Below are 57671 nucleotides of genomic sequence, written 5' to 3' on the forward strand. Positions count from 1 at the left end.
CACCGTGGGCCGCCGCCTCGCGGTGCTGCGGCGGCTGGCGCACCCGAAGGCGGACGACCCGACGGCCGGGCCGGTGCAGGTCGTGGTCGCACCGATCCGCTCGGTGCTCCAGCCGCAGGTCACGGGGCTGAGCGAGCTGGAGCCGGTGGCGCTGGCGAGCGGGCAGAGCGCCGACCTCGGCACGGTGGTGGACGGGCTGGCGGCAGCCGCCTACGCACGGGTGGAACTCGTCGAGAAGCGCGGCGAGTTCGCGGTGCGCGGCGGCATCCTGGACGTCTTCCCGCCGACCGAGGAACACCCGCTGCGGGTGGAGTTCTGGGGCGACGAGGTCGAGGAGATCCGTTACTTCAAGGTCGCCGACCAGCGCTCCCTGGAGGTCGCCGAGCACGGCCTGTGGGCGCCCCCGTGCCGCGAGCTGCTGCTCACCGAGGACGTACGGGCGCGGGCCGCCGAACTGGCCGCCGCGCACCCCGAGCTGCGCGAGATGCTGGACAAGATCGCGGAGGGCCTCGCCGTCGAGGGCATGGAGTCGCTCGCCCCGGTGCTGGTGGACTCCATGGAACTGCTGCTGGACGTGCTGCCGGCCGGCGCGATGACGGTCGTGTGCGACCCGGAGCGGGTACGGACCCGGGCCGCGGACCTGGTGGCCACCTCGCAGGAGTTCCTGGAGGCGTCCTGGGCGGCCTCCGCGGGCGGCGGCGAGGCCCCGATCGACCTGGGCGCCGCGTCCCTGTGGCCGATCGCGGACGTCCGGCACCGGGCCGCCGAGCTGGGCATCCCGTGGTGGTCGGTGAGCCCGTTCGCCGCGGACGAGGCCGACGACCTCGGCGGCGACATCCTCCAGCTGGGCATGCGCGCCCCCGAGGTCTACCGCGGGGACACCGCGCGGGCGCTGGCCGACACCAAGGGCTGGCTCGCCGAGGGCTGGCGCACCGTGTACGTCACCGAGGGCCACGGGCCGGCCTCCCGGGTCGCCGAGGTGCTCGCGGGGGAGGGCATCGCGGCCCGCCTCGACATCGAGCTGGCCGACCTCGCGCCGTCCGTGGTGCACGTCGCCACCGGCTCGCTGGAGCACGGCTTCGTCGACCCCGGGCTGCGGCTGGCGGTGCTCACCGAGACCGACCTGTCCGGCCAGAAGTCGTCCACCAAGGACATGGGGCGGATGCCGTCCCGCCGCCGCAAGACCATCGACCCGCTCACCCTGACCGGCGGCGACTACATCGTGCACGAGCAGCACGGCGTCGGCCGCTACGTCGAGATGGTGCAGCGCACCGTGCAGGGCGCCACCCGCGAGTACCTCGTCGTCGAGTACGCCCCGGCCAAGCGCGGCCAGCCCGGCGACCGGCTCTTCGTGCCGACCGACCAGCTGGAGCAGATCACCAAGTACGTCGGCGGCGAGGCCCCGACGCTGCACCGGCTGGGCGGCGCGGACTGGACGAAGACCAAGGCGCGGGCGAAGAAGGCGGTCAAGGAGATCGCCGCCGACCTGATCCGGCTGTACTCCGCGCGGATGGCCGCGCCCGGCCACACCTTCGGCCCCGACACCCCCTGGCAGCGGGAGCTGGAGGACGCCTTCCCCTACGTGGAGACGCCCGACCAGCTCACCACCATCGCCGAGGTCAAGGGCGACATGGAGAAGTCGGTGCCGATGGACCGGCTGATCTGCGGCGACGTCGGCTACGGCAAGACCGAGATCGCGGTGCGGGCGGCCTTCAAGGCGGTGCAGGACGGCAAGCAGGTGGCCGTGCTGGTGCCGACGACACTGCTGGTGCAGCAGCATTTCGGCACCTTCTCCGAGCGCTACGCGCAATTCCCGGTCAACGTGCGGGCGCTGTCCCGCTTCCAGACCGACACCGAGGCGAAGGCGGTGCTGGAGGGGCTCCGGGACGGCTCGGTGGACGTCGTCATCGGCACCCACCGCCTCTTCGCGTCCGAGACCCGCTTCAAGGACCTCGGCCTGGTCATCGTCGACGAGGAGCAGCGCTTCGGCGTCGAGCACAAGGAGCAGCTGAAGAAGCTGCGGGCCAACGTCGACGTGCTGACCATGTCGGCGACCCCGATTCCGCGCACCCTGGAGATGGCGGTCACCGGCATCCGCGAGATGTCCACGATCACCACCCCGCCGGAGGAGCGGCACCCGGTGCTGACCTTCGTCGGGCCCTACGAGGAGAAGCAGATCGGCGCCGCCATCCGGCGCGAGCTGCTGCGCGAGGGCCAGGTCTTCTACATCCACAACCGGGTCGAGTCCATCGACCGGGCGGCGGCGCGGCTGCGGGCCATCGTGCCCGAGGCGCGGATCGCCACGGCGCACGGGCAGATGAGCGAGTCCGCCCTGGAGTCGGTCGTGGTCGACTTCTGGGAGAAGCGGTTCGACGTGCTGGTCTCCACCACGATCGTGGAGTCCGGCATCGACATCTCCAACGCCAACACCCTCATCGTCGAGCGCGGCGACACCTTCGGCCTCTCCCAGCTGCACCAGCTGCGCGGCCGCGTCGGGCGCTCCCGCGAGCGCGGCTACGCCTACTTCCTCTACCCGCCGGAGAAGCCGCTCACCGAGACCGCGCACGAGCGGCTCGCGACCATCGCCCAGCACACGGAGATGGGCGCGGGCATGTACGTGGCGATGAAGGACCTGGAGATCCGCGGCGCGGGCAACCTGCTGGGCGGCGAGCAGTCCGGCCACATCGCGGGCGTCGGCTTCGACCTGTACGTGCGGATGGTCGGCGAGGCCGTCGCCGACTACCGCTCGGCCCTGGAGTCGGGCGGTGAGCCGGAGGAGACGCTGCTGGAGGTCAAGATCGAGCTGCCCGTCGACGCGCACGTCCCGCACGACTACGCCCCCGGCGAGCGGCTGCGCCTCCAGGCCTACCGCGCCATCGCCGCCGCGTCCTCCGAGGAGGACATCACCGCGGTGCGCGAGGAACTGGTCGACCGCTACGGGCCGCTGCCCGAACCGGTCGAGAACCTGCTTTTGGTGGCGGGCCTGCGGATGCTGGCCCGCAAGGTCGGCGTCACCGACATCACCCTGCAGGGCTCCAACGTCCGCTTCGGCCCGGTCGAGCTGCGCGAGTCGCAGGAGCTGCGGCTGAACCGGCTGCACCCGCGCACGGTCCTCAAGCCCGCCACCCGCCAGATCCTGGTGCCGCGCCCGGCCACCGCCCGGATCGGCGGCAAGCCGGTCGTCGGCCGCGAACTGCTCCAGTGGACCGCGGAGTTCCTGACCACCATCCTCGACAACTGACCCGCCGCACCGGGCCCGGCCGGACCGGTGCGGCCCCGACCGGTGATCGCCGGGACCCGCGCGGTTACAGTGCGGGCGTGACGATCACCGGAGCGGGGACGAACGTACGGCCGCTGGCCCCCGGGCAGCGCGCGCGGCTGCTGGTCGGCGACATCGACGGCGGCGCGCCGCGGCTGGTCCACGAGACCGCGCACAGCGCCCTGGAGGCACCGAACTGGTCGCCCGACGGCCGCTGGCTGGTCTTCAACCAGGACGGCCTGCTGCTGCGCGTCCCCGCCGACGCCGCACCCGGCGACGGCGTGCTGCCCGAGGTCATCGACACCGGCGGCATCACCGACGCCAACAACGACCACGTTCTCTCCCCGGACGGCGCCACCGTCTACCTGTCGGCCGGCGACGGCCACATCCACGCCGTGCCCTTCACCGGCGGCCCGGCCCGCCGCGTCACCAACGACCGCGGCCCCGGGGCCTTCCGGCACTTCCTGCACGGCGTCTCACCCGACGGTCTGGTCCTTTCCTACGTCGGCGTCGAACCCTACGGCGGCGACGAATGGGGCTACCGCAACATCTTCACCCTCCCTTCGGCCGGGGGTCCCGACACCCGGCTCACCGACACCCCCGCTCCCGCCGACGGCCCGGAATTCACCCCGGACGGCGAGTGGATCGTCTTCAACTCCGAGCACGGCGCCGCCGTCCCCGGCCACGCCCAGCTCTTCCGCATGCGCCCCGACGGCTCCGAGCTGACCCGGTTGACCTCCGACGAGCGCGTGAACTGGTTCCCGCACCCCTCGCCGGACGGCCGCCACCTGCTCTACATCAGCTTCCCGCCCGGCACCGAGGGCCACCCCGCCGACCGGGACGTCGTCCTGCGCCTGCTGGACGCGCACGGCCGCGGCACCCCGCGCGACCTCTACGCCTTCCTCGGCGGCCAGGGCAGCCTCAACGTCAACAGCTGGTCCCCCGACAGCCGCCACTTCGCCTACGTCGACTACCCCGTCGGCTGAGCGCCCGCCGCCGCCCAGCCCGCTCGGCCCGCCGGGCGGCGGCGGGGTGGCGGCCGGTGCGGTCCGGCAGCGCTCCTAGTTGCGGCGCAGGATGACGTAGCCGTCCTGGCTGGCGATCTGCGTGTACGTGTAGCCGGGGTGCAGCTGGGAGCCGTACACCACCGGGTCCGGCACCCACCCGCTGGAGTTGTCGATCGCTATGTACTGCGGCACGACGTTCTTCGTCCCGCCCACCCAGTAGACCGTCGTACGGTGCACCAGCCGGCTGATCGGTCCGACGTTCGCCTCCACGGTGGCGCCGTCGGGTATCTGGTCGAGCAGTTTCTCGACCGCCTTGGTGCGCGCGTCCACCTTGTAGGTGTCGGAGTGGCCGAGCGAGGCCAGCGGCATCGACAGCGTCAGCGCCATCGCCGCCCCCACCGCCGCGGCCGGTACCCCTGAGGCGTAGGAACGCAGCCACGGGGTGCGGCTGTTGCGCGACCGGTCCGCGGCGTCCACCAGGGCCAGGAACACCACCGGCATCAGCACTGCGCTGTAGTGCCAGGCCGTGCCCCAGTTCTCCGGGTAGTGCGACACGAAGCGCCAACCGATGGTCGGCAGCGCCGCGACGATCAGCGGCGACCGCAGCGCCAGCAGCCCGGTGGTCGGCAGCAGGATCCACAGCAGCGTGCGCAGCGCGGTGCCGAAGGGGATGTGGCCGGTCAGCGTGCCGTCCCCGTTGATGTGGTTGAACGCGTCGTAGCCGGGTCCGTAGAACGCCGGGATCAGCACGGTGACGGCCAGGGCGGACGCCGCCACCCCGAAACCGATCAGCCCGATCGCCCACGGCCCGTACCGCTCCGCGTCGCTCAGCGGCATGTCCACCTGGTCACCTCCCTCCGAGGCGCTGCCGTCCTGTGCCCCGCCGGATTCCCCGGCTGCGGGTCCGCTGTCGGTGCCTGCCCCGTCCGCCACCGCGGCAGCGGGTCCTGCCCCGGCCGCCTCCGCGTCGGCCGCCTGCTCGTCCGCGGTCCGCCCCGCCGCCGGTGCGGCCGCCCGTGAACTCTCCCGGGTGCGCCACCAGACGATCGCGCCGATCGTCGCGGCCGTGACCCCCAGGTCCTCCTTGACCAGCACCAGCGGCACTGCCCACCACAGGGCCGCCCCCCAGCGCTTGCGGACCACGGCCTCCAGCGAGAAGGCCAGCAGCGGCATCGCGAAGGCGATCTCGTGGAAGTCGAAGTCGACCGCCCGCTGCACGGCCCACGACAGCCCGTAGGCGGCGCCGATCGCGAGCCCGCGGCCCCGCCCGAGAAGCAGCGAGGCGCCTCGGGTGACCGGCACGACCGAGATCGCGAACAGCAGGGCCTGCGCGACGAGCAGCGTCACCGGTGTCGGGAAGACCCGGTAGAAGGGCGCGATCAGCGCGGTCACCGGGCTGAAGTGGTCGCCGAGCGCGTTGAAGCCGGGCCCCTTCAGCGTGGTGGTCGGCGCGTGCAGGTGGGCATACCCCTTCACGGCCTGCTCGAAGATGCCCAGGTCCCAGGACATCGTCAGCATCCTGCGGAACCGCACCAGCGACAGCAGGAAGTAGGCGACGAAGAAGACGACCCCGAGCAGGTACGGGTCGAGGCGTGCTCCCGGTATCCGCAGCCAGGGCCGCGCCGCCGTGGCGGTGCCCGGTTCTGCGGCAGGCGGCGCCGTCTGTCCGCCGGAGTGCGGTATGACGGCCTCGGCCCTGTCCATCGTCGTCCTCCCGAGGATGTGGGGTCGGGTCTGCCGGAAAAGATACGGGACGAGGCTGTCCGCGCGGGACCCGTGGGAGGGACGGGCTCTCTTCTGCCTGCTCAGCCGGTCTTGGTCCAGGTGCCGCAGTCGGCCGTCTTGAAGTAGGCGTCCTTGGCGGTGATCGTGACCACGGCCTGGCCGGTGACGTTGTCGTTCGCGATGATCGAGTCCACGTCGTGCAGCGCGTCCTTGGTGCGCTCCCAGTAGCAGGTCTCGCCGCCCTTGGCCTTGTAGGTGCCGGCGGCTATGTCCGTGCCGACCTTGTACATACCGTCCCCCATCGACGTCTTCGGCGAGGCGGGCTTGTCCTTCCCGTCGGTGAACCAGTCCTTGCAGTCCGTCGATGTGAAGATCTTGTCCGTCGGCTTGATCGTCACGTAGCTGCTGCCGTACACGGTGTCGTTCGCGATGATCGAGTCGGTGTCGCCCTTGGCGTCCTTGTCGCGCTCCCAGTAGCACATGCCGTCGGAATTCCCGCTGGTCCGGTACGTGCCCGGCTGGATGTCCTTGCCGACCTCGAACGTGCCGTTCCCCTTGAAGGCGGGCTTGTCCGCCGGCTTGTCCTCTTTCTTCTGCGCGGGTGCGGACGAGGGCGCTGCGGCGGGTGCGGACGCGGTGTCGCCGCCCTTCGGCGAGCCGGACGAGCCCGACGAGCCGGCCGAGTCGTCGGAGGGCCCGCAGGCCGCGATCCCGATCGCGAGGAACGCGGTGACGGTGCCCGCTGCGGCGAGCCGGACGAGAGACGTCTTGGACATGGGATTCCCCCTGCGCTCGGCGGGCCTCGGTGGCCCTGTGAACCGTTGACACCATGAGAGCATGACGTTGTGAACCGAGTCAACGCTAAATCTCGAACGAGTGATGTTCACGCCGTGAAGGGGTTCGATCGTGATCACTGGGTATGCTCGCCCTCACAGACACAGGACACACGCGGACGATCAGGGGGAAGGAGAGGACAGTGCCCGAGCACGCGAGCGAGGTGACGGCGGCGGAAATCGCCAGGCTGGCCGGTGTCGGAAGGGCCGCCGTCAGCAACTGGCGCCGGCGCCACGACGACTTCCCCAGACCCGTGGGAGGTTCGGACACCAGCCCGACCTACGAGCTGGCCGCCATCGAGAAATGGCTGCGCGAGCAGGGCAAGCTCCCCTCCGTGCCGCTGTACGAGCGCCTCTGGCAGCGCGCCGACAGCCACCCCGCGGGCGTGCCCGCGGCCCTGCGGATCGCCGGGTCCGTCCTGATGCTCATGCGCGAGGACCCCCGCCTGGCCGTCCACTACAACGCCGCCTCCGACGCCGAGCTGGCCGACCGGCTGGCGCCCGAGCTGGAATCCGCGCTGACCGCGCGGTTCGGCCCGGACCACCCCGTGCGCCTGCCCGACCGGCTGGAGGAGGCCGTGCCGCTGCTGCGCACCGCGGTGAAGTTCGCCGAGGACGTCGGCCCCGCCCAGACCTACGAATTCCTCTTCGGCCGCTATCTCGACGCCAACCCGCGGCAGTTCGTCCTCACCCCGCCGGGCCCGGCCGAGCTGATGGCCGCGCTCGCCGGGGAGCGGCCGGGCAGCGTGCTCGACCCCGCCTGCGGCAGCGGGGCCCTGCTGCGCGCGAGCGGTGCCACGGCCGCCGTGCACGCCCAGGAGGCGGACGCGGAACTGGCGTCGCTGACCGCGCTGCGCCTGGCCCTGGCGACGGACCCCACCGTCCGGGTCCGGGTGGCAACGGGCGACAGCCTGCGTGCGGACGCCTTCCCCGGCCTGACCGCCGACACCGTGCTCTGCCACCCGCCCTTCAACGACCGCAACTGGGGCCATGACGAGCTGGGTTACGACCCGCGCTGGGAGTACGGCTTCCCGGCCCGTACCGAGTCCGAGCTGGCCTGGCTCCAGCACGCGCTGGCCCACGCGAAGGAGGGGGGCACGGTGGTGATGCTCATGCCGCCCGCCGTCGCGTCCCGCAGGTCGGGCCGCCGGGTGCGCGCCGACCTGCTGCGCCGGGGCACGCTGCGCGCCGTCGTGGCGCTGCCCGCGGGAGCCGCGCCGCCGCACGGGCTGCCGCTCCACCTGTGGGTGCTGCGCAAGCCGCACCCCGAGCACCGTCCTCCCGCCGAACTGCTGCTGTTCGACGCGGCCGGGATACCGGGATCCGGCGCGGAGAAGGCGCCCTGGTTCGCCGTCAGTTCGGCCGCGCTCGACACGTGGCGGGCCTTCGACCGGCACGGCTCGGTGCCCGACCGTCCGGGCCTGAACCGCACGCTGCCGGTCATCGAACTGCTCGACGACGACGTGGACGTGACGCCCGCACGGCACCTCCCGCCGCCCGCCGCCGACGGAGGAGCCGCGGAGCTGGAGTCCGTACGGGACAAGCTGGCGCAGACGCTGCGCCGCACTGCGGACATGGCTCCGGCGCCCCCGGCGGACGGTGAGCCCGCCCGCTGGCCGACCACGACCGTGGGTGAACTGGCCCGTTCCGGTGCCCTGCTGATGCGCGCGGGCGGCGCGGGCAGCGCACCGCAGGACGGCTCGGCCGCCCCGCCCCCCGTGCTGACCGAGCACGACGTCATCGCCGGCGGCGGGCCCACGGGCATACTCCCGCCGGGCCGCGCCGAGGGGCCCGCGGAGGAGCCGGTGCTCGTCGAGGAGGGCGACGTGGTGGTGCCGGTCCTCGGCGGCGGGGGAGTGGCCCGGGTGGTGGACGCCGCCACCGCGGGCGCCGCGCTCGGGCGCAACGTCTACCTGCTGCGACCGGACACCGGGGCGCTCGATCCCTGGTTCCTCGCCGGGTTCCTGCGCGGCACCGCCAACAGCCGCCAGGCCAGCAGCTTTGCGACCACGTCCACCCGGCTCGACGTGCGGCGGCTCCAGGTGCCGCGGCTGTCCCCGGCCGAGCAGCGGCGCTACGGCGAGCGCTTCCGCGCCCTCGCGGCCTTCGAGGACGCGCTGCGCCAGGCCACCCAGCTCGGTGACCAGCTCGTGCAGGGGCTCTACGACGGGCTGACGGAGGGCACGGTGCGGCCCGGATAGTTGTCCACAGGCCGCCACCGAACCCGCGCGGCCTGCCCGTTGTGGCCGATACGCTCTCGACTAGCCATCCGCTTCGACGACCAGGAGCACCAGATGTACGGCCCCGGCATCACCCAGCCGCCGCACCGGCCCGCGGGCCGCGGCGCCGTGATCGGGCTGCGCGTGCTGTTCGCCGCGCTGCCGGTGCTCTCGCTCGGGTTCCTCGCCTGGACGGCGCCGCTGCGGCTGGCCGTGCTGCGGCGCAACCCGGCCGACTGGGCGCTGATGGTGATCGACATCGTCCTGGTCGTCACCGGCTACACACTGGTCGGGCTCGCACAGGAGAACACGGACACCTGGCAGTCGAACGCGGGGACGCTGACGGTGCTGTTCGTCATGTGCGGCACCCCGGCGTACTTCCTCGTCGCGGACATCCGGCGGCGGCCCCAGCCCCCCACCGGATATCCCGTGCACGGCGGTTACCCGGTGCAGAACCCGTACGCCACGGGATACGCCCCGGCGGCGGGCGGGACGGCCGCGGGGATACCCGGTCCCCACCCGATGGCGCACCAGACGCCGGTCCCGCACCAGACCCCCGTCCCGCACCACACCCCGGTGCCGCACCACGGGGCCGGTCCCAACGGGCCGGGCCCGTACGGGACACCGGTTCCCGTGCCGCCGGTGGTGCCCGAGCCGTCGGCAGGGGCGGGTCGGCCGCAGGCGCCGCGGATCGACCAGGTGCGGGCGGAGCTGGACGAGTTGAGCGACTACCTCCGCAAGGAGGAGGGCCGGTGATCGGTCGGCTCGTCGCCGGTCGCTACGAACTGGCCACGGTGATCGGCCAGGGCGGAATGGGCCAGGTGTGGACGGCCTACGACCGGCGGCTGGACCGCCGGGTCGCGGTGAAGCTGCTGCGCCCCGACAAGGTCGCGGGCAGTGACGACGCCGGTGAGCTGCGGCAGCGGTTCGACCGGGAGTGCCGGGTCACCGCACAGGTCGACCACCCCGGCCTGGTGACGGTGCACGACGCGGGCGCGGACGGCGACGACCTCTACTTGGTGATGCAGTACGTGGAGGGGGCCGACCTCGGTGACCACCTCGCCGAGCACGAGCCGTACCCGTGGCCGTGGGCGGTGGCGGTGGGGGCGCAGCTGTGCGCGGTGCTGGCGGCCGTCCACGCGGTGCCGATAGTCCACCGCGACCTCAAGCCGCGCAATGTGATGGTCCGTCCCGACGGCACGATCACCGTGCTCGACCTGGGCGTCGCCTCCGTGATGGACACCGACACCACGCGGCTGACGCACACCGGCACGCCCATCGGCAGCCCTGCCTACATGGCGCCGGAGCAGGCGATGGGCGGCGCGGTCGGACCGCGCACGGACCTGTACGCGCTGGGCGTGCTGCTGCACGAACTGCTCAGCGGGAACGTGCCGTTCGCCGGCACCACCGCGCTCGGCGTGCTGCACCGGCATCTGTACGAGGCGCCGGTGCCGTTGCGGCGGCTGCGGCCCGAGGTGCCCGAGCCGCTGGAGGCGCTGGTGCTGCGGCTGCTCGCCAAGGACCCGCAGCACCGTCCCGGCGCGGCGCAGGAGGTCTACCAGGAGCTGGCGGCGCTGCTGCCGCCGCCCGGCGCGCACCGCACGGTGCTCGGGCCGATGGATCCGACGCGGCCCTTCGTGCGTCCGCAGGCGCCGTGGCCGGACCGCGCGGCCGCCCCGCCGGTGCCGGCAAAGCCCGTCGTGCCGGCGCGGCCCGCGCAGGCGCCGAAGGACACCGACCTGGCCGTGGCCGTGGACGAGGTCAAGAAGCTGCTGGACGCGGGTCGGATCACCCAGGCGGTCGACATGCTGGGCGGCATCATCCCGGCGGCGGCGGAGAAGCATGGCGAGCACTCACCCGTCCTGCGGGCGCTGCGCAAGCAGTACGCCGCCACGCTGATGGAGGACGGGCAGTACCGCCGGGCGCTGCCCGAACTGCGGCGGCTGTCGGACGAGTTCGCCTCGCAGTACGGCGGGGCGGACCGCCAGGCGCTGCATTACCGCTACGAGGCCGCGCAGTGCCTGGAGCACCTCGGCGACCCGCGGGCCGCGCTGAGCGAGTACCGGGTGCTGCTGCCGTACTTCGAGCAGTGGACGGCCACCAGTCCCGGCGTGCCGCTGGACATCCGCCGCAGAACGGCCCACCTGCTCCTGTCCATAGGCGACCGCACCGCCGCCCGCGACATCCTGACCCGGCTGCTCTACGACGCCGAGCGGGTCCACGGCCCGCACCACCCCTTCCCGGCCGAGATCCGCCGGACACTGGCGTGGCTGGGCCAGGTGCACGTCTAGCCGGGCGCGGGACCGGGAGCGTCACCCGCGGCGCAGCACCACGTAGCCGCCGCCCTCGGCGACGGTGGCGTAGCGGGCCTGCGGGTGGAGTTGCCGGGCGTAGCCGACCGGGTCGCTGAGCCAGCCGGAGAGGTTCTCGAAGGCCAGGTAGTCCGGGGCCCGGCCACCGGTCTGGCCGACCCAGTAGACGCTGGTGCGCCGGACCAGGCGGCTGATCGGCCCCACGTTGGCCTCCACCGTGGCGCCGTCCGGGATGCGGGCGAGGGCCCGTTCGGCGGCCCGTGTCCCGCTGTCCACCCGGTAGGCGGCCAGGTGCGTCAGCCCCGCCAACGGGAGCTGGGTGCCCAGTGCCACCGCGGCCCCGAGCGCCGTGGCGGGCAGTGCGCGGGCGGCGGAGCGCAGCCACCGCGGGGTCGGGCGGCGGCCCGGCGCGCCCGAGGCGACGCGCGCGGCGCAGTCGACGGCGGCGAGGAAGACCACGGGCATCAGCACCGCGTTGTAGTGCCAGGCGGTGCCCCAGTTCTCGGGGTAGTGGGAGACGAAGCGCCACCCGATGGTCGGCAGCGCGACCAGCAGCAGCGGGGAGCGCAGCGCCAGCAGCCCCCCGGCGGGCAGCAGCAGCCACAGCAGCGTGCGCAGTGCCGTGACCGGCGGAATGTGGCCGGTGAGGGTGCCGTCGCCGTCGATGTGGTTGAACGCGTTGTACCCCGGCCCGTGGAGCAGCGGGATGAGCCAGCCGATCTCCCACGCCGACGCCACGACCCCGAAGACCGCCAGCCGCAGCGCCCACGGGCGGACCCTGCTGCCACCCGCCGCGCCCCGCAGGGTGTCCTGTCCGGCCCGCAGCCACACCACCACGCCGATCGCCGCGACGGCCGCCCCCAGGTCCTCCTTGACCAGCACCAGCGGCAGCGTCCAGAGCATGGCGGCCGTCCAGCGGCGCAGCAGGACGGCCGAGAGGGAGAAGGCGAGCAGCGGCACGGCGAAGGCGATCTCGTGGAAGTCGAACTCGACGGCCCGCTGGACGCCCCACGACAGCCCGTACGCGGCGCCGACCGCGAGTCCGGCGCCGCGTCCGAGCAGCAGCCCCGCCGCCCGTGTCACGGGGACCACGGACAGGGCGAACAGCAGCGCCTGCGCCACGAGCAGTGTCACCGTGGTCGGGAAGACCCGGTAGAAGGGCGCGATCAGGGCGATCACGGGGCTGAAGTGGTCGCCGAGTTCGTCGAATCCGGGGCCCTTGAGGTCGGCGACCGGAACGTGCAGATGGGCGTACCCCTTCACCGCCTGTTCGAAGATGCCCAGGTCCCAGGACATCGTCTCCATCCGGCGGTAGCGCGAGAGCGAGAGCGCCGCGTAGAGCGCCGTGAAGACCCCGGCGAGCAGCCACGGGTCGAGCCGGGGCGGGCCGAGCGGGGGTCGGCCGAGCCGGGCCGGGAGCGTCCGCGCGGGGCCCGCCGCCGCGTCCGCGTCCGCGCGGGTGTCGCCGGTGTCCGGGGCCGGCGGGCGCGCGGGTGCGGGGATCTCCCGTGTTCCGCCGGGCTCCTGGGCCGGGAGCACGGCCTCCGCGCCGTCCCGCTCGCCGTTGCCGTCGCCGCTCATCCGCCGGTCCTTCCGTCGCCTGGGCTGCCCTGCCACGACACCGCGGCGGCGCACCTTTTCTCCCGTTTCGGGGTGTTACCAGCTTGGCCGGGTGAAGGGGGCGTGCTCGCGTCGGCACGCCGACGCGGGTCCGGTCACCCGCGGGAGGGGCGGTCCCGCGGGTGACCCGGCGGGCCGGGACGCGGACGCGGAGCCGTAGTCTGCGCCATCGGGGGAAGGCAGTTGACGGACTGTTCTTCCGTTAGTCGCACCGGTCGTCCGACCGGCCGGACCCCTGAGAGGCGCTCATGGCACCCACGACCACCCCGCCCGCCGGGTCCGGCACCGACGCCGCGACCGGCCCGGCCGGCACCGGGCGCCCGGCCGCCCGTTTTCGCCTCGCCCGCACCCGGCCCGCCCGGACCCTCGCCTGCGCCGCGGCCCTCGCCGTCGTCCTCGGCGGCGGCCTCGCGGGCTGCAAGGACCCCAACCTCCCCGCGGCAAGCGGCAGCGCCTCGGCGTCCGCCGCCCCGGGCAGCACGGCGGGCGCGCCCGGCAGCGCACTGGCCGCCGCGGGCCGGCTGACCGTCAAGGGGCGCGCGCCCAAGACCGGCTACACGCGCGAGAAGTTCGGCCCCGCGTGGTCCGACACCGACCACAACGGCTGCGACACCCGCGACGACATACTCAAGCGCGACCTGCGGCAGACGACCTTCCGCGACGGCGCCAAGAAGTGCATCGTCACCGCCGGCGTCCTCGCCGACCCGTACACGGGCACGCAGATCACCTACAAGCGCGGCGCGAGCAAGGTCGACATCGACCACGCGGTGGCGCTGTCCGACGCGTGGCAGAAGGGCGCCGCGCAGTGGCCGGACACCAAGCGCCGCGACTTCGCCAACGACCCGCTCAACCTGCTGGCCGTCGACGCCTCCACCAACCGCCGCAAGAGCGACGGCGACACCGCCACCTGGCTGCCGCCGAACACCGCCTTCCGCTGCGCCTATGTGGCGCGGCAGGTCGCGGTGAAGAAGAAGTACGGCCTGTGGGTGACCTCCGCGGAGCGCGACGCCATGCGCAAGGTGCTCGGCGGCTGCCCCGCGGAGCGGCTGCCCACGGGCTGACGGCGCCGGGTCCGGAATGCCGTCCGCACCTGCGGGAACCGGGCGGTGACACGGGCCGTGGGGCGGCGGGGGAGCGGCCGGCGCGGGCGGGCTGTGCGGATCCTGTGGTGCGGAGTGCTGGATATCGGCGGTCCGGGATCAATATCCTCGTGCTCGATCATCACATCAGCATCGTGAGGCTTGTTCCCCTGCCGGGAGGCACCCATGGTCCGCCGCCGCACCGCCGCCGTCTCGATCGCCGCAGCCGCGCTGCTGCTGGCATCGCCCGCCCTGACCGCGTGCGGATCGGGCCCGGACCGGACCGGCGCCGCAGCCGTGGTGGGCGACCAGCGGATCACCGTGGCCTCGCTCCAGTCGAAGGTCAACCAGGTGCGCGCGGCGCAGGAGGCCTCCCCGCAGAGCGCCCAGCTGCTCGCGTCCAGCACCAAGCTGTCGACGCAGACGCTGACCATGCTCGTGCAGACCGCCGTCATCGAGCGGGCCGCCGACGACGCCGGTGTGACGGTCTCCGAGGAGGAGGCACAGCAGGACCGCGCGGCCGCGCTGGAGCAGTTCGGCGGCAGCGAGCAGGCGCTGAACGCGGCGCTGCTCCAGCAGTTCGGCATCGCGCCCGGCGAGGCCGACACCTACTTCCGGACGAACGCGCTGCTCGGCAAGCTGATCTCCAGCCTCGGCTACCAGCCGGGCAGCGACGGCGGCCAGACCGCGCTGCTCGGCATCCTCACCAAGACCGCGGACAAGCTCGGTGTGACGGTCAACCCGCGCTACGGCACCTGGGACAAGAAGAAGGCCAGCATCGGCGACACCTCCGACGCCTGGGTGATCACCAAGCCCCCGGCCGCGGCGGCGCCGGTCGCGTGAGGCCGTTGTCGGACCCTCGCGGTACGTTCGAGGGGTGAACGACTCCGCTGCCGACTCCACCGCCGGTCCCGGCACCGCCCCCACGGGCGGCGCCGGCCGGCTGGTCCTGCTCACCACCAGCCACCGGGTGGCCCCGGGGCAGCTGTCCTGGCCCGCTTGGCAGGTGCTGCGCGGCGCCGACCGGGTGCTGTGCCCCGACGACGGGCATCCGCAGCTGCCCTTCCTGCGCGAGGCTGGGGTGGCCGTGGAGATCGCCGCGCCCACCGGCCGTGAGCTGGTGGAGGCGGCGGCCGGGGGGCGCACGGTGGTCTATCTGCCGCCGGGCGGCGGGGAGGGCGACCGGGCGGTCACCGCGGAGCTCGCCGCGCTCGGCGGGTCCGGCCGGGTCGAGATGCCCGACCTGGAGCTGCTGCCCGGCTCGTACGACCTGCCGGGCGCGCGGCTGCTGGATCTCGTCCAGGTGATGGACCGGATCCGGGCCGAATGCCCCTGGAGCAGCCTGCGCACGCACGAGGATCTCGCCACGTACGGCATCGAGGAGATGTACGAGCTGGTCGAGGCGATCGAGGAGGGCGACCGGGCGGCGGTCCGCGAGGAGCTGGGGGACGTCCTGCTCCAGGTGGTCTTCCACGCCGCCATCGCCGAGAGCGATCCGGACGAGCCGTTCGGCATCGACGACGTGGCGGCCGGGCTGGTCGACAAGCTGGTCCACCGCCACCCGCACATCTTCGGCGAGGAGGTCGCCGAGACGCCCGAGCAGGTGCAGGCCAACTGGGTACGGCTCAAGGGCGTCGAGAAGGCCCGCGAGTCGGTCACGGACGGGGTGCCGCTCGCCTCGCCGGCTCTGGCGCTGGCCGCCAAGCTCGCCGGGAGGGCGCGGCAGGCCGGGCTCCCGCTGCCCGTCACCCCGCCCGCCCCGCTCTACGACGACGAGAGCGCGCTCGGCGACCACCTGCTGGCCGAGGCGGCCGCCGCCCAGTCGTCCGGCATCGACCCCGAGGCGGCCCTGCGGCACGCGGCACGCCGCTACCGTACGGCGATACGCGCCGCCGAGTCGGAGGTGCGGGCCGGGCGGAACGGGCCCCGGGAGCCGTAGCCGCCGCGGCGGCGGGTACGCGCACGGCTGCCCCGTCCCGCAGGCGGGCGCACCCGCACAGGGGCGCATCCCGCACACGGGCGCGTCGCGTACGGTCGGGGGATGACCGACGGCGCCGCCATGCCCGAGCTCTTCACCTGGGAGTTCGCCACCGACCCCTACCCCGCCTACGCCTGGCTGCGCGAGCACGCGCCCGTCCACCGCACGACGCTGCCCAGCGGGGTCGAGGCCTGGCTCGTCACCCGCTACGCCGACGCGCGCGAGGCGCTGGCGGATCCACGCCTGAGCAAGAACCCGGTGCACCACGCGGAGTCGCCCGGCGCGCGCGGCAAGACCGGTATCCCGGGCGAGCGCAGCGCGGATCTGATGACGCATCTGCTGAACATCGACCCGCCCGACCACACCCGGCTGCGCCGCCTGGTCTCCAAGGCCTTCACCCCGCGCCGGGTGGCGGGCTTCGGGACGCGGGTGCAGCAGCTGACGGACCGTTTCGTGGACGGCTTCGCGGCACGCGGGGAGGCGGACCTGATCCACGAATTCGCCTTCCCGCTCCCTATCTACGCCATCTGCGACCTGCTGGGTGTCCCCGCCGAGGACCAGGACGACTTCCGGGACTGGGCCGGGATGATGATCCGGCACGGCGGCGGTCCGCGCGGCGGTGTGGCGCGCTCGGTCAAGCGGATGCGCGCGTATCTGACGGAGCTGATCCACCGCAAGCGCGCCGAACTGGCGGCGGGCGCCGCGGGCGGCCCGCCCGACGACCTGATCGCCGGTCTGATCCGGGCCTCCGACCACGGCGAGCACCTGACGGAGAACGAGGCCGCGGCCATGTGCTTCGTGCTGCTCTTCGCGGGATTCGAGACCACCGTCAACCTCATCGGCAACGGCACCTACGCGCTGCTGCGCAACCCCGGGCAGCGCGCGGTCCTCCAGCAGGCCCTCGCGTCGGGCGACCACGGCCTGCTGGACACCGGGATCGAGGAACTCCTTCGCTACGACGGCCCCGTGGAGCTGGCGACCTGGCGCTACGCCACCCGGCCGGTCGAGATCGGCGGCGTGGCCGTGGCCCAGGGCGACCCGGTCCTGGTCGTGCTCGCGGCCGCCGACCGCGACCCCGAGCGCTTCACCGACCCCGACCGCCTCGACCTCGCCCGGCGGGACAACCCGCACCTCGGGTACGGCCACGGCATCCACTACTGCCTCGGCGCGCCGCTCGCCCGGCTGGAGGCCAGAACGGCGCTCGCGACCCTGCTGACCCGGCTGCCGGACCTGCGGCTCGCCGCCGATCCCGGCGATCTGCGGTGGCGCGGCGGCCTGATCATGCGTGGCCTGCGCACCTTGCCGGTGGCCTTCACCCCCGAGGCGCCGCAGCAGAACTGACGCGTCGTCAACCTCGTGACCGCGACGTGACGACCGCTACATCGACTTGTGATCCGTTGGCCAACCCCGCTACGTTCTGCGGTCAACGCGAGGCGTGCGAAGGCTGCGCGCGACGGCACCGATGAAAGGCGACCGTATGCTCTCCGCCAACGGCAGGCACCGACGCCCCCGCCAGGCCCCCGCGGCCGTGGTGACTGTGGCGGCGACCGGTGCGGGACTCGCACTGCCCCTGCTGGTCGCGGGTGCCGGGGCCGCGCAGGCCGCGGACGGCGGCACGTGGGACAAGGTCGCGATATGCGAGAGCGGCGGCCAGTGGGACGCCACCTCGGACAACGGCGTCTTCGGCGGCCTCTCGCTCACCGAGGACACATGGGTCCGCTACGGCGGCCTGCTCTACGCCCCGCGCCCCGACCTCGCCTCCCGCGCCCACCAGATCAAGGTGGCCGAGAAGGTCCTGGACGCCCTCGGCCCCGACGCCTTCCCCGGTTGCGAGCTGGGCACGGGCCTGCTCGACGACCCCGCCGGCGACGACAGCGGCAACGGCGGCGGTAACGGGAACGGCGACGGCTCCACCGCCACCCCCGCGCCCACCACGACCGCCGACCCGACCGCCCCCACGGCCCCCGCCGACCCCGGCACCCCGGCGGCGACGCCCACGACGCCCGCCGCACCCACGACGCCCGGCACCCCCGCGACCGGCACCGGCACGGGCACCCCCGCGCCCCCGGCCACGGCGAGCCCCACCCCGACCGACCCGAGCGCCCCTGCGGTCACCCCCACCGCCCCGGCCACCGACCCCTCCGCCCCGGCGACGTCCGCCACCCCCGCCGACCCCGGCACGCCCACGGCGGGCTCCGGCCGCCACGCGCGCCCGTACAGCCCCACCGACGAGGAGCTGGCCGCGGCCGACCGGGCGAGCCGTACCCGTACGACCGCCGTCGTTCCGGGCGCCACGGACGGGGACACCGGCGCGGGCACCGCGGACGACGGCCAGGCCAACGACCAGGGCAACGGCGGCAATTCGGACACTACTTCACATAAGGCGACGGACGTCTACAAGATCGGCGCCGGTGACTCGCTCTCCGGGATCGCGGCCGCGCACGACGTCCCCGGTGGCTGGCAGCACCTCTACGACGTCAACCGCCAGGCGATCGGCGACGATCCAAACCTCATCAAACCCGGACAGACCATCGATCTCGGGTGAGGTGTACGGCCGTCCGGAGTGAAATCCCCTGTCGTACATGCCTGGTGACAAAAAGGACGTAGGGGATTTCCGTTCCATGGGGTGATGTGACAAGCCTCTCCTCGAACCTGTGACCGCCTCCTTGACTCCCGCCCCGTCGCGGCCCGTCCGACCTGCGGATTCGTCCAGCGGCCGACATCGTGGCCGCAGTTGGCGTCCGAAACGCGAGTGTTTGTTCAATCCGGTCCGGTGTGCTTAACGTCTAAGCGCTCGCCACAGCGGGCCCCGCCGGAGCGGAACGCCGAGTCCTGCCGCCGCGCCCGACGGGAGCAACCGACGCGAAAGCGCCGCAGGCAGGAGCGGGGGACCCACGGTCTTTCCGCCGGACCCAGGCAACGGACGGCATCGTGCCGCGCAGCCCGCTGCGCCGTCGCGACGAAGCCGCCGCCGCCCCCACGGGTCCGGCTCGGGGTGAAGCAGGGCATCCGCCTACGCGGTGCCGGCCGGGCAACTCACGTCCGAACCCGACAGCTGACCTCGCAGGCGTCGGTGAGGGACATACACACATGGGTAAGCACCGTCGTGCCTCGAAGATGGTCCGATTCGCCACTTTCGCCGGTGTTGCCGGCGTCGCCGTCGCCGCGCCGCTGATCGGCGCCACCTCCTCCTCGGCCGCCTCCGTGGCCACCTGGGACGCCGTCGCGCAGTGCGAGTCCGGCGGCGACTGGCACATCAACACCGGCAACGGCTACTACGGCGGCCTGCAGTTCTCGCAGTCCAGCTGGGAGGCGGCGGGCGGCCTGCAGTACGCGCAGCGCGCCGACCTCGCCACCAAGGACCAGCAGATCGCGGTCGCCGAGAAGCTCCTCGCCCTCCAGGGCCCCGGCGCCTGGGCGTGCGCCTCGGCCGGCGGCCTGACCGCGGGCGGCCCGGCCCCCGACATCAACCCCGGCGGCTCGTCCTCGTCGTCCTCCTCGTCGAGCAGCTCCAGCAGCTCCACGGCGGCGAAGACCACGACGAAGACCACCACCAAGACCACCGCCGCCAAGAGCACCCCGGCCAAGAAGGCCGCGAAGCCCGCGAAGCACACCGCCACCGACTGGCAGCGGCACGGCGCCAAGGGCTCGTACACCGTCGTCTCCGGCGACACGCTGTCCGAGATCGCCGCGAGCCACCACGTCAAGGGCGGCTGGCACAACCTCTTCCAGCTCAACAAGGACGTCGTCAAGGACGCCGACCTGATCTACCCGGGCCAGCACCTGCGCCTCGGCTGATCCGGGACGGGGGGCGAGCAGCCCCCGCACGCCCTCACCGGCCGGCCGGACGCGCGGCGCGCCTCGCGGCGCCCGCGCGCCCGGCCGGTTTTCCGTCTCAGGGGCCGGGCCGAGGACCGGCCCGGGGACGCGAGCCGGTTAGGCTCGTCCCGGAAAAACGAGAAGACATCTCAGAAGGAGACAACGTGCCGTCCATCGACGTCGTCGTAGCCCGGGAAATCCTCGACTCGCGAGGCAACCCCACCGTCGAGGTCGAGGTCGGCCTCGACGACGGCAGCACCGGCCGGGCCGCAGTGCCGTCCGGCGCCTCCACCGGCGCCTTCGAGGCCCTCGAACTCCGCGACGGCGACAAGAACCGCTACCAGGGCAAGGGCGTCGAGAAGGCCGTCCTCGCCGTGATCGAGCAGATCGGCCCGGAGCTCGTCGGCTACGACGCCACCGAGCAGCGGCTGATCGACCAGGCGATGTTCGACCTGGACGCCACCCCCGACAAGTCCTCGCTCGGCGCCAACGCCATCCTCGGCGTGTCGCTGGCCGTGGCGCACGCCGCCTCCGAGGCCTCGGACCTGCCGCTCTTCCGCTACCTGGGCGGCCCGAACGCGCACGTCCTGCCCGTCCCGATGATGAACATCCTCAACGGCGGCTCGCACGCGGACTCCAACGTCGACATCCAGGAGTTCATGATCGCGCCGATCGGCGCGGAGTCCTTCTCCGAGGCGCTGCGCTGGGGCGCCGAGGTCTACCACACCCTCAAGGGCGTGCTCAAGACGCGCGGCCTGTCCACGGGCCTGGGCGACGAGGGTGGTTTCGCGCCGAATCTCGGCTCCAACCGCGAGGCGCTCGACCTGATCATCGAGGCGATCAAGCAGGCCGGCTACACCCCCGGCCAGGACATCGCGCTCGCGCTGGACGTCGCCGCGTCCGAGTTCTACAAGGACGGCTCCTACGCCTTCGAGGGCAAGTCGCGCTCGGCGGCCGAGATGACCGACTACTACGCCGAGCTGGTCGACGCCTACCCGCTGGTCTCCATCGAGGACCCGCTGTTCGAGGACGACTGGGACGGCTGGAAGACCATCACCGACAAGCTCGGCGCCAAGGTGCAGCTGGTGGGCGACGACCTGTTCGTCACCAACCCGGAGCGCCTGCAGAAGGGCATCGACAACGGCACCGCCAACGCGCTGCTGGTGAAGGTCAACCAGATCGGCTCGCTCACCGAGACGATGGACGCCGTCGAGCTGGCCCAGCGCAGCGGCTACAAGTGCATGATGTCGCACCGTTCCGGCGAGACCGAGGACGTCACCATCGCCGACCTGGCCGTCGCCACCAACTGCGGCCAGATCAAGACCGGCGCCCCGGCCCGCTCCGAGCGCGTCGCCAAGTACAACCAGCTGCTGCGTATCGAGGAGATCCTCGACGACGCCGCGGTCTACGCCGGTCGCAGCGCCTTCCCGCGCTTCAAGGGCTGAACCGCACCGCACGCGCCGCGTCCCCGTCCGGTGCCCTTCCACCGGCGGGGACGTACACGCGTACGGGCGACGGGACAGTATGTTCCTCCCAGGGGCGATAACGTCCCGTGCGAGGGACGCGAGTCCGAGGGACGTACGAGGGGAGCGACGGCGTGGCTCCGGATCGGTTCTCCACCGCTGCCCGGCTCAAGGCCATCGGGCAGGAGGCGCACGCGCGGGTCTACCGCGCCGCGGCGGCCCGCAGACCCGGCCGGCGCAACCGGCTGACCGGGCGCGCCGCGCTGCTCGCGCTCGTGCTGTGTGCCCTGGTGATCGCCCTCGCCTACCCGACGCGGCAGTACATCGCGCAGCGCTCCGACATCGCCGACCAGCGCCGCGAGGCGCAGCAGGCGAAGAAGAAGGTCGAGCAGCTGCGCGAGGAGAAGGCCCGCTGGCAGGACCCGGAGTACGTGCGCACCCAGGCCCGCAGGCAGCTGCACTACGTGATGCCCGGCGAGGACGGCTACTCGGTCGCCGCCCCCACCGCCTCCGCCGGTTCGGCGGGCGGGCACAACCGCGCCGCGGGCACCCCCGGTGACGCGGGCGGGCAGGCGGCGGCAGCGGCCCACCGGCCCTGGTACGCGAACCTCTGGGACGGCGTGGACCACGCCGACGCCGCGGCGCAGCCCGGACGCTGAGGCCTGCCCGGGGGCTGCCGGGCCCGCCTCCCGCGGGGCGCGCCCTGCCGCCCCGTGGCGCGCACGTGGCCGCGCCGGTCCCGGTCGCCCCGCAGCCGGGCTCCGCGGCCCCACGGCACGGCTCGCACGGCTCGCACGGCCCGCACGGCACGGCACGGCTCGCACGGCCCCACGGCCCTCACGGCCCCGAAACGAGAAACGGCACATGAACGACTCACAGCACCCTCCCGCCACCCCCGCGGACGCCGACGCCGTCCGGGCGCAGCTCGGCCGCCCGCCGCGCGGCCTGCGCGCGGTCGCGCACCGCTGCCCGTGCGGCAACCCCGACGTGGTCGAGACCCAGCCGCGGCTGGAGGACGGCACGCCCTTCCCGACGCTGTACTACCTGACCTGCCCGCGGGCCGCGTCGGCGATCGGCACGCTGGAGGCGGACGGCGTGATGAAGACCATGACCGCGCGGCTGGCCGAGGACCCGGAGCTGGCCGCCGCCTACCGTGCCGCGCACGAGGACTACCTCGCCCGCCGCGACGCGATCGAGGTGCTGGAGGGCTTCCCGAGCGCGGGCGGCATGCCGGACCGCGTGAAGTGCCTGCACGTGCTCGTGGGCCACTCGCTGGCCGCCGGACCGGGCGTCAACCCGCTCGGCGACGAGGCGCTCGCGATGCTGCCCGAGTGGTGGGCCAAGGGCCCGTGCGTCCCGCTCCCCGAGGAAGACCGCGACGACCGGCAGGAGACGTCCTCATGACCGCCCCCACGACGACCCGGGTCGCCGCCGTCGACTGCGGCACCAACTCGATCCGGCTGCTGGTCGGGGACGTCGACCCGGCCACCGGGACGCTGCACGACCTGGACCGGCGGATGCGCATCGTCCGCCTCGGCCAGGGCGTCGACCGCACCGGGCGGCTCGCGCCCGAGGCGCTGGAGCGCACCTTCGCGGCCTGCCGGGAGTACGCCGGTGTGATCCGCGAGCACGGTGTGCCCCCCGAGCGGATCCGCTTCGTGGCCACCTCCGCCTCGCGCGACGCGGAGAACCGCGACGACTTCGTGCGCGGTGTGCGCGAGCTGCTCGGCGTCGATCCCGAGGTCGTGACGGGCGATCAGGAGGCGGCGCTGTCCTTCACCGGCGCCACCGCGGAACTGACCGGCGGGCACGGGATGCTGACGCCCTACCTGGTGGTGGACATCGGCGGCGGATCGACCGAATTCGTGCTCGGCGCCGAGCGCGTGGAGGCCGCCCGCTCGGTGGACGTGGGCTGCGTACGGATGACGGAGCGTCACGTCGTGCGCGACGGCGAGCCGGTGGACCCGCCGTCCGCGGAGATCGTCGCGGCGATGACCGCCGACATCGACGCGGGGCTGGACGAGGCGTCCCGCACGGTGCCGCTGGAGCGCGCCCGTACGCTCGTCGGCCTGGCCGGGTCGGTCACCACGGTCGCGGCGCTCGCGCTGGAGCTGCCGGCCTACGACTCGGCGGCGATCCACCACTCCCGGATCACCCTCGCGCAGGTCAGGGCGGTCACCGAGCGGCTGCTGGGGTCCACGCACGCCGAGCGCGCCGCCCTCGCGGTCATCCACGAGGGCCGGGTCGACGTGATCGCCGCGGGGGCGCTGGTGCTGCTGCGGATCATGGAGCGGACGGGTGCGGAAGAGGTCGTGGTGAGCGAGCACGACATCCTGGACGGCATCGCTTTCAGCGTCGCGGGACAGGGCGCCGGAAAACCTTTGTGAAACTCTTCACATGAAGTTCCCGCCCCGTGGCCCGATTTTCCAAGGTGTGGGCGTCCGCAACCCCGGGAATCGTTGGTGGCGGCGTGTTTCAGCGGTGTGACAACCGCCGGGTCACGGGGTGAACGCCGCGCGATCGGTGCTGATCAGCGCCCGTGGCCGGGGAGCGGCGGCCGGAGCGCGGTCCGGCGGGTGTGTCGCACCTGGTCGCGAAACCGCGCAGGGTAGCACAGGGTGTCCAGGTCCTTGTGAAGGGGCTCACGAGGTAGCCCCCGCAGTGTGCTGGATACTCGATGCATGAGCACCACGGAGCGTCCACGGATCCTCGTAGTAGGCGGCGGTTATGTCGGCCTGTACGCGGCGCGCCGCATCCTGAAGAAGATGCGGTACGGCGAGGCGACCGTCACGGTCGTCGACCCGCGCTCGTACATGACGTACCAGCCCTTCCTTCCCGAGACGGCAGCAGGCAGCATCTCCCCGCGTCACGTCGTCGTCCCGCTGCGGCGCGTGCTGCCCGGGGCCGAGGTGCTGACCGGGCGGGTCGTCGAGATCGACCAGGACCGCAAGGTCGCCTCGGTCGAGCCGCTCGTCGGCGAGTCCTACGAGCTGCCCTTCGACTACCTGGTGATGGCGCTCGGCGCGGTCTCCCGGACCTTCCCGATTCCGGGCCTGGCCGAGAACGGCATCGGCATGAAGGGTGTCGAGGAGGCGATCGGGCTGCGCAACCACGTGCTGGAGCAGCTCGACAAGGCCGACTCCACCACGGACGAGGAGATCCGCCGCAAGGCGCTCACCTTCGTCTTCGTCGGCGGCGGCTTCGCGGGTGCGGAGACCATCGGCGAGGTCGAGGACATGGCGCGCGACGCCGCCAAGTACTACTCGAACGTCAAGCGCGAGGACATGCGCTTCATCCTCGTCGACGCCGCGGACAAGATCCTCCCCGAGGTCGGCCCGCAGCTCGGCAAGTGGGGCCTGGAGCACCTCCAGGAGCGCGGTATCGAGGTCTACCTCAGCACGTCGATGAAGTCCTGCGTCGACAAGCACGTGGTGCTCGCCAACGGCCTGGAGGTCGACGCGTCCACCATCGTGTGGACGGCCGGTGTGAAGCCGAACCCGGCGCTGGCGAAGTTCGGCCTGCCGCTCGGTCCGCGCGGCCACGTGGACACCGCCCCGACGCTCCAGGTGCGCGGCACCGACTACATCTGGGCCGCGGGCGACAACGCCCAGATCCCGGACCTCGCCGCGGGCGAGGGCGCATGGTGCCCGCCGAACGCGCAGCACGCGCTGCGCCAGGCCAAGGTGCTCGGCGACAACGTGGTGTCCGGCATGCGCGGCTTCCCGCAGCAGGACTACAAGCACGCCAACAAGGGTGCGGTCGCGGGTCTCGGGCTGCACAAGGGCGTCGCGATGATCGTGTTCGGCAAGGCGAAGATCAAGGTCAAGGGCCGTCTCGCCTGGTACATGCACCGTGGCTACCACGGCATGGCGGTGCCGACCTGGAACCGCAAGATCCGCGTCTTCGCCGACTGGACGCTGGGGATGTTCCTCAAGCGCGAGGTCGTCTCGCTCGGCGCCATCGAGAACCCCCGCGAGGAGTTCTACGAGGCCGCCCGCCCGGCCCCGGCGCCCGCCGCCGTGCCGGAGCAGCCGAAGGCCGCCGCTGCCGCCGCCGAGAAGGCCGGCGCGGCCTGACACCCCCTCGTCGGCGCCGGGAACGGACGCCGCCGGGCACAGCAGACGCCGTGAGGGCGCTCGCCATCCGTGGTGCGGGCGCCCTCACGGCGTTTCCGCGTCCCGTGCGCGTCCCGTGCGCGTGCGGCGGGCGGCCCGGCAGGCGGCCCGGCGGGCCCGGAGGCCCTCCCCGGCCTGCGGCAACCGCCGTCCGGGCGAAGTGCGTGTATCCGCAACATAGATTTGCGGCCGAACGGCGATTTTTGGCCGCCGCGGTCGTACGCTCAGATGCATGGCTGACGCGGCTCCGAGAATCGTCGACTTCGCCGAACACGCCCTCTCCCGGCCGTTCCCGCTGCGCGTACGGGCCTGGGACGGCAGCGAGGCCGGGCCGCCCGGCGCACCCGTTCTCGTCTTCCGCCACCGCCGTGCCCTGCGCCGCGTGCTCTGGCGGCCCGGCGAACTCGGCCTGGTCCGCGCCTGGGTGGCCGGCGAGCTGACCGTCGACGGCGACCTGCACGACGCCCTCGACCGCCTCTCCGGCCTGCTCTGGGAACGCCCCGAGCCCGTGTCGCCGTCCGCGGGGGCCCCGTCCGCGGCCCGCCGCCTGCCGGCCGCGCTGCGCGACCCGGACACCTACCGGCTGGCCCGCCGCGCCCTGGCGGTCGCCGGGCCGGGGCTGCCGCCCGCGCCGCCGCCCGAGGAGGTGCGCCCGCGCTCGGGCCCGGCGCACACCAAGCGCCGCGACCGCGCGGCCGTCTCGCACCACTACGACGTCGGCAACGACTTCTACGCCCTGGTCCTGGGCCCGAGCATGGTCTACTCGTGCGCGCTGTGGCCGGAGGCGGACACCACTCTGGAGCAGGCCCAGTCCGCCAAGCTCGACCTGGTCTGCCGCAAGCTGGGCCTGCGTGAGGGGCAGCGGCTGCTGGACGTCGGCTGCGGCTGGGGCTCGATGGTGATGCACGCCGCCGCGCACTACGGGGTACGGGCCACGGGCATCACGCTCTCGGTCGAGCAGGCGGACTTCGCCCGCAAGCGGATCGCCGAGGCCGGGCTCGACGACCTGATCGAGATCCGGGTGCAGGACTACCGGGAGGTCGCCGACGGGCCCTTCGACGCGATCTCCTCGATCGGCATGGCCGAGCACGTGGGCAGCGAGCGCTACCTGGAGTACGCGCGCATCCTGCACGGGTTGCTGCGTCCGGGGGGCCGGCTGCTCAACCACCAGATCGCCCGCCGCCCGCTGCGCGACGAGACGGCCTACCACGTGGACGAGTTCATCGACCGCTACGTCTTCCCTGACGGGGAGCTGGCGCCGGTCGGTGCGACCGTCTCCCGGCTGGAGGAGGCCGGCTTCGAGGTGCGGGACGTGGAGGCGCTGCGCGAGCACTACGGGCGCACCCTGCGGGCCTGGGTGACGAATCTGGAGGCGAACTGGCGGCAGGCGGTGCGCCTGGTCACGCCGGGGCGAGCCCGGGTGTGGCAGCTGTACATGGCGGCGTCCGCGGTGTCGTTCGAGCGCAACCGGATCGGTGTCAACCAGGTGCTCGCGGTACGCACCGGCGAGGACGGCGACTCGGAAATGCCGCGCACCCGCGCGAATTGGCTCTCGTAACGACGCCAAGTGCGCGCCAAGGGCGATTTCGCGTCACTTGTGCGGGGCAACCATGGTCCCGCAAGTGCCGCGCTGTCCTGGCGATGTGTCGGGCCGGAGCCAATGAAGCACCGTCAGTAGCCTCTAAAATCAGACAACATGACTAGTTAGGCGCCCTGTTGGGATCCGCCGACCCCGATACGCTTTTCTCTGCGCCCCGCCGGCCCGGATGGTGGAACGCAGACACGGCGAGCTTAAACCTCGCTGCCCCATGTGGGCGTGCCGGTTCAAGTCCGGCTCCGGGCACTTCACCCTTCGGGTGGCAGGCCTGCGAGCCGGCCGGAATATGGGGTTCCGGCGGGGCATGTGCCACCGTGCCCGGCCGCGTATGCCGTCTTGTCCGGCCTTTCCGTGCATCGTGCGCGTCACGCACCTATTGCCGAACCCGGCGCATACTGCCGCGCCGTCGCATACCGCCGGGGCGGCACGCGCTGCTGAACCCGTGCTGAACTGCCCTTGAGCATATGGAGCGGAGCTTCCCCTTACCCCCGCGACACGCGCGACGCGATCATGCGTAACCCGCGCTTGCCAAAGTCCGCTGCGCCAGCAGCGAAAGGGGACATGGCAGATGACCCAGCTCAATCGACGTGCGTTTCTGCGTGCCGTCGGCGCGACGGGCGGCGCCGGCGCGATGCTCGCCACCATGGGGGCGCTCGGCCTCACGCCCACCGCACAGGCCGCGGCCGCCCGCGAGGCGGCCTACCGGCCGCCGCGCACCGGGGACTTCACCCTCACCGGCAGATCCGCGGCCTCGGTGGTCGTGCTCGGCGGCGGCATAGCCGGCCTCACCACCGCCTACGAGCTCGGCAAGGCGGGCTACCGGTGCACGGTCCTGGAGGCCCGCGACCGTCCCGGCGGCCGCAACTTCACCGTGCGCGGCGGCGACACCACCACCGACCTCTACGGCCACCGGCAGACCGCCCGCTTCTCCGACGGCCAGTACATGAACGCCGGGCCCGCCCGCATCGCCCAGTGGATGATCACCCTCGACTACTGCCGTGAACTCGGCGTCCCGATCGAGGTCTTCACCAACGTCAACGCCGACACCTACCTGTACAACGAGTCGGCCGGCATGACCTCGCCCATGCGCTACCGCGCGGCCAAGGCGGACGTCTTCGGCTATGTCACGGAACTGCTCGCCAAGGCCTCCGACCAGGGCGCCCTCGACGCGGCGCTGACCGCAGACGACCGCGAGCGGCTGACGGAATTCCTCAAGGACTACGGCGACCTCGGAAACAGCCTGCAATACACCGGCAGTTCGCGCCGGGGCTACACCGTGTGGCCCGGCGCCGCCGGGACCCCCGGTGTCGTGGCGGGCGATGTGCCCACCGCCTCGGAGATCTTCGCCACCGGGGTGGGCCGCTACTTCGCCTTCGAATTCGAATTCGACCAGGCCATGCTGATGTTCCAGCCGGTCGGCGGTATGGACCGCATACCGCACGCGCTGGCGGGGGCGATCGGCAACCAGAAGATCCGCACCGGCTGCGCCGTCACACAGGTGACGGACAAGGGCGACGGCGTCCGCGTGACATACACCCAGGGCGGGCGGAGCCGGGCCATCGAGGCGGACTACTGCGTCGCCGCGATGCCGCCGAACATCCTCGCCAAGGTGCCGCACAACCTCGGCGGCGGGGTGCAGAGCGCCTTGGAGGCGATCACCCCGTCCTCGGCGGGCAAGATCGGACTGGAGTACCGCTCGCGCTGGTGGGAGACCGACCACCGGATCTACGGCGGCATCACCGAGACCGACCTGGACGTCACCCACATCTGGCACCCGTCCTACGGCTTCCACGGCGAGCGCGGTGTGATCATCGGCTACTACAACACCGGGGCCAACGCCGACTCCTACGCCCCCCTCACCCCCAAGGAGCGCGAGGCGCGCGCGGTCGCGGCCGGTGTGAAGATCTACGGCGAGAAGTACCGCAGCGAGCTGGCCACGTCCTTCTCGCACCACTGGCGGCAGTTCCCCTACCAGGAGGCCGCCTGGCACAGCACCCCCGGCGGCCCCGACCACGCCCGCTACAAGCCGCTGACCCAACCGGCCGGCCGCGTGCACTTCGCGGGCGACTGGCTCAGCTACATGGACGCCTGGCAGCACGGGGCCTTCAGCTCGGCCCGCAGCGCCGTCACCGCGATCCACCAGCGCGTCCTGGCCTGACGCGGCCCCGCCCGGGTTCCGTACGAGCCCGAGCGGGCGCCGTCCGGACCCCGGGCACCGCCCCGCGTCACGGATGCGGGGCGGTGCGCAGCCGGCCCGCCGACGCCACGGTGGCGGCGGCCTCCCGCTCGCTGAGGCCGGTGTGCACGGCGGCCGTCACCAGCGCGGGTGCGAGGGTGTCGCCGACCCCGGCGTCGTAGGCGCGGCAGGCGGCCCAGAAGAGCCGGCCGTTGCGCTCGCCCTCCTGCGAGTCGAGCACGAAGCGCACCAGGGCCGCGGCCCGCTTCTCGGCGGGATGCCGCGGCCCTGCCGCGTGCCGGGGCCGCTGCTCCGCCGGGCTCGCGGGCGGGGCGGCCAGCCGCAGCAGCGCCGCCGGGGCGGGGGCCAGGACGGCGCCCGCCGAGCCGGGGTCGGGCAGGTAGCGGCCCGCCAGGGTGCGCGATCCCGGGCCGACGACGTACCCGCCCTCGCCGCGTATGTCGATGCCGCGGGCCAGCCGCCCCGCCGAGTTGGGGACGGGGCCGGGCGCGGTGAGCCACAGGTGGCGGCCGCCCGAGGGGGTCAGCACCGTCAGGGTTTCGGGCACGGTGAAGCCGTGCCGCGCGGCGAGCGCGCGCAGCGCCGCGACGCCGTCCGCGCCGTGCTTGACGTCCAGGTCGACGCCGACGAGGTGGTGCGGGGCGCGGCCGCACGCGACGCCGTAGCCGGTCGCCCACGGCGTCACGGCGAAGAGCGCGCGTATCCGGGCAGGGTCGGTGGTCGCGTCGTGCACCCCGTGGCCCGGCCGGCCGCAGGCGCCGCGGCACAGCGCCGCCGTGCGCGGCTCGTCGCGGTGCGGGGAGCGGACGGCGGGCAGCTTGCTGCGCGAGAGCGGGAAGACGGGCAGGCCGCGGGCGGCGGCGAGCAGGGCCGCGTGCAGGGCTCGGGTGTGGTCGGGGCGTGCCATGGCCTGCTCCCTGGGTTTCGAACGCGTGTTCGTCTGCACCCTTCAGTGATACCGCGCCGGGGGCCGGGCGTCCACCGGGTATACCCACCGGGACGGCCCGCGGTCCGTGCGGCGGATGTGTTCGAGTCGCCGATCTGCGGGAAGGCTGCTTTTTTGCCAAGCCATTACTCTTGACGCAGAGCCGCGGACGCGGCCTTGGAGGAGTGAGATGAGGAGCAGCAATCCGGTCTTCTCCCGGCGGGGTTTCACCCGCGGGAACGACTACGCCGGCTTCGAGTCGGCCGGTGCCCGGGGCGGCGGCCCGTACGGCGGCGGCAACCCCTACGGCGGCGCGCAGGGCAACCCGTACGCGGGGGCGCCGCGCAATCCGTACGACCAGCCGGGGCCGGCGAGCGCCGAGCGGCTGGAGGAGATGTACGCGGCGCCCGCCGCGGGCCCGGCGCAGACCGGGCGGATGACGATCGACGACGTCGTGACGCGTACCGGCATCACGCTCGGCACGGTCGTGGTCGGCGCCGTCCTGGGATGGGTCGCGCTGCCGGACCGGGTCGGCCTGGCGGTGGGCGCCGCGCTGATCGCGTTCGTGCTGGCCATGGTGCAGGCGTTCAAGCGGCGGCCCGTACCCGCGCTGATCCTCGGTTACGCCGCCTTCGAGGGTGTTTTCCTCGGTGTGCTGAGCCGGGAGTACAACCAGGCGTGGCAGGGTGCGCCGGTGCAGGCGGTGCTGGGCACCATGGCCGTCTTCGCCGGGATGCTCGTCGCCTACCGGGCGCGGATCGTCCGGGTCACCGCGCGCTACCAGCGCATCGGCATGGCGGTCGCGATCGGCTTCGTGCTCGCGATGGTGGTGAACCTGCTCTTCGCGGCCTTCGGCGGCTCGGACACGCTGGGGCTGCGCACCGGCCCGCTCGGCATCGTCTTCTGCCTGCTGGGTGTGGCGCTGGGCGCTTTCTTCCTGTCGCTGGACTTCAAGCAGATCGAGGACGGTGTGCGCGGCGGCGCCCCGCGCGAGGAGTCCTGGCTCGCGGCATTCGGTCTGACGCTGTCGCTGGTGTGGATCTATCTGGAGCTGCTGCGGCTGATCGCGATCCTGCGCGACTGACGCCCCCCAGGCCGTGTCCGGGGGTGTACGGGCGCACGCGGCGGGCTGCCGGGAAGTACCGCTTCCCGGCAGCCCGCAGGCGTGTGGGAGTGTCGGCGGTGACCGTTCAGCGCAGGTTGCGGGCGGCCCGTCGCAGGTCGTACTCGTGGACGAGGGCCTTGGCGTGGCCGTAGGAGAGGTCGTGCTCGCTGCGCAGCCAGCTGACCTTCTCGTCGAAGCGGAAGAGCGCGGGTCCTTCGTCGAGGGCGGACAGCCACTCGCTGACCTCGCGGCCGGTGCAGTGCGGGATACGGTCGATCAGATTCCGGTGGGTTTCCGCGGAGAAGTGCGTTTGGGACATCGGCGCCTCCGGTATGTGGTCCGGTCACCCCACCGTGCCCCAGCGGTCGTTCGTTGGCAACCATCGCGCGGCGAACCGCCGGGGACGGACATGGGTGCGAGGCCGTCTTCCTTACCCCCGGTACTGTCGGGCCATGCCCGAGCAGACACGACCGGACGAACTGGGCGCCGCGGTGGAGCGCCTCGCGGGGCGGCTGCGCGCGCTGCCCCAGCGGCGGCTCCAGGCGGGCGCCGCGGCGGCCGGACTGGAGCTGGCGCGGTGGCTGGACCGGGAGGCCCAGTTGCTGGAATTCCCCGGGCGCGAGCCGTACGTGATGCCGGACGAGGGCGTGTTCGTGGTCGGCGACCAGCTCTCCCTCGCCGGGCGGGAGTTGCTCGCGGTGGCGGCGTCCCCCGGGCACGGCGCGCTGCTGGCCGAGGCGCGCGAGAAGGTCGCGAAGGCGGCGCGCGAGGTCGGCTGACCGGCCTTCGTACGGTGCGACGCGGTGCGAGCGGTGCGACGCGGTAAGGGTGCGGCCGGTTCGCCGCCCGGCCCGCGGGGCTCGGATCTCAGGTCTCAGAGCGAGGCGACGACGCGGTCGGCCAGCACGTAGACGCTCTCCTCGCCGAAGGCGAAGGTCAGCGCGTAGGCCCCGGCTATGGCCGAGCCGCCGCGCAGTACGGGCACGTCGCCGCGGTCCAGCGCCTCCGACAGCCGCAGCGCGGTCTCCCGGTGGCCAGGCGTCATGCACAGCGTGGTGCCGTCCGCGAAGACGTAGACGTCCAGTGTGCCCAGCGGGCCCGGGCGGACGTCGGAGAGCGGGATGCGGCCGTCCGCGAGGTCGGCGAGCCGGTCGGCGGTCTGGTCCGGCGAGGCGACGACCGGCGAGGGTGCGAAGTCCGGGCCGGAGGGGTGCGGGATCGCGCCCGGCGCGGGCAGGACGGCGTCGCCGGGGTCGCCCGCGCCCTCGGTGTCGCGGACGCCCTCGAAGGCGCCCTCGGCGGCGTCCAGGCCCGCGAAGTCGGCCTGCCGCGGCAGGTAGGGCAGTACCGGCGGCACCTCGTAGTCGCAGCCGGGCAGCGGGCCGTCCGCGGCGCTGCCGTACAGCCCGCGGAAGAGCGGTGCCTCGCCCGCGCTCTCGCGGGCCTCCTGCTCGGCCCAGAAGGCGCGGGCCTCGGCCAGTTCGCGCTCGCGCTCGTCGGCGAGGGCGCCCGCGACGGCCGCCCTGATGCCCTCGGCGTCGCGCTGCCCGGGTACGCCGAGTCCGGCCAGGTCCTGGCGCAGGGCGGCCAGTTCGCGCCGCATGCCGCGGGCGGAGACCAGAGCGGCGGAACCCGCCGCCACGGCGAGACCCGCGGCGACCAGCAGGACGGTGAAGTTGGCACTCACTGACGTTCTCCCGACTGACGCGACCCGAGCAATTGCCCACTTGTCCGGTGGACGAAACTTTCCCCTCACATCACTGTGCCGGTAAACCCCTGGCCCTTGCAGTGCGGAAAGTCATGACTTGGGCGATTCCTGGGATCTGTCCGGGTTTGACGGGGGCGGCCTGACCTGGGTAAACGCGACGCCCCCGGGACAAATTACATCCCGGGGGCGAGGCGTCTGCGACATACGTCACAACTCGGCGCTACGGAGTCGGACGGTGGCGGAGTGTCACGAAAGCCGCTCGATCACCATGGCCATGCCCTGTCCGCCGCCCACGCACATGGTCTCCAGGCCGAACTGCTTGTCGTGGAACTGGAGGCTGTTGACGAGCGTGCCGGTGATGCGGGCGCCGGTCATGCCGAAGGGATGGCCCACCGCGATGGCGCCGCCGTTGACGTTGAGCCGGTCCAGGTCGATGCCCAGGTCCCGGTAGGAGGGGATGACCTGGGCGGCGAAGGCCTCGTTGATCTCGACCAGGTCGATGTCGCCGATGCTCATCCCGGCCCGCCGCAGCGCCTGCTGCGAGGCCTCGACCGGGCCGTAGCCCATGATCTCGGGGGAGAGCGCCGAGACGCCGGTGGAGACGACCCGGGCCAGCGGGGTGATCCCCAGCTCGCGCGCCTTGGTGTCGGACATGACCACCAGTGCGGCCGCGCCGTCGTTGAGCGGGCAGCAGTTGCCCGCGGTCACGGTGCCGTCGGGCCGGAAGACGGGCCCCAGGCCCGCGACGCCCTCCATGGTCACCCCTGCCCGCGGACCGTCGTCCGTGGCCACCACGGTGCCGTCCGGGAGCGTCACGGGGGTGATCTCGCGCTCCCAGAAGCCGTTCTTCAGCGCCTGCTCCGCCAGGTTCTGCGAGCGGACGCCGAACTCGTCCTGCTCGCGCCGCGTGATGCCCTTGAGCGCCGCCAGGTTCTCCGCGGTCTGGCCCATCGCGATGTACGCGTCGGGCAACAGGCCGTCCTCGCGCGGGTCGTGCCAGTCGGCGCCGCTCTGTCCGGCGCGCTCGGCGGTGCGGGCGATCGCCTCGTCGAACAGCGGGTTCATGGTGTCGGGCAGCGAGTCGGAGTTGCCCTTGGCGAAGCGCGAGACCATCTCCACGCCCGCCGAGACGAACACGTCTCCCTCGCCCGCCCTGATGGCGTGCAGCGCCATCCTGGTGGTCTGCAGCGACGAGGAGCAGTAGCGGGTGACGGTGCAGCCCGGCAGGTGATCCATGCCCATCTGCACCGCGACGATGCGGGCCAGGTTGAAGCCCTGCTCGCCGCCGGGCAGGCCGCAGCCGAGCATCAGGTCGTCGATGTCGTGCGGGTCGAGCTGCGGGATCTTGTCGAGCGCGGTCCGGATGACGGTCGCGGCCAGGTCGTCCGGGCGCAGCTCCTTGAGCGATCCCTTGAAGGCGCGCCCGATGGGCGAACGGGCGGTGGAGACGATGACGGCTTCGGGCATCGCGGCACTCCTCGGCGGGCTGCGGCTGTGGACAGGTACGGACTGACGGACTGCTTCCGGGCTGGGCCCGGTCCCGGCGGGCCGGGTCCGGTCCGGGCGTACGGGACGGCCGGCGCGGTCCCGTACCCGCCGCGGCCGGTGCGCCGTCCCGGACGCGGGGGCCGACTGGAAAGTTACCCGTGCGTAGCGCGATGCGTCATCCGCCGGGCGCTGTGATGCGGGCTACTTTCTGAGCGCTTGCTTACCCGTCGACGCCCCACCCCTACCCCGCGGGCCCCGCGGTTACGCCGACCGGTTCGCCGCGTCCTCGGCGTCCCCGGCGTCGGCGCCCCCGCCGCCCGCCGCGGGCACGTCCTCCCGCTCCTGCTCCAGCGGCCGCCGCCGGCGCCGCTTGACGAGCGCCCAGCGCCCGCGCGGACCCGCGCCCGTACCCCGCGCCGCCGTGACCTCCGTACCGCCCGCACCGGCCGCCTCTGCCGCCGCCTGGGCCACCGGCAGGAAGCCCTCGCCGCGCCGCGCGTCCGGCCGCTCGTCGGCCTGCGGCCACAGCCCCAGCACCGCGCACAGCGTCGGCAGCACCGCCATCGCGGCGGTCGCGTAGCCCTCGGCGGAGGGGTGGTAGTTGTCCGGGCCGAACAGCTCGCGCGGCCGCGCCTCGAACTCCGGCCCCAGCAGGTCGCCGAGCGAGACCGTGCGCCCGCCCGCCTCCACCACGGCGATGGTCTGCGCCGCGGCCAGCTGGCGGCTCATCCGGCGCGCCAGCCAGCGCAGCGGCTGGTAGACGGGTTCGACCGAGCCCAGATCCGGGCAGGTGCCGACGACGACCCCGACTCCGGCCGCGCGCAGCTCCCGTACCGCGTCGGCCAGCAGCCGCACCGAGGTCGCGGGCGGCATGCGGTGGGTGACGTCGTTGGCGCCGATCATGATCACCGCGACGTCCGGCGGCGCGGCGCCGGCTTCGAGCACCAGCTCCACCTGGCGCGGCAGGTCGTCGGACTGCGCGCCCGGCTGGGCGACGGTGAGCAGCCGCACCGGCCGTTCCGCGACCGCCGCCAGGCCCGAGGCGAGCAGCGCGCCCGGGGTCTGGCCGGCCCGGTGCACGCCCTGGCCCGCGGCCGTGGAGTCGCCCAGGAAGACCAGCCGCAGCGGCGGCTCGGCGCCGGGGCGCGCGAACGCCGACCCGTATCTGCCGTCGGCCCGCGGCGGCACGTCCCCCGAGCCGCCGACCACCCGTCTGGCCAGCCTGACCTCCGCCAGCACCAGTCCGACCGCCGCCCCGCCCAGCAGGCTGATCCCGCCCCCGCCGACCGCTGCCGCGGCCGCGATCCGTCGCGCCACCCTCGCCCTCGACATCGAGTCCGCTCACCACCCGTCCACTCGCCGGTACATTCACGTGTTGCCCCGCGGGACACCTCCGGCAACGTCGGCGGCGCCCCCGCCTGCACGGTGCGCCGCTGCGTCCTTTCCGCCACTGTGGCGTTCCGGCCCTTTCGCCGTTTCGCCTCCGGCCGGGTGCGTCCCGCCCCCTAGGCTGGCCTCCACCACGACGGAGAACCCGGAGACACTACGGTGCAGTTTCACGACTCGATGATCAGCCTCGTCGGCAACACCCCGCTGGTGAGGCTCGGCAGCGTGACCGAAGGCGTCAGGGCCACCGTCCTGGCGAAGGTCGAGTACTTCAACCCCGGCGGTTCGGTCAAGGACCGCATCGCCCTGCGCATGATCGAGGCGGCCGAGCGCAGCGGCGACCTGAAGCCCGGCGGCACCATTGTGGAGCCGACCTCCGGCAACACCGGTGTGGGCCTGGCGATGGTCGCGCAGCGCAAGGGCTACCGCTGCATCTTCGTCTGCCCGGACAAGGTGTCCACCGACAAGATCAACGTCCTGCGGGCGTACGGCGCCGAGGTCGTCGTGTGCCCCACGGCCGTCGATCCCGAGCACCCGGACTCGTACTACAACGTGTCCGACCGCCTGGTGCGCGAGACCCCGAACGCCTGGAAGCCCGACCAGTACAGCAACCCCAACAACCCGCTGTCGCACTACGAGTCCACCGGGCCCGAGCTGTGGCAGCAGACCGACGGCCGGATCACGCACTTCGTGGCGGGCGTCGGCACCGGCGGCACCATCAGCGGCACCGGCCGCTACCTCAAGGAGGTCAGCGACGGCCGCGTGCAGGTGGTCGGCGCCGATCCGGAGGGCTCGGTCTACAGCGGCGGCTCCGGGCGGCCGTACCTGGTGGAGGGCGTCGGCGAGGACTTCTGGCCCGAGGCCTACGACCGCGGGGTGGCCGACGAGATCGTGGCCGTCTCCGACAAGGACTCCTTCCAGATGACCCGGCGGCTGGCCCGCGAGGAGGGCCTGCTGGTCGGCGGCTCGTGCGGGATGGCGGTCGTGGCGGCCCTGAAGGTCGCCGAGCGGCTCGGCCCCGACGACGTCGTGGTGGTCCTGCTGCCGGACAGCGGGCGCGGCTACCTGTCGAAGATCTTCAGCGACGAGTGGATGAGCTCGCACGGCTTCCTCGACGAGGGCGAGGGCGAACCGCGCGTCGCCGACGTCCTGGCGCACAAGGACGGCGACCTGCCGCAACTGGTGCACATGCACCCGGACGAGACCGTCGGCCAGGCCATCGAGGTGCTGCGCGAGTACGGCGTGTCGCAGATGCCGGTGGTCAAGCCGGGCGCCGGCCACCCGGACGTGATGGCGGCGGAGGTGGTCGGCTCGGTCGTGGAGCGCGACCTGCTGCACGCGCTGTTCACCAAGGCCGCGAGTCTGGACGACCCGCTGGACAAGCACATGTGCCGGCCGCTGCCGCAGGTCGGCTCCGGCGAGCCGGTCGGCGACCTGATGACCGTGCTGGAGGCGGCCGACGCCGCGATCGTGCTGGTCGAGGGCAAGCCGACGGGTGTGGTCAGCCGCCAGGACCTGCTGGCCTTCCTCGCCCTGCGCGGCACCGCCTGACCTGGCGCGGCCCGGAGCGGCGGAGGCGCGGATTCGCGGAACTGGTACATCCGCGACACGTCCGCGCAGCACGCGCTTAACAAGCGTCCGGCACATTGGTGGATGTCGGAAGGGCGGGCGGCCAGCCCACCCGGACGGCACCAGACGGCGCCAAGGACTTCCGGAGCGGCTCCCGGACTCCATGGTGACCCGGACGCGTACAGCCCGGTCCTGACCCGGCCCGCGTCCCTCGCGGGGACCGCCGTCGTCCCGCCCTCCGGCTCGCTCCGGGGGTGCGGCGGTCCCCGCGACTACCTCTGCGCGGCCCCGGGCTCCGCCTTCTCGCGGCCCGGCCCGTCCGCTAGTCGTCCTGCGAGGGCTTCGTCCGCGTCCACGCGCTGGCCAGGCCCTGCGCCACGTTCACACCCACGATGCCCGCCCAGCTGATGAACAGGCCCGCCGTACCGGCCTGCGTCGCGGCGATCGCGGACAGCGGGATCGCCAGGATCAGGGTGAAGCCCGCGAACCCGTAGCGGGCGAAGGCGGGGCCGGTCTGCGGCGGGCCGATCGGGCGGCGGTCGGCGCGGGCGAACGACGTCTGCTGCTGCGCCAGCTCGCGGCGGACCCGCTGCTCGACGCGGCTGTCGATGCTGTCCGACACCTTCTCGATGAAGGAGTCGACGAGCGCGGATTCGTACTCCGCTCCGAGGTCCTTGCGGGCCTGCAAGGTGGCGGAGAGTTCCTTGGTCAGTTCCGGGTCGCGGGTGTCCATGCGCCCACGGTAGGCGGACGGTGCCGTGGGCCACACTGGGGTTAGCCCCCGGATCGACCGGGGGCCGAGTCGTCCCGCAGGAGGATCCGCCATGGCCGACGTACCGCTGCTGACCGCCCTGCACGGCGGTACGGACCGGGCGGACGCGCTGACCGTCGACGGGCGCAGCAGCTCCTACGAGGAACTGCTCGGCGCCGCGGGCGCGGTCGCCCGGCGCGTCGCGGGCGCCCCGGCCTTCGCCGTGCGGGCCACCGCCTCGCTGGAGACGGTCGCCGCGGTCGTCGGCGGACTGCTCGCCGGGGTGCCCGTGGTGCCGCTCGCCCCCGACGCGGGCCCCGCCGAGAGCGAGCACATCCTGCGCGACTCCGGCGCCGAGGTGGTGCCGGTCGACTTCGCCGAACGCGCCGACTTCACCGGCGCCGGGCCGAGGGCGGCGTCCGCGTCGCCGTACCGCGACGCGGCCCTGGTGCTCTACACCTCGGGGACAACCGGGCCGCCCAAGGGCGTGCTGGTCTCCCGCGCCGCCGTGGCCGCCGATCTCGACGCCCTGGCGCAGGCGTGGCGATGGACCGCGGACGACACCTTGGTGCACGGTCTGCCGCTCTTCCATGTGCACGGGCTGGTGCTGGGGGTGCTCGGGGCGCTGCGCACCGGAAGCCGCCTGGTGCACACCGGGCGCCCCGCACCCGCGGCGTACGCGGCGGCGGGCGGCAGCCTCTACTTCGGGGTGCCCACCGTCTGGCACCGCGTGGCGCGCGACGAGGAGGCGGCCCGCGCGCTGTCGGGCGCCCGGCTCCTGGTGTCGGGCAGCGCCCCGCTGCCGGAGCCGGTCTTCCGGTCGCTGCGCGAGCTGACCGGCCACGAGCCGGTGGAGCGCTACGGCATGACGGAAACGCTCATCACGGTGAGCGCGCGCGCGGACGGCGCGCGCGTCCCGGGCGCGGTCGGCACCCCGCTCGCCGGGATCCGCACCAGGATCGCCGAGACCGAGGACGGGATCGGCGAGCTCCAGGTGCAGGGCCCCACGCTCTTCGACGGCTACCTGGGCCGCCCCGAGGCGAGCGCGGCGGCCTTCACCGACGACGGCTGGTTCCGCACCGGCGACATCGCCGCGGTCGACGAGGACGGCACGCACCGCATCGTCGGCCGCGCCTCGACCGACCTCATCAAGTCCGGCGGCTACCGGATCGGCGCGGGCGAGGTGGAGAACGCCCTGCTGGACCATCCCGCGGTACGCGAGGCGGCCGTCGTCGGCGCCCCGCACCCGGACCTCGGGCAGCAGATCGTGGCCTATGTGGTGGCGGACGGCGTGAGCGCCACGGAGCTGACCGACTTCGTGGCCGCGCGGCTGTCGGTGCACAAGCGGCCCCGGACGGTGCGCTTCCTCGCCGAGCTGCCGCGCAACGCGATGGGCAAGCCGCAAAAGCGGTTGCTGCCCCCTGTCTGACCAGGTAGACGTTGGGGGCGGATCGAGCGGAGGGGGTCGCTCCTTCCGGCGTGCCCGGACGACCCGGGCCGCGCCGGGGGCACCCCGCGCTTGCCACTTGCCGGGCGGCAAGTAAGCTCATCCCACAGACAACGTTGCCCGTCCCAACCGGACGGCCTCCCCTGGGCCGTCCGGGTCGCCGATACCCCGGTCCCGCTCCGAAGGGTGGCGGTGATACGTCCTGCCATGGAGGCAGCACCGCATGTTCCACCGCATCGGACGCACAGTCGTCCGCCATCCCGTATGGACCGTCGTCGCGTGGGTCATCGCGGCGGTCGCGATCATCGCGACGGCCCCGAGCCTTCCGTCCAACAGCGACGAGAGCAGTTTCCTGCCGAGCAGCTATGAGTCCATCAAGGCCATGGACCTCCAGGAGAAGGCATTTCCCCAGGCCTTCACCCCCGCCGCGATCGTGCTCTACCAGCGCGAGGACGGCGGCAAGCTGACCAAGACCGACCAGGCCGACATCGCCCGCATCACCAAGGATCTGGGCGGCAAGAAGATCGACCAGGTCCAGAAGGTCGTGGACGGCACCTCGTCCAAGGACGGCAAGTACACCACCGCCTACGTCCAGATGGACAAGAAGTCGGCGGGCCAGCCCAAGCAGGCCGATGCCGCGAAGGAGCTGCGCAAGGACTCCACCGACCTGGCCAAGGGCACCGCGCTCAAGGTCCAGGTGGGCGGTCAGGCCGCGCAAAACCTGGACCAGCAGGACGCCGGCAAGACCTCCGACGCGGTCGCGCTGTTCGGCTCCCTGCTGATCATCATCGTCACGCTGTCGATCATCTTCCGGTCGCCGCTGATCGCGATCATGCCGCTGGTGCTGCTCATCGGCGTCGTCTTCACCGTCTCCAACGCGCTGATCGCCGACGCCACGAAGGTCTTCGGACTGCAGGCCAACAGCTCGATCTCGGCGCTGCTCATCGTGGTGGTGCTCGGTGTCGGCACCGACTACTTCCTCTTCCTGATGTTCCGCTACCGGGAACGGCTGCGGGCGGGTGACGAACCCAAGCAGGCGATGATCAACAGCGTCACCAGGGTCGGTGAGGCGATCGCCTCCGCGGCCGGAGCGGTGATCATCGCCTTCTGCGCCCTGGCGCTGTCGACGCTGGGCTTCCTCACCCAGCTCGGCCCGGCGCTGGCGATCCTGGTCGCGGTCACGCTGCTCGCCGGTCTGACGCTCTTCCCCGCGGTGTGCTCGCTGATCCCGGTGCGGGTGCTGTTCTGGCCCGGCAAGAAGTGGCAGCAGGAGCCCACGGGCACCCGCTTCGCCGCCATCGGACGGCTCGTCGGCCGCAAGTCCGGCCTGGTCGCGGTGGTGTCCGGCCTGGTGATGCTGCTGCTGACGCTCGGCACCTTCGGCTACAAGGCGTCCTACGACCTGGCGTCCGGCTCGATCCCGAAGTCCAAGGAGTCGATGGTCGTCCAGGACACCCTGGCCTCGGCCTACTCCGCGGGCGCCGCCGAGCCGACCAACGTCTACCTCAACAGCACCAACGGCAAGCCGCTGCCCGCGGACCTGTCGGCCTACAGCGACAAGCTGAGCAAGGCCGAGGGCGTCGCGTCCGTGAGCTTCGACAAGGCGAACGACCTCAACAAGCCGGGCACCACCGCGAACTTCACGGTCACGCTGAAGTACGAGGCGGCCAGTGACAAGGCGATCTCCGCGGTCGACGGCATCCGCAGCGTCGCCCACGACAACGCGCCGCCCGGGACCGAGGCCTTCGTCGGCGGCACGTCGTCGATCTTCAAGGACATCAACGCGGCCGTGAACCACGACTACCGCACGGTCTTCCCGGTCGCCGCCATCCTGATCATGGTGATCCTGGGGCTGCTGCTGCGCAGCGTGGTCGCGCCCTGGTACCTGATCGCGTCCGTCGGCCTCGGCTTCGGCGCCACCCTCGGCACCACGGTGCTGCTGTTCGGGCGGGGCGACGGGCTGATCTTCATGCTGCCGATCATCATGTATTTGTTCGTCGTCGCCATCGGCACCGACTACAACATCCTGATGATCGCCCGCCTCAGGGAGGAGGCCCGCGAGGGCCGCAACCCGCGCGAGGCGGCGGCCGAGGCGCTCAAGCACGCCGGTCCGACGGTCGGCGCGGCGGGCGTGATCCTCGCGGCGACCTTCGCGACGCTCATGCTCTCCGGCAACTCGTTCCTGACCCAGATGGGCTTCACGGTCGCCTTCGGCATCGTGATGGCGGCCTTCGTGATGGCGATGTTCTTCACGCCGAGCCTCACCGCGCTCATCGGCCACGCCGCGTGGTGGCCGGGGCACGCCGACCGGGCGTCCGCGTCCGGCGGCACGGGGAACGGCGACGGCGGCTCCGGCGGCTTCGGCGGACCGAACGGTCCGGGCGGCCCCGGCGGTCGCCAGGACGCGGAGCTTGACGCGCCCAGGAGGCGCTGAGCTGCGGGTTTTCCGGCAGTAGCCGGGTTTTCCACAGGGCCGGACAGGTGTCGATCACCTGTCCGGCCCTTTCGGTTACGCTGAGACAGCGGACGGTGACCGGTCGGTCGCGGAGAGTCGGGGCAGGGTGTCGGAGAGGGGTGGTGGGCCGTGCGGGGACGGTGAGAGAGCGGCGAGCCGGCGGCGGTACGGGCGCCGGAGCGGGAGCGGTCGGGGGACCGGCGGGCCGGGCGCGGGCCTTGCCGGAATGCATACGGTCATGCAGAGTCAGGGATCGGTGAATAGGAGGCCTGAGAAGGGGGTCGGGGATGGGCAGTGGTGACGTCACGAGCCGCGGCAGATGAGCGGCAGCACATGAACGGCGGTACGGCCCCGGGCGACGGCGGCCCTGCGGGCACGGCCGGCCCGGCGGGGGCGGGCGGCGAGAGCGCCGCGGGGCGGCTGCTGAAGCTCTTCGAGGCGCACCGGCTGACGCCGACCCAGCGCCGGATCGCGCACTGCCTGGTGCGCCGGGCGGTGGACGCTCCCTTCCTGTCCAGCGTCGAGGTCGCCGAACTCGCGGGCGTCAGCCAGCCGTCCGTGACCCGCTTCGCGGTGGCCCTGGGCTTCGACGGCTATCCCGCGCTGCGGCGCCATCTGCGGGAGGTGCCGACGGCCGCCTCCGCCGCGCAGGAGGCGGCGGGCGGCAACGAGTACCAGCAGGCCGTGCACGCCGAGATCGAGAACCTGCGGCACCTCGCGGCGCTGCTGGCCGACCCCGCGCCGGTCGCCCGGGCCGGGGCGCTGCTGGCCGCGTCGGTCCCGCTGCCGGTGCTGGGGCTGCGCGCCGCCGGTGCGCAGGCGGGGGGCTTCGCGTACTTCGCCGCGAAGGTGCACCCGGATGTGCGGCTGCTGGACGAGGGCGGCACGGTGCTCGCCGACCGTATCGACGCCGCGGTGCGGGCGGGGGCGAGCGCGCTGCTGTGCTTCGCGCTGCCGCGGCATCCGCGGGAGGTCGTCGAGGCACTGGAGTACGCCCGCGGGGCGGGGCTGACCGTCGTGACGGTGGCGGACAGCGCCTTCGCGCCCGTCGCCGCGCACAGCGACCTGCTGCTGCCCGCGGCGGTCGGGACGGGGCTGGCCTTCGACACCGCGTGCGCGCCGATGCTGCTCGGCCGGGCGCTGCTGGAGGCCATGTGCGACGAGCTGCCGGACGCGCAGGCGCGGCTGGAGGAGTTCGACGCGCGGGCCGCGGCGCGCGGGGTGTTCGTGGAGTGAGCCGCGGCCGCCCGGCGGACGGGCGGAGCGGTGGCCTGACGGTGCGCGCGGGCCTGGTGCGGGTCCGGCGCCCCGCAGGCCTGGCTGCGGGCCTGCCCCGGGTCGGTTGCCGTGGGTGCGGGGGCCGCGGGTGGCGCTTCCCGGACGCGGGCGGGCCGTCCCGGGTGGGGCTGCTGTGCGCGTCGGCTGCGGGCGCGGGCGGCGGGGGAGCGCGGGCCGGGTGCGGCGGGGCGTTCGTCTTAACGAAAATCTGAGAATGCCGAAGTACCCTCCCGTCCACCTGGCATCCGACGCCGTGGGCCGGCCGCGGCGGACGGCGACGCGTGGCGGAACGGCCGGCGGAAGAGGAGGTGCGACGTGGTGCGCGGGGCCTACACATTGGCGCGGGTGGCCGTGACGGTGCGGACCGCGGGGGTGTGGCTGTGGTGGCTGGGGGTCGTCGCGGCGGCGCCCGGCACGGCCGTGACGTTCAGCCCCACCGGGCGGCGGATCGGTGTGACGGCGGGGGCGGCGCTGTTCGTCGTGGCCGCGTTCGCGGTCTTCTTCGTACGCGCCGGACGGGCGCAGGCGCGGGCGCGGGCCGCGAGCCGGGCGGCGAAGTCGGTCTACCTCCAGGACCGCAAGGTGACCGCGCGGGCCTGGGTGCGGCGCCGCCGCTGGTGGCTGGCGCTCGCCTTCGTGGTCGCGCTGGGCTCGTCGGCGGGACTGCCGTGCGCGGGCGGGATGCTGCTGGCCGGAGCGGGCGCGGGGCTCTTCGCGCGGGCGCTGCGGATAGGCCGGATCGAGCGGAGCCGGGAGGCGCTGCTGTGGATACGCCCCGACGGCGATCCCGCCGCCTACCAGCTGACCGGTACGGGCGCGGGAGACGCGGTGCCCGGCGGCGGGCGGCGCCGCTGACGCCGGGCCGGGACCGCCGCGCGGCTCAGGGCTGGAGCGGCGGGAGGGCGGCGCCGCTCTCGGCGAGCAGTTCGCCGAGGGTCTGGGCAACGCGTACGGGCGCGAAGACGGGCTCGGCGCCGGGCTCGCCGGTGTAGGCCCAGACGGCGGGGCGGGGCAGCGCGTTGTAGGCGAAGTGGGTCGAGAAGTAGTAGGCCCCGGTGTCCAGCAGGGCGACGTGGTCGCCCGCGGCCAGCAGCGGCAGGGCGCGGCCGCGCGCGACCAGGTCGCCCGCGAAGCAGCAGGGCCCGGCGACGTCCTGGACGACGGGTTCGCCGGTCTTGGACCGCCCCTGCGGGTCGAGGGCGAGGACGCGCAGCGGCCACGCCTCCGGCGCGAAGACGGTCCGGGTGGCGACCTGGGCGCCCGCGTGCGTGACGGCGATGGGCCGCCCCCCGGCGGACTTGGCGTACTCGACGCGGGCCAGCACCGTGCCGTGCTTGGCCAGCAGTGAGCGGCCGAACTCCGTGACGATGCCGTAGCGCCCGTCGAAGAGGCCGGGCACCTCGGCGCGCAGCAGGTCCGCATAGGCGCCGAAGGTGGGGCCGGTCGCGTCCGAGGTGAAGTCGACGGGCAGCCCGCCGCCGATGTCGAGGGTCGTGACCTGCTGCCGTCCGGCGGCGGCGTTGACGCGCTCGGCGAGGTCGTACGCGGCCCGCACGCCCGCGGCCATGAGCGGCAACGGCACGCCCTGGGAGCCGGTGTGGGTGTGCAGCCGGGTCAGCCAGGGGCGTTCGGCGTAGGCGCGCAGCACCCACTCCTCGGCGCCCGGGTCGCGCAGTGCCACGCCGAACTTGGAGGTTGCGGTCGCCGTGCTCATCGCGTCGATGCTGCCGCCGCCGACCTGCGGGTTGACCCGCAGGCCCAGCGGTGAGGCGGACGGGGCGGCGGCCAGCAGGGCGTCGATGCGGGCGAGTTCCTCGGGGTTGTCGGCGTTGACGGCGATGCCGAGGGCCAGCGCCTCGCGCAGTTCGGCGGTGCTCTTGGCGGGGGAGTCCAGCACCGTCATCGCGGGCGGGATGCCCGCGGCCCGGGCGAGGGCGAGCTCGCCGGGGCTGGCCACCTCCGCGCCGAGCCCGTACTCCCGCAGCAGGCCCAGGACGGGCACCAGGGACGCCGCCTTGACCGCGAAGGTGTGCTGCACGGCCACCCCGGGCGTGGCGAAGGCCGCGTGCAGGGCGGTCGCCGAGCGCCGGACGCCCACGGTGTCCAGCAGCCCGACCACCGGCTGCTCCTCGCTCACCAGCCCGCGCGCGACCGCCGCCCGCAGTGCCCCGCTCCGCCGCTGTGCCGCCTGCTCCGCCGCGCGCCCCGCCTCGTCCGTCATGGGCGCCATCCCACCACTGAGGTGCCCGCCGACGCCACTGCCCCGCCGGCTTGTTGACTAGAGCTATTCAGCCCCCGAGGATGTGAATATTCGATGACGTAGGCAGTGTCGTGACGAGGAGGCCGCACCGATGACGGGACCGAGGCCGGTACGCGCGCCGCGCGGTACGGAGATGAGCGCGCTGGGCTGGCAGCAGGAGGCCGCGCTGCGCATGCTGCAGAACAACCTCGACCCGGAGGTGGCCGAGCACCCCGACCGGCTGGTGGTCTACGGCGGCAGCGGCAAGGCCGCCCGCGACTGGGCGTCCTTCGACGCGATGGTGCGCACCCTGCGCGGCCTGAAGCAGGACGAGACGATGCTCGTGCAGTCCGGCCGCCCGGTCGGCGTCATGCAGACCCACGAGTGGGCGCCGCGCGTCCTCATCGCCAACTCCAACCTGGTCGGCGACTGGGCCACCTGGGAGGAGTTCCGCCGCCTCGAAGCCCTCGGCCTGACCATGTACGGGCAGATGACGGCCGGTTCGTGGATCTACATCGGCACCCAGGGCATCCTCCAGGGCACCTACGAGACCTTCGCCGCGGTCGCCGCCAAACGCTTCGGCGGCAGCCTCGCCGGCACGATCACCCTCACCGCCGGGCTCGGCGGCATGGGCGGCGCGCAGCCGCTCGCCGTCACCATGAACGGCGGCGTCGCCCTCTGCGTCGACTGCGACCCGCGCGCCATCGAGCGGCGCATCGCCCACCGCTACCTCGACGTCCGCGCCGACGACCTCGACCACGCGCTGCGGCTCGCCACCGAGGCCCGCGACGCCCGCCGGCCGCTGTCGATCGGCCTGCTCGGCAACGCCGCCGACGTGCTGCCGCGGCTGCTCGCCATGAACGCGCCGATCGACGTCGTCACCGACCAGACCTCCGCCCACGACCCCCTCGCCTACCTGCCGCTCGGCGTGGACCTCGCCGACATGGCCGACTACGCGGCCGAGAAGCCCGCCGAGTTCACCGAGCGGGCGCGTACCTCGATGGCCCGGCACGTCGAGGCCATGGTCGGCTTCCAGGACGCGGGCGCCGAGGTCTTCGACTACGGCAACTCGATCCGGGGGGAGGCCGAACTGGCCGGATACGAGCGGGCCTTCGCCTTCCCCGGCTTCGTCCCCGCCTACATCCGCCCGCTCTTCTGCGAGGGCAAGGGCCCCTTCCGCTGGGCTGCCCTGTCCGGCGACCCGGCCGACATCCACGCCACCGACCGCGCGATCCTCGACCTCTTCCCGGAGAACGAGTCGCTGGCCCGCTGGATCCGGCTGGCCGGCGAGCGGGTCCACTTCCAGGGCCTGCCCGCCCGTATCTGCTGGCTCGGCTACGGCGAGCGTGACAAGGCGGGCGAGCGCTTCAACGAGATGGTCGCCGACGGCACCCTCAAGGCCCCGGTCGTCATCGGCCGCGACCACCTGGACTGCGGCTCGGTCGCCTCCCCCTACCGGGAGACCGAGGCGATGCGCGACGGCTCCGACGCCATCGCCGACTGGCCGCTGCTCAACGCCATGGTCAACGTCGCCTCCGGCGCCTCCTGGGTGTCGATCCACCACGGCGGCGGCGTCGGCATCGGCCGCAGCATCCACGCCGGCCAGGTCACCGTCGCCGACGGCACCGCGCTGGCCGCCGAGAAGATCCGCCGGGTGCTCACCAACGACCCCGGCATGGGCGTCATCCGCCACGTGGACGCCGGGTACGAGCGGGCCGAGGACGTCGCCGGGCAGCGCGGCGTGCGCGTCCCGATGCGCGAGGCGTCCGCATGACCGGCGACACGGACCCCGGTACGGCCGCGGGCGCGGACGCCGACAGGGCCACGGCCCCCGGTGACGGCTTCCACACCATGTGGCGCGACCTCGCCGGGATCGGCCGGCACGCCCCCTCCGGCGGCTACCGGCGGCACGCCTGGACGCCCGCCGACGCCGACTGCCGGGAGTGGTTCCGCGCGCAGGCCGCCGCGCGCGGGCTGGCGTACGAGACCGACCGCAACGGCAACCAGTGGGCCTGGCTCGGCGACCCGGCCGCGGACGACGCCGTCGTCACCGGATCGCACCTGGACTCCGTGCCGGACGGCGGTGCCTTCGACGGCCCGCTCGGCGTCGTCTCCGCCTTCGCCGCGCTCGACGGCCTGCGTGCCCGCGGCGCCCGGCCGCGGCGCCCGCTGGGGATCGTCAACTTCACCGACGAGGAGGGCGCCCGCTTCGGGGTGGCCTGCGTCGGCTCCCGGCTGGCGGCCGGTCAGCTCGCCCCGGCCGACGCCCGCGCGCTGACCGGCGCCGACGGTGTGACGCTCGCGCGGGCGATGGAGCGCGCCGGGCAGGACCCGGACGCGATCGGGCCCGACCCCGCGCGCCTCGCCCGCATCGGCGCCTTCGTCGAACTGCACGTCGAGCAGGGCCGGGCACTGGACCTGGTCGGCGCGCCGGTCGGGGTGGCCTCGGCGATCTGGCCGCACGGCCGCTGGCGCTTCGACTTCCACGGCGAGGCCAACCACGCGGGCACCACCCGCCTGGAGGACCGGCGCGACCCGATGCTGACCTACGCCACCACCGTGCTCGCCGCGCGCAAGAAGGCCCGGCTGGCGGGCGCGCTCGCGACTTTCGGCAAGGTCGCGGTCGAGCCGAACGGGGTCAACGCCGTCGCCTCGCTCGTGCGCGGCTGGCTCGACTCGCGCGCCCCCGACGAGGACACGCTCGCCGCGGTCGTCGCCGCGATCGAGCAGGCCGCGGCCGAGCGCGGGACGCGCGACGGGGTGCGGGTGAGCGTCACCCGCGAATCGTTCACCCCCGTGGTGGAATTCGCCCACGAGCTGCGGGACCGCCTTGCCGCCCTGCTCGGAGCGGGTGCGCCGGTACCCGTTCTGCCCACCGGCGCGGGACACGACGCCGGAATCCTCTCCGCGGCCCTTCCGACCGCCATGCTGTTCGTACGCAACCCCACCGGCGTCTCGCACTCCCCGGCGGAACACGCCGCCGAGGACGACTGCGCCGCCGGAGTGTCCGCGCTCGCCGACGTATTGGAAGGTCTCGCGTGCAGGTGACGTACTGGCTGGAAAACGCGTGGCTCGGCACGCACGCCGCGCCCGGCATCCTCCTGACCCTGGCCGACGACCGGATCGCCGAGGTCCGCACCGGGGTCGAGCACCCACCGGCAGGCGCGACGGTGCTGCGCGGCCTGACCCTGCCGGGCCTGGCCAACGCCCACAGCCACGCCTTCCACCGCGCCCTGCGCGGTGTGGCCCAGATCGGCGCCCGCCCCGGCGCCCCGTCCGGCACGGGCCCGGACGGCGGAACGGGCGGTGCGGGCGCGCGCTCGGCGCCCACCTCCTTCTGGAGCTGGCGCGACGTCATGTACGACGTCGCGGGCGCCCTCGACCCGGACAGCTACTTCGCCCTCGCCCGCGCCGTCTACGCCGAGATGGCGCTCGCCGGCATCACCTGCGTCGGCGAGTTCCACTACCTGCACCACCAGCCGGACGGCACCCCGTACGCCGACCCCAACGCCATGGGCGAGGCGCTGATCGCCGCCGCGGGCGAGGCGGGCATCCGCATCACCCTGCTCGACACCGCCTACCTGCACGGCGGCTTCACCCGCACCGGCTACCGCCCGCTGGAGGGCGTGCAGCTGCGCTTCGGCGACGGCACCGCCGACCGCTGGTACGACCGCTGGTCGCGGCTCAAGGGCGAGGGCCACGCCAAGGTCGGCGCCGCGGTGCACTCGGTGCGCGCCTTCTCCGACCGCGACGGCTACCGGCTCTTCGCCGAGCGCACCGCGGACGTGCCCGTGCACATCCACCTGTCCGAGCAGACCGCGGAGAACCGGGCCTGCACGGCGCTGCACGGCCGCACCCCGGCCCGGCTGCTCGCCGACAACGGCTTCTGGCGCCCCAACACCACCGCCGTCCACGCCACGCACCTGACCGCGGGCGACATCGCGCTGCTCGGCACGGGCGGCGGCACCGTGTGCATGTGCCCCACCACCGAGCGGGACCTCGCCGACGGCATCGGCCCGGCGCCGCAACTGCGCCGCGCGGGCGTCCGGATGAGCCTGGGCAGCGACAGCCACGCCGTGATCGACCTGTTCGAGGAGGCGCGCGCGGTCGAGCTGAACGAACGCCTCCAGGCCCGCACCCGCGGCCACTGGACCGCCGCCCAGCTGCTGCGCGCGGCGACCGACGACGGCCACGCGAGCCTCGGCTGGCCCGACGCGGGCCGTCTGGAGCCGGGCGCGCTCGCCGACTTCACGACGATCGCGCTGGACACCGTACGGACCGCGGGCCCGCCGCCCCGGCTGGCCGGTGAGACGGCCGTATTCGCGGCCACGGCCGCGGACGTGCGGCACACCGTGGTGGGCGGGCGGCAGGTCGTACGCGACGGGCGGCACCTGCTCGTCCGGGACGTGCCCGGTGCCCTGGCCGCGGCGATCGGCGCCCTGCACCCCTGACCCCGGCCCGTACGCCCGGGACCCGCGGAGCCCCCGCGGCCCCGGCCCGTACGGCCGGCCCCCGCGGAACCCCGGCGACCAGCGCCCGGGCGACCAGCGAAACGGCCACCACGATCCCGGCCACCGGTGCCCCGGCCCCCCACGTCCCCCGCCCCCCGACGACCACGAGAGCACCCACGATGACGAGCAGCGGCACCGCGGAGGACCCGGCCACCCCGGCGGGCGCAGCGCACGCGACCGCTCCCGCGCGCGGCGCGGCCCCCGCCGCCTCCGCGCGCAGCCGCAGCACGCTCGTCACCGGCATCGGCAGCCTGCTCACCAACGATCCCTCCTTCGCCGCGGCCACGGACGACGGCTCGCTCGCCGCCCTCGGACTCCTCCCGGGCCCGGCGGCGGTCGTGATCGACGGCGACCGCATCGCCTGGCTGGGTCCCTCCAGCAAAGCACCCGCCACTGACAATCGGTTCGACGCGGGCGGCCGGGTGCTGCTCCCCGGCTTCGTGGACTCCCACTCCCACCTGCTCTTCGCGGGCGACCGGAGCCCGGAGTTCGCGGCCCGGATGGCTGGCCGCCCCTACACCGCGGGCGGCATCCGCACGACCGTCGCGGCGACCCGCGCGGCCGGCGACGCCGAACTGGCCGCGACCCTGGAGCGCTTCCTCGGGGAGGCGCTGCGGCAGGGCACGACGACCCAGGAGACCAAGTCCGGCTACGGCCTGACGACCCGTGACGAGGCCCGCGCGCTCGCGGTCGCCGCCCGGCACACCGACGAGGTGACGTATCTGGGCGCGCACGTCGTCCCGCCGGAGTTCGCCGCCGACCCGGACGGCTACGTCGCCCTGGTCACCGGCGAGATGCTGGACGCGTGCGCGCCGCACGCCCGCTGGATCGACGTCTTCTGCGAGCGGGGGGCCTTCGACGGCGACCAGGCCCGCGCGGTGCTCACCGCGGGCGCGGCGCGCGGCCTGGTCCCGCGTGTGCACGCGGGACAGCTGGGCCCCGGTCCGGGCGTGCGGCTGGCGGTGGAGCTGGGCGCGGCCTCGGCCGACCACTGCACGCACCTGACGGACGCCGACGTGGACGCGCTCGCGAGCGCCGCGGACACCACCGTGGCCACGCTGCTGCCCGGCGCCGAGTTCTCCACCCGCGCCCGCTACCCGGACGCGCGGCGGCTGCTGGACGCGGGCGTGACGGTGGCGCTGTCCACGGACTGCAACCCGGGCTCGTCCTTCACCACGTCGATGCCGTTCTGCGTCGCGGTCGCGGTGCGGGACATGGGCATGACCCCGGACGAGGCGGTGCACGCGGCCACCCACGGCGGCGCGCGGGCCCTGCGGCGTACCGACGTCGGCCGGATCGCGGTCGGCGCGCGCGCCGATCTGCTGCTGCTGGACGCGCCCAGCCACGTCCACCTCGCCTACCGCCCCGGGGTACCGCTGGCGGCGGCAGTGTGGAAGGCGGGCGCGCTGCGGTACGTCTCGCCCGCGCTGGACGGCGCGAAGCGCGGCTGAGAGCCGCGGGACGGCCGGAAAGCCCTCAGCGGCGCCCACGGGCCGCGCGGGGCGCCCAGTGGCCCCCGCACCACCCCCCGGGCCGCCCCAGGCGCTCAGCGGCGCCCACAGGCCCCGTCAGGGCCGCGGAGCCGCGTGCCCCACTGCTCCTCGACTACTGCTCGACTACTGCTCGGCTATTCCTCGACGAGCAGCCCGCGGCGCAGCCGTGACAGCGTGCGCGTGAGCAGTCGCGACACGTGCATCTGCGAGATGCCCAGCTCGTCGCCGATCTCGGCCTGCGTGAGGTTGCCGACGAAGCGCAGCGCCAGGATGGCCCGGTCGCGCTGCGGCAGCCCGGCGATCAGCGGCTTGAGGGACTCGACGTACTCGACGCCCTCCAGGTCGTGGTCCTCGTAGCCGATCCGGTCGGCGAGCGCGCCCTCCGGGTCGTCCTCGGCGGGCTGGGCGTCCAGCGAGCTGGCCGTGTAGGCGTTGCTCGCGGCCATGCCCTCGATGACCTCCTCCTCGGGGAGGTCCAGCCGCTCGGCCAGCTCGCGCACGGTGGGGGTGCGGTCCAGTCGCTGGGCCAGCTCGTCGCCCGCCTTGGCGAGATCGAGCCGCAGTTCCTGGAGGCGCCGCGGAACGCGCACCGACCAGCTGGTGTCGCGGAAGAAGCGCTTGATCTCGCCGACGATCGTCGGCATCGCGAAGGTCGGGAACTCCACCCCGCGGCTCAGCTCGAAGCGGTCGATCGCCTTGATCAGACCGATCGTGCCGACCTGGATGATGTCCTCCATCGGCTCGCTGCGGGTGCGGAAGCGGGCCGCGGCGAACTTGACCAGCGCGAGATTGAGTTCGACCAGGGTGTTGCGTACGTAGGCGTATTCCTGCGTGCCTTCTTCCAGGCCGTGCAGGCGGGCGAAGAGCGTCTTGGACAGGGCGCGCGCGTCGACCGGTCCGATCTCGTCGTAGGGGGGAATCTCCGGGAGCCCCTCAAGCCCCTCGCTTTGCTCCAGCGCTTGGTTCTCGTGATCCAGGCCGAGCCGGGGTGCCATCTGCTCCTCCTTGCGTGCGGCGGTCGGGCTGTGCCTCTGCCGTACCTCCACCCCTACGCCTGTTGTCCGGGGCGTCGCAAGTTCTCCGTCCGTCCTGGGCGTTTTGTCCGCATCTCATCGACTGCGCCGGGTAGGCGCCCGGTCATCGTGGGTGACCTCCGGCTTCCTGTCCAGGGCGGTGGTGCGCCGGTGCGCTCCGGGCGACTACCGTGCCACCCGGGAAGCGCGTAATCTCGTCAATCGCGTCACCACGAAGGGCGAAGGAGCGCACATGGACCGCGAGGCGGTCGGCACCGCAGGCCTCGGCAGGCTGCGGGTCGGGGTCGTGCAGCACGACCGCACAGCGGTCCTCACGCCTGCGGGCGAGCTGGACCACCACACTGCTGACCTGCTCAGCGAGCCGCTGGAGGCGGCCATCGACGCCGGTGCCCGGCGTCTGGTGGTCGACTGCTCGCAGTTGGAGTTCTGCGACTCGACGGGGCTCAACGTGCTGCTGAGCGCGCGGCTGCGGGCCGAGGCGCAGGGCGGCGCGGTGCACCTGGCCGCGATGCGGCCGACCGTCGCCCGGGTGCTGGAGATCACCGGCGCCGACGTGGTGTTCACGGTGCACGAGACATTGGATCAGGCACTTCGCGAGTAGCCGGAGCGGCCGGGGGGCGAACGGCGCGACGGGTGCCGCACGGGTGCCCGAGCTTTCCTGGACGCGGGACGTGTTCCGGGAGATCCTTCGGGCAGAAGACAGGACGGACCCAGACGTACATCCGTGAGGTGAGGCCTTGATGAGCACGACCCGGCCCTACGCCGCGGACGACCGTGGTCCGGAGACGGGCGCAACCGGCCGGAACGGGGGTACGGGCACCGTGGACCCCGACAACGCGCGGCGGTTGCCGCTCACCGGCGAGAGCGGCATCGTGCCGAGGGCCAGGGACTTCACGCGGCAGGCACTGCACGACTGGGGGTGGCTGCCCGCAGCCAGCGGTGACCGAAGAGCGGCCGCGGAGGACGTCCTCCTCGTGGTCTCCGAACTGGTCACCAACGCCTGCCTGCACGCGGGCGGCCCGGAGGAACTGCTGCTGCGGCGCAGCCCCAAGTCGCTGCGCCTGGAGGTCGTCGACGGCGGCCCCGGCGACCCCGCCCCGCGCACCCCGCACCGCGCGGGCCGCCCCGGCGGCCACGGCATGTTCATCGTCCAGCGCCTGTGTCTCGACTGGGGCGTGGTGCGCAACGCCGACCGCCCCGGCAAGACCGTCTGGGCCGAACTCGCCGTCCCCTCCTGACCCCTGGCGTTTCTTCTTACGCGACCGGTCCGCCACCGCGCACCGCGCCGCGCTCCGCACCGCCGCCACGCCCTCCGTGCCACGGCCGCGGACCCGGCCTTCTGCCACGGCGTGGCAATGTGCCGCGCCGTCACCTCACCCCCGCAGCGCGCGGGCCAGGGCGTCGAGGGCCGCGGGGTAGCCGCCCTCGCCCGGGGTGCCGTAGCCGACCACCAGGCCCTGCGGGCGGCCCGGCACCTCCGGGGCGTGCCAGTGCCCGCCCAGCGTGCCGACCGCGAGCCCCCGCGAGGCCGCCGCCCGCAGCACCTCCGCCTCGCCGGGGCCCTCCGGCGGCAGCCCCAGCAGCGCGTGCAGGCCCGCCGCGACACCGCGGACCTCGGCGCCCCCCGCGCCCGCGAGCCGGGCCACCAGCAGATCCCGGCGGCGCCGGTAGCGCAGCCGGGCGGCGCGCACGTGCCGGTCGTAGGAATGGCTGCCGATCATGTCGGCGAGCGCCAACTGGCCGACCGCGCCGGTGTGGTAGTCGCTGTAGAGCTTGGCCTGTGCGACCGGCTCCACCAGGTGCGCGGGCAGCACCATCCAGCCGAGCCGCAGCGCGGGCCCGAGCGTCTTGGAGGCCGTGCCCAGGTACACCACCTGCTCGGGCGCCGTGCCCTGCACCGCGCCCACCGGCTGCCGGTCGTAGCGGAACTCGCCGTCGTAGTCGTCCTCCACGACGAGGCCGCCGGTCCGCCGCGCCCAGGCGGTCAGCGCGTGCCGCCGGGAGGGGTGGAGGGGGACGCCCGTCGGGTACTGGTGCGCGGGCGTGACCACGACCGCGTCCGGCCCGCCCGCCCCCGTGCCCTCCGGCGGCCGGGCGCCCGACGCGTCGACCGGCAGTGGCACGACCCGCCCGCCGGCCCGCCGCACCACCTCGCGGTGGAAGGGCAGCCCGGGGTCCTCCATGCCCACCACGGGCCCGCCGGGCCGCCCGCCGCCCGCGCCCAGTACCCGTACGAGCAGCGAGAGCCCCTGCACATAGCCGGACACGACCACGATCCGCTCCGGGTCCGCGGCCACCCCGCGGGTCCGCCCGAGGTAGCCGGCGAGCGCGCCGCGCAGTTCGGCGGTGCCCCGCGGGTCGCCGTAGTCGTAGCCCGCGGACGGGGCGGCGGCCAGGGCGCGGCGGGTCGCGCGCAGCCAGGCCGCGGTGGGGAAGGCGGTCACGTCGGGGCTGCCCGGCCGCAGGTCGTGCCGGGGCCGGGGCGCCGCCGCCGAGCGCCCGGCCGGCGCGTCCCGCGCATCCTGCGGGCGGGGCGCCACCACCGTGCCCGAGCCCTGCCGGGCGGTCAGGTAGCCCTCGGCGGTGAGCTGGTCGTACGCGGCCTTGACCGTGCCGCGCGACAGGCCCGTCTGCTCGGCCAGCCGGCGGCTCGACGGCAGCCTGCTCCCCGGCGCGAGCCGCCCGGCGCGCACCGCCTCGCGCAGCGCCCGCTCCAGCGCCGCGCGCCGCCCGTACGCCCCGCCGCCCGCCTCCGGGTCCGGGCGCGGGCCGAGGTCCGGACGCAGGTCCAGGTGCAGATCGACCCCGGCGGCACCCGCCCGGCCACGCGGCGGCACCTTTGCGCCGGGCTCCGGCTCAAACCCCGAAGTGGGCCAGGATTCATCCATGGAAGTGGACCTTATATCGGGTCCACTGCGCCCGTACCGTCAACGGCATGAGCACTGAGACCACCCTCCCCGAAACCGCCGCCGCACCTGCGTCCCCCCTCGTCGTCCCCACCGTCCGGCTCGCCGTCGACCGCCTCGTCCCGCACGTCAACCGCGCCATGAACGCGCTGGACGCCGCCGCCCGCGAGGTCAGCCTGGAGGCCCCGCTGCTGGAACTGGTGCGGGCCCGCGCCTCGCAGCTCAACGGCTGCGCCTACTGCGTCGACACGCACACCAGGGACGCCAGGGAGGGCGGGGAGAGCGAGCAGCGGCTGTACGCGCTGCCGGTGTGGCGCGAGACACCGTTCTTCACCGCGCGCGAGCGGGCCGCGCTGGAGCTGACCGAGGCGGTCACCCGGCTCGCCGACGGCCACGTCCCCGACGAGGTCTTCGCGCGCGCCGCCGCGGAGTTCGAGGAGGTCCAGCTCGCCGAACTGATCTGGGCGATCACCGTCATCAACGCCTGGAACAGGCTCGGCGCCACCGCCCGCCCCTGGCCGCTGGCGTCCTGACCTCGGCACGTCCGGGGCCGCCGCCGTGTCCCGCGCGCGCACCGTACGGGGGCCTCGCGCGGGGCGGCGGCAGCGGCCTGTGTACCACCACCTCGCGCCCCCGGGGCGCGGACTACCATCAAGCCCATGACCCGCGTACTTCTGGCCGAGGACGACGCATCCATCTCGGAACCCCTCGCGCGCGCCCTGCGCCGCGAGGGCTACGAGGTCGAGGTGCGCGAGGACGGACCCGGCGCGCTGGAGACGGCGCTGCTCGGCGCCGTCGACCTGGTGGTGCTCGACCTGGGCCTGCCCGGGATGGACGGCCTGGAGGTGTGCCGGCGGCTGCGCACCGAGGGCCACACCTTCCCGGTGCTGGTCCTGACCGCGCGCGCCGACGAGGTCGACACCGTGGTCGGCCTCGACGCCGGGGCGGACGACTACGTGACCAAGCCCTTCCGGCTCGCCGAACTGCTGGCCCGTGTCCGGGCCCTGCTGCGGCGCGGCACGACCGAGCCCGCGCAGGCCCCGACGCACGGCGTGCGGATCGACGTCGAGTCGCACCGCGCCTGGATGGGCGACGACGAACTCCAGCTCACCGCCAAGGAGTTCGACCTGCTGCGGGTGCTGGTGCGGGACGCCGGCCGGGTGGTGACCCGTGAGCAGCTGATGCGCGAGGTGTGGGACACCACGTGGTGGTCCTCCACCAAGACCCTCGACATGCACATCTCCTGGCTGCGCAAGAAGCTGGGCGACGACGCGGCGAACCCGCGGTACATCTCCACGGTGCGCGGGGTCGGTTTCCGGTTCGAGAAGAACTGACGCGCGGCACCCGTGCGCCGTCGTCTCATCTCCTCCACGCTCGCCGTGGTGCTGGCGGTCATCGCCGTCTTCGGGCTGTCCCTGGTGCTGGTGGAGTCGCGCACCATCGAGAGCAGCGCGCGCGACGGTGTCGAGTCCGAGGCGGTGCGGCTGGTCGGGATCGTCGAGAACCGCATACTGGCCGGTGAGAGCATCGACGCCAAGGGCCTGGACCGGCAGATCGCCGCGGACCGCTACGCCGTCGTCCGGGTGCCGGGCCGTCCGCCCGTCACCCTCGGCAAGCGCCCGCGCGGCGACGCCATCGCCTCCACCCAGCGCGGCGACCACGGCGAGTCCGTCACCGTGGAGCAGTCGCGCTCCACGGTCAGCCGGGAGATCTGGCGCAATGTCCTGGTGATACTGGCCGTCGCGCTGCTCGCCGTGCTAGCCGCGGTGGGCCTCGCGGTGTGGCAGGCGCGGCGGCTCGCCAGCCCGCTCAGCGACCTGGCGGCGACCGCCGAGCGCCTCGGCTCCGGCGACCCCCGCCCGCGCCACCGCCGTTACGGGGTGCCGGAGCTGGACCGGATCGCCGACGTGCTGGACTCCAGTGCCGAGCGCATCGGGCGGATGCTCACCGCCGAGCGGCGGCTCGCCTCTGACGCCTCGCACCAGCTGCGCACGCCGCTGACCGCGCTGTCGATGCGGCTGGAGGAGATCGTCGCCACCGACGACCAGGAGACGGTCAAGGAGGAGGCGTCGATCGCGCTCGGCCAGGTCGAGCGGCTGACCGACGTGGTGCAGCGGCTGCTGACCAACGCCCGCGACCCGCGCACCGGCTCG

At 73.8% G+C, this 57671-nt stretch carries 46 protein-coding genes, 1 tRNA gene and 1 riboswitch (2 of these 48 only partly in view); of the genes, 35 read left to right on the plus strand and 12 right to left on the minus strand.

The genetic code is table 11. The features are described 5' to 3' along the window. Positions 1 to 3241 carry the 3' portion of a transcription-repair coupling factor gene (gene mfd / locus ACH4PY_RS08295; RefSeq protein WP_398177331.1) on the plus strand. Its footprint begins 299 nt before the window's first position, so 3241 of the gene's 3540 nt are visible here — the last part of the coding sequence; its start codon lies off the left edge, out of view; its stop codon occupies positions 3239 to 3241. 77 nt (positions 3242 to 3318) lie between these two features. Continuing rightward, complete coding sequence (locus tag ACH4PY_RS08300) at positions 3319 to 4245, plus strand: TolB family protein (RefSeq protein ID WP_398177334.1); 927 nt, start codon at positions 3319 to 3321, stop codon at positions 4243 to 4245. A gap of 75 nt (positions 4246 to 4320) precedes the next feature. On the opposite strand, the gene ACH4PY_RS08305 is transcribed toward ACH4PY_RS08300, so the two are convergent. Both ACH4PY_RS08305 and ACH4PY_RS08310 read right to left on the minus strand, forming a co-directional pair. Then, entirely contained in the window at positions 4321 to 5970 is a 1650-nt protein-coding gene (locus ACH4PY_RS08305) for a DUF2079 domain-containing protein (protein ID WP_398177336.1), read from the minus strand. 101 nt (positions 5971 to 6071) lie between these two features. Then, the gene (locus tag ACH4PY_RS08310) at positions 6072 to 6767 is read right to left on the minus strand and encodes a hypothetical protein (protein ID WP_398177339.1); all 696 of its coding nucleotides are present in this window, start codon (positions 6765 to 6767) and stop codon (positions 6072 to 6074) included. 200 nt (positions 6768 to 6967) lie between these two features. On the opposite strand from ACH4PY_RS08310, the gene ACH4PY_RS08315 reads away from it, so the two are divergent. The 3 genes from ACH4PY_RS08315 to ACH4PY_RS08325 all read left to right on the plus strand — a co-directional run bounded on the left by ACH4PY_RS08315 (position 6968) and on the right by ACH4PY_RS08325 (position 11334). Further along, positions 6968 to 9025, plus strand: a complete 2058-nt coding sequence (locus ACH4PY_RS08315) for an N-6 DNA methylase (protein WP_398177342.1) — start codon at positions 6968 to 6970, stop codon at positions 9023 to 9025. A 93-nt stretch (positions 9026 to 9118) separates the two neighbouring features. Next, positions 9119 to 9799 carry a hypothetical protein gene (locus ACH4PY_RS08320; protein WP_398177345.1) on the plus strand — a complete coding sequence of 227 codons (681 nt, stop codon included), beginning with the start codon at positions 9119 to 9121 and terminating at the stop codon, positions 9797 to 9799. Next, positions 9796 to 11334: a protein kinase gene (locus ACH4PY_RS08325; RefSeq protein WP_398177348.1), complete on the plus strand. Its 1539-nt coding sequence runs from the start codon at positions 9796 to 9798 to the stop codon at positions 11332 to 11334. The genes ACH4PY_RS08320 and ACH4PY_RS08325 overlap by 4 nt, the downstream gene beginning before the upstream one ends. Before the next feature lie 21 nt (positions 11335 to 11355). Here ACH4PY_RS08325 and ACH4PY_RS08330 read toward each other — a convergent pair whose 3' ends face one another. Next, on the minus strand, positions 11356 to 12936 hold the full coding sequence (locus tag ACH4PY_RS08330; RefSeq protein ID WP_398177351.1) for a DUF2079 domain-containing protein: 1581 nt from the start codon (positions 12934 to 12936) through the stop codon (positions 11356 to 11358). A 287-nt stretch (positions 12937 to 13223) separates the two neighbouring features. Here ACH4PY_RS08330 and ACH4PY_RS08335 point away from each other — a divergent pair, with 287 nt between their 5' ends. The 14 genes from ACH4PY_RS08335 to ACH4PY_RS08400 all read left to right on the plus strand — a co-directional run bounded on the left by ACH4PY_RS08335 (position 13224) and on the right by ACH4PY_RS08400 (position 29184). Beyond that, positions 13224 to 14036 carry an HNH endonuclease family protein gene (locus tag ACH4PY_RS08335; protein WP_398177353.1) on the plus strand — a complete coding sequence of 271 codons (813 nt, stop codon included), beginning with the start codon at positions 13224 to 13226 and terminating at the stop codon, positions 14034 to 14036. Between the two features lie 204 nt (positions 14037 to 14240). After that, a complete protein-coding gene (locus ACH4PY_RS08340; RefSeq protein WP_398177356.1) occupies positions 14241 to 14897 on the plus strand; it encodes a SurA N-terminal domain-containing protein in 657 nt (218 codons plus the stop codon). A 34-nt stretch (positions 14898 to 14931) separates the two neighbouring features. Continuing rightward, positions 14932 to 15993 carry a nucleoside triphosphate pyrophosphohydrolase gene (locus ACH4PY_RS08345; protein WP_398177359.1) on the plus strand — a complete coding sequence of 354 codons (1062 nt, stop codon included), beginning with the start codon at positions 14932 to 14934 and terminating at the stop codon, positions 15991 to 15993. 102 nt (positions 15994 to 16095) lie between these two features. After that, entirely contained in the window at positions 16096 to 17373 is a 1278-nt protein-coding gene (locus tag ACH4PY_RS08350; protein WP_398177362.1) for a cytochrome P450, read from the plus strand. Positions 17374 to 17509: 136 nt separating this feature from the next. Further along, complete coding sequence (locus ACH4PY_RS08355) at positions 17510 to 18577, plus strand: transglycosylase family protein (protein WP_398177365.1); 1068 nt, start codon at positions 17510 to 17512, stop codon at positions 18575 to 18577. 411 nt (positions 18578 to 18988) lie between these two features. Continuing rightward, positions 18989 to 19117, plus strand: a riboswitch (cyclic di-AMP (ydaO/yuaA leader). Between the two features lie 5 nt (positions 19118 to 19122). Then, positions 19123 to 19830 (plus strand): transglycosylase family protein, encoded by a 708-nt coding sequence (locus ACH4PY_RS08360; RefSeq protein ID WP_398177368.1) that lies wholly within the window; start codon positions 19123 to 19125, stop codon positions 19828 to 19830. Positions 19831 to 20015: 185 nt separating this feature from the next. Next, a complete protein-coding gene (gene eno, locus ACH4PY_RS08365) occupies positions 20016 to 21296 on the plus strand; it encodes a phosphopyruvate hydratase (RefSeq protein ID WP_398177370.1) in 1281 nt (426 codons plus the stop codon). 152 nt (positions 21297 to 21448) lie between these two features. Next, positions 21449 to 21973: a septum formation initiator family protein gene (locus ACH4PY_RS08370; RefSeq protein ID WP_398177372.1), complete on the plus strand. Its 525-nt coding sequence runs from the start codon at positions 21449 to 21451 to the stop codon at positions 21971 to 21973. Between the two features lie 205 nt (positions 21974 to 22178). Beyond that, on the plus strand, positions 22179 to 22718 hold the full coding sequence (locus ACH4PY_RS08375; RefSeq protein WP_398177375.1) for a DUF501 domain-containing protein: 540 nt from the start codon (positions 22179 to 22181) through the stop codon (positions 22716 to 22718). Continuing rightward, the gene (locus tag ACH4PY_RS08380; protein ID WP_398177377.1) at positions 22715 to 23701 is read left to right on the plus strand and encodes an exopolyphosphatase; all 987 of its coding nucleotides are present in this window, start codon (positions 22715 to 22717) and stop codon (positions 23699 to 23701) included. The genes ACH4PY_RS08375 and ACH4PY_RS08380 overlap by 4 nt, the downstream gene beginning before the upstream one ends. A gap of 294 nt (positions 23702 to 23995) precedes the next feature. Then, the gene (locus tag ACH4PY_RS08385; protein WP_398177380.1) at positions 23996 to 25390 is read left to right on the plus strand and encodes an NAD(P)/FAD-dependent oxidoreductase; all 1395 of its coding nucleotides are present in this window, start codon (positions 23996 to 23998) and stop codon (positions 25388 to 25390) included. A 271-nt stretch (positions 25391 to 25661) separates the two neighbouring features. After that, positions 25662 to 26987, plus strand: coding sequence for a class I SAM-dependent methyltransferase (locus ACH4PY_RS08390; protein ID WP_398177383.1), 1326 nt, complete (start codon positions 25662 to 25664; stop codon positions 26985 to 26987). A 202-nt stretch (positions 26988 to 27189) separates the two neighbouring features. Further along, positions 27190 to 27272, plus strand: a tRNA-Leu gene (locus ACH4PY_RS08395). 385 nt (positions 27273 to 27657) lie between these two features. After that, positions 27658 to 29184: a flavin monoamine oxidase family protein gene (locus tag ACH4PY_RS08400; protein ID WP_398177643.1), complete on the plus strand. Its 1527-nt coding sequence runs from the start codon at positions 27658 to 27660 to the stop codon at positions 29182 to 29184. Between the two features lie 67 nt (positions 29185 to 29251). On the opposite strand, the gene ACH4PY_RS08405 is transcribed toward ACH4PY_RS08400, so the two are convergent. Then, positions 29252 to 30130 carry a bifunctional DNA primase/polymerase gene (locus ACH4PY_RS08405; protein WP_398177386.1) on the minus strand — a complete coding sequence of 293 codons (879 nt, stop codon included), beginning with the start codon at positions 30128 to 30130 and terminating at the stop codon, positions 29252 to 29254. A 208-nt stretch (positions 30131 to 30338) separates the two neighbouring features. Between ACH4PY_RS08405 and ACH4PY_RS08410 the strand changes: the two genes are divergently transcribed. Continuing rightward, positions 30339 to 31232 carry a Bax inhibitor-1/YccA family protein gene (locus ACH4PY_RS08410; RefSeq protein ID WP_398177389.1) on the plus strand — a complete coding sequence of 298 codons (894 nt, stop codon included), beginning with the start codon at positions 30339 to 30341 and terminating at the stop codon, positions 31230 to 31232. Positions 31233 to 31338: 106 nt separating this feature from the next. On the opposite strand, the gene ACH4PY_RS08415 is transcribed toward ACH4PY_RS08410, so the two are convergent. Continuing rightward, a complete protein-coding gene (locus ACH4PY_RS08415) occupies positions 31339 to 31572 on the minus strand; it encodes a DUF4287 domain-containing protein (RefSeq protein ID WP_398177392.1) in 234 nt (77 codons plus the stop codon). Positions 31573 to 31705: 133 nt separating this feature from the next. Here ACH4PY_RS08415 and ACH4PY_RS08420 point away from each other — a divergent pair, with 133 nt between their 5' ends. Further along, positions 31706 to 32032 (plus strand): hypothetical protein, encoded by a 327-nt coding sequence (locus tag ACH4PY_RS08420; protein ID WP_398177395.1) that lies wholly within the window; start codon positions 31706 to 31708, stop codon positions 32030 to 32032. A gap of 95 nt (positions 32033 to 32127) precedes the next feature. Here ACH4PY_RS08420 and ACH4PY_RS08425 read toward each other — a convergent pair whose 3' ends face one another. The 3 genes from ACH4PY_RS08425 to ACH4PY_RS08435 all read right to left on the minus strand — a co-directional run bounded on the left by ACH4PY_RS08425 (position 32128) and on the right by ACH4PY_RS08435 (position 35781). Next, positions 32128 to 32940 carry a hypothetical protein gene (locus tag ACH4PY_RS08425; protein WP_398177398.1) on the minus strand — a complete coding sequence of 271 codons (813 nt, stop codon included), beginning with the start codon at positions 32938 to 32940 and terminating at the stop codon, positions 32128 to 32130. A gap of 267 nt (positions 32941 to 33207) precedes the next feature. Then, entirely contained in the window at positions 33208 to 34428 is a 1221-nt protein-coding gene (locus ACH4PY_RS08430) for an acetyl-CoA C-acetyltransferase (RefSeq protein ID WP_398177400.1), read from the minus strand. 282 nt (positions 34429 to 34710) lie between these two features. Then, positions 34711 to 35781 (minus strand): SGNH/GDSL hydrolase family protein, encoded by a 1071-nt coding sequence (locus ACH4PY_RS08435; protein ID WP_398177403.1) that lies wholly within the window; start codon positions 35779 to 35781, stop codon positions 34711 to 34713. A gap of 216 nt (positions 35782 to 35997) precedes the next feature. Here ACH4PY_RS08435 and ACH4PY_RS08440 point away from each other — a divergent pair, with 216 nt between their 5' ends. Beyond that, positions 35998 to 37386: a cystathionine beta-synthase gene (locus tag ACH4PY_RS08440; protein WP_398177406.1), complete on the plus strand. Its 1389-nt coding sequence runs from the start codon at positions 35998 to 36000 to the stop codon at positions 37384 to 37386. Positions 37387 to 37726: 340 nt separating this feature from the next. Here ACH4PY_RS08440 and ACH4PY_RS08445 read toward each other — a convergent pair whose 3' ends face one another. After that, entirely contained in the window at positions 37727 to 38137 is a 411-nt protein-coding gene (locus ACH4PY_RS08445; protein WP_398177408.1) for a hypothetical protein, read from the minus strand. Positions 38138 to 38228: 91 nt separating this feature from the next. Between ACH4PY_RS08445 and ACH4PY_RS08450 the strand changes: the two genes are divergently transcribed. From ACH4PY_RS08450 to ACH4PY_RS08465, 4 genes are all read left to right on the plus strand, one after another. After that, positions 38229 to 39584, plus strand: coding sequence for an AMP-binding protein (locus tag ACH4PY_RS08450; RefSeq protein WP_398177412.1), 1356 nt, complete (start codon positions 38229 to 38231; stop codon positions 39582 to 39584). A 241-nt stretch (positions 39585 to 39825) separates the two neighbouring features. Continuing rightward, positions 39826 to 42036: an MMPL family transporter gene (locus tag ACH4PY_RS08455; protein WP_398177415.1), complete on the plus strand. Its 2211-nt coding sequence runs from the start codon at positions 39826 to 39828 to the stop codon at positions 42034 to 42036. Positions 42037 to 42390: 354 nt separating this feature from the next. Beyond that, positions 42391 to 43293 (plus strand): MurR/RpiR family transcriptional regulator, encoded by a 903-nt coding sequence (locus tag ACH4PY_RS08460; RefSeq protein WP_398177418.1) that lies wholly within the window; start codon positions 42391 to 42393, stop codon positions 43291 to 43293. A gap of 357 nt (positions 43294 to 43650) precedes the next feature. Continuing rightward, the gene (locus tag ACH4PY_RS08465) at positions 43651 to 44190 is read left to right on the plus strand and encodes a hypothetical protein (RefSeq protein ID WP_398177421.1); all 540 of its coding nucleotides are present in this window, start codon (positions 43651 to 43653) and stop codon (positions 44188 to 44190) included. Positions 44191 to 44215: 25 nt separating this feature from the next. On the opposite strand, the gene ACH4PY_RS08470 is transcribed toward ACH4PY_RS08465, so the two are convergent. Continuing rightward, positions 44216 to 45556, minus strand: coding sequence for a diaminopimelate decarboxylase (locus ACH4PY_RS08470; RefSeq protein WP_398177424.1), 1341 nt, complete (start codon positions 45554 to 45556; stop codon positions 44216 to 44218). A gap of 130 nt (positions 45557 to 45686) precedes the next feature. Between ACH4PY_RS08470 and hutU the strand changes: the two genes are divergently transcribed. From hutU to hutI, 4 genes are all read left to right on the plus strand, one after another. Then, the gene (hutU, locus tag ACH4PY_RS08475; RefSeq protein ID WP_398177427.1) at positions 45687 to 47348 is read left to right on the plus strand and encodes a urocanate hydratase; all 1662 of its coding nucleotides are present in this window, start codon (positions 45687 to 45689) and stop codon (positions 47346 to 47348) included. A gap of 77 nt (positions 47349 to 47425) precedes the next feature. Continuing rightward, positions 47426 to 48622: an allantoate amidohydrolase gene (locus ACH4PY_RS08480; protein WP_398177646.1), complete on the plus strand. Its 1197-nt coding sequence runs from the start codon at positions 47426 to 47428 to the stop codon at positions 48620 to 48622. Beyond that, positions 48613 to 50025 carry a formimidoylglutamate deiminase gene (locus tag ACH4PY_RS08485; protein WP_398177430.1) on the plus strand — a complete coding sequence of 471 codons (1413 nt, stop codon included), beginning with the start codon at positions 48613 to 48615 and terminating at the stop codon, positions 50023 to 50025. Before ACH4PY_RS08480 ends, ACH4PY_RS08485 begins: the two co-directional genes overlap by 10 nt. Before the next feature lie 179 nt (positions 50026 to 50204). Beyond that, positions 50205 to 51536 carry an imidazolonepropionase gene (gene hutI, locus ACH4PY_RS08490; RefSeq protein ID WP_398177432.1) on the plus strand — a complete coding sequence of 444 codons (1332 nt, stop codon included), beginning with the start codon at positions 50205 to 50207 and terminating at the stop codon, positions 51534 to 51536. A 176-nt stretch (positions 51537 to 51712) separates the two neighbouring features. On the opposite strand, the gene ACH4PY_RS08495 is transcribed toward hutI, so the two are convergent. Then, entirely contained in the window at positions 51713 to 52573 is an 861-nt protein-coding gene (locus ACH4PY_RS08495; protein ID WP_398177435.1) for an RNA polymerase sigma factor SigF, read from the minus strand. Positions 52574 to 52844: 271 nt separating this feature from the next. Between ACH4PY_RS08495 and ACH4PY_RS08500 the strand changes: the two genes are divergently transcribed. Together ACH4PY_RS08500 and ACH4PY_RS08505 are read left to right on the plus strand one after the other, a co-directional pair. Continuing rightward, positions 52845 to 53213 (plus strand): STAS domain-containing protein, encoded by a 369-nt coding sequence (locus ACH4PY_RS08500; protein WP_398177438.1) that lies wholly within the window; start codon positions 52845 to 52847, stop codon positions 53211 to 53213. A 139-nt stretch (positions 53214 to 53352) separates the two neighbouring features. Then, on the plus strand, positions 53353 to 53850 hold the full coding sequence (locus ACH4PY_RS08505) for an ATP-binding protein (protein WP_398177440.1): 498 nt from the start codon (positions 53353 to 53355) through the stop codon (positions 53848 to 53850). A 135-nt stretch (positions 53851 to 53985) separates the two neighbouring features. Here the strand turns inward: ACH4PY_RS08505 and ACH4PY_RS08510 are convergent, their stop codons facing one another. Continuing rightward, a complete protein-coding gene (locus tag ACH4PY_RS08510; protein WP_398177443.1) occupies positions 53986 to 55500 on the minus strand; it encodes a PLP-dependent aminotransferase family protein in 1515 nt (504 codons plus the stop codon). A gap of 47 nt (positions 55501 to 55547) precedes the next feature. Here ACH4PY_RS08510 and ACH4PY_RS08515 point away from each other — a divergent pair, with 47 nt between their 5' ends. From ACH4PY_RS08515 to ACH4PY_RS08525, 3 genes are all read left to right on the plus strand, one after another. Further along, entirely contained in the window at positions 55548 to 56051 is a 504-nt protein-coding gene (locus ACH4PY_RS08515; protein ID WP_398177446.1) for a carboxymuconolactone decarboxylase family protein, read from the plus strand. A gap of 126 nt (positions 56052 to 56177) precedes the next feature. Further along, the gene (locus tag ACH4PY_RS08520) at positions 56178 to 56852 is read left to right on the plus strand and encodes a response regulator transcription factor (protein WP_031519470.1); all 675 of its coding nucleotides are present in this window, start codon (positions 56178 to 56180) and stop codon (positions 56850 to 56852) included. Positions 56853 to 56864: 12 nt separating this feature from the next. Further along, positions 56865 to 57671: the 5' portion of an ATP-binding protein gene (locus tag ACH4PY_RS08525; RefSeq protein WP_398177450.1), read on the plus strand. 459 nt of this gene lie beyond the right edge of the window; the window shows 807 of its 1266 coding nt (coding positions 1-807); it begins with the start codon at positions 56865 to 56867; the stop codon falls past the right edge of the window.

The organism is Streptomyces sp. NPDC021224 (assembly GCF_044332905.1).
In the GTDB taxonomy this organism is placed as follows: Bacteria; Actinomycetota; Actinomycetes; order Streptomycetales; family Streptomycetaceae; genus Actinacidiphila.

Coding starts and splice junctions, on each gene's coding strand:
- hutI (WP_398177432.1), top strand. CDS start 50,205: ATGACGAGCAGCGGCACCGCGGAGGACCCGGCCACCCCGGCGGGCGCA.
- ACH4PY_RS08360 (WP_398177368.1), top strand. CDS start 19,123: ATGGGTAAGCACCGTCGTGCCTCGAAGATGGTCCGATTCGCCACTTTC.
- ACH4PY_RS08445 (WP_398177408.1), bottom strand. CDS start 38,137: ATGGACACCCGCGACCCGGAACTGACCAAGGAACTCTCCGCCACCTTG.
- ACH4PY_RS08390 (WP_398177383.1), top strand. CDS start 25,662: ATGGCTGACGCGGCTCCGAGAATCGTCGACTTCGCCGAACACGCCCTC.
- ACH4PY_RS08420 (WP_398177395.1), top strand. CDS start 31,706: ATGCCCGAGCAGACACGACCGGACGAACTGGGCGCCGCGGTGGAGCGC.
- ACH4PY_RS08385 (WP_398177380.1), top strand. CDS start 23,996: ATGAGCACCACGGAGCGTCCACGGATCCTCGTAGTAGGCGGCGGTTAT.
- ACH4PY_RS08460 (WP_398177418.1), top strand. CDS start 42,391: ATGAACGGCGGTACGGCCCCGGGCGACGGCGGCCCTGCGGGCACGGCC.
- ACH4PY_RS08355 (WP_398177365.1), top strand. CDS start 17,510: ATGCTCTCCGCCAACGGCAGGCACCGACGCCCCCGCCAGGCCCCCGCG.
- ACH4PY_RS08400 (WP_398177643.1), top strand. CDS start 27,658: ATGCTCGCCACCATGGGGGCGCTCGGCCTCACGCCCACCGCACAGGCC.
- ACH4PY_RS08330 (WP_398177351.1), bottom strand. CDS start 12,936: ATGAGCGGCGACGGCAACGGCGAGCGGGACGGCGCGGAGGCCGTGCTC.
- ACH4PY_RS08515 (WP_398177446.1), top strand. CDS start 55,548: ATGAGCACTGAGACCACCCTCCCCGAAACCGCCGCCGCACCTGCGTCC.
- ACH4PY_RS08455 (WP_398177415.1), top strand. CDS start 39,826: ATGTTCCACCGCATCGGACGCACAGTCGTCCGCCATCCCGTATGGACC.
- ACH4PY_RS08510 (WP_398177443.1), bottom strand. CDS start 55,500: ATGGATGAATCCTGGCCCACTTCGGGGTTTGAGCCGGAGCCCGGCGCA.
- ACH4PY_RS08410 (WP_398177389.1), top strand. CDS start 30,339: ATGAGGAGCAGCAATCCGGTCTTCTCCCGGCGGGGTTTCACCCGCGGG.
- ACH4PY_RS08480 (WP_398177646.1), top strand. CDS start 47,426: ATGTGGCGCGACCTCGCCGGGATCGGCCGGCACGCCCCCTCCGGCGGC.
- ACH4PY_RS08340 (WP_398177356.1), top strand. CDS start 14,241: ATGGTCCGCCGCCGCACCGCCGCCGTCTCGATCGCCGCAGCCGCGCTG.
- ACH4PY_RS08450 (WP_398177412.1), top strand. CDS start 38,229: ATGGCCGACGTACCGCTGCTGACCGCCCTGCACGGCGGTACGGACCGG.
- ACH4PY_RS08435 (WP_398177403.1), bottom strand. CDS start 35,781: ATGTCGAGGGCGAGGGTGGCGCGACGGATCGCGGCCGCGGCAGCGGTC.
- ACH4PY_RS08470 (WP_398177424.1), bottom strand. CDS start 45,556: ATGACGGACGAGGCGGGGCGCGCGGCGGAGCAGGCGGCACAGCGGCGG.
- ACH4PY_RS08505 (WP_398177440.1), top strand. CDS start 53,353: ATGAGCACGACCCGGCCCTACGCCGCGGACGACCGTGGTCCGGAGACG.
- ACH4PY_RS08310 (WP_398177339.1), bottom strand. CDS start 6,767: ATGTCCAAGACGTCTCTCGTCCGGCTCGCCGCAGCGGGCACCGTCACC.
- ACH4PY_RS08380 (WP_398177377.1), top strand. CDS start 22,715: ATGACCGCCCCCACGACGACCCGGGTCGCCGCCGTCGACTGCGGCACC.
- ACH4PY_RS08520 (WP_031519470.1), top strand. CDS start 56,178: ATGACCCGCGTACTTCTGGCCGAGGACGACGCATCCATCTCGGAACCC.
- ACH4PY_RS08305 (WP_398177336.1), bottom strand. CDS start 5,970: ATGGACAGGGCCGAGGCCGTCATACCGCACTCCGGCGGACAGACGGCG.
- ACH4PY_RS08430 (WP_398177400.1), bottom strand. CDS start 34,428: ATGCCCGAAGCCGTCATCGTCTCCACCGCCCGTTCGCCCATCGGGCGC.
- ACH4PY_RS08500 (WP_398177438.1), top strand. CDS start 52,845: ATGGACCGCGAGGCGGTCGGCACCGCAGGCCTCGGCAGGCTGCGGGTC.
- ACH4PY_RS08335 (WP_398177353.1), top strand. CDS start 13,224: ATGGCACCCACGACCACCCCGCCCGCCGGGTCCGGCACCGACGCCGCG.
- ACH4PY_RS08405 (WP_398177386.1), bottom strand. CDS start 30,130: ATGGCACGCCCCGACCACACCCGAGCCCTGCACGCGGCCCTGCTCGCC.
- ACH4PY_RS08495 (WP_398177435.1), bottom strand. CDS start 52,573: ATGGCACCCCGGCTCGGCCTGGATCACGAGAACCAAGCGCTGGAGCAA.
- ACH4PY_RS08320 (WP_398177345.1), top strand. CDS start 9,119: ATGTACGGCCCCGGCATCACCCAGCCGCCGCACCGGCCCGCGGGCCGC.
- ACH4PY_RS08350 (WP_398177362.1), top strand. CDS start 16,096: ATGACCGACGGCGCCGCCATGCCCGAGCTCTTCACCTGGGAGTTCGCC.
- ACH4PY_RS08415 (WP_398177392.1), bottom strand. CDS start 31,572: ATGTCCCAAACGCACTTCTCCGCGGAAACCCACCGGAATCTGATCGAC.
- hutU (WP_398177427.1), top strand. CDS start 45,687: ATGACGGGACCGAGGCCGGTACGCGCGCCGCGCGGTACGGAGATGAGC.
- ACH4PY_RS08375 (WP_398177375.1), top strand. CDS start 22,179: ATGAACGACTCACAGCACCCTCCCGCCACCCCCGCGGACGCCGACGCC.